This window comes from Blautia sp. OM07-19 (assembly GCF_003481595.1).
Taxonomy (GTDB): domain Bacteria; phylum Bacillota; class Clostridia; order Lachnospirales; family Lachnospiraceae; genus Blautia_A; species Blautia_A intestinihominis.
Genome location: NZ_QULA01000003.1, coordinates 115,343 through 172,228, shown reverse-complemented (window position 1 = coordinate 172,228; position 56,886 = coordinate 115,343). Strand labels below are relative to the sequence as shown.

At 46.2% G+C, this 56,886-nt stretch carries 54 protein-coding genes, 1 other RNA gene, 1 pseudogene, 2 riboswitches and 1 other annotated feature (1 of these 59 running past the window's edge); of the genes and pseudogenes, 40 read left to right on the top strand and 16 right to left on the bottom strand.

From position 1 onward, the window contains the following. Positions 1-580: 580 nt before the first annotated feature. From DXC01_RS04345 to DXC01_RS04320, 7 genes are all read left to right on the top strand, one after another. A complete protein-coding gene (locus DXC01_RS04345) occupies positions 581-1,999 on the top strand; it encodes a GH25 family lysozyme (RefSeq protein ID WP_118698354.1) in 1,419 nt (472 codons plus the stop codon). Positions 2,000-2,095: 96 nt separating this feature from the next. Next, positions 2,096-2,446: a hypothetical protein gene (locus DXC01_RS04340; protein ID WP_118698353.1), complete on the top strand. Its 351-nt coding sequence runs from the start codon at positions 2,096-2,098 to the stop codon at positions 2,444-2,446. Between the two features lie 69 nt (positions 2,447-2,515). Then, entirely contained in the window at positions 2,516-2,710 is a 195-nt protein-coding gene (locus DXC01_RS04335) for a metallophosphoesterase (protein WP_158583616.1), read from the top strand. 89 nt (positions 2,711-2,799) lie between these two features. Beyond that, a complete protein-coding gene (locus DXC01_RS04330) occupies positions 2,800-3,009 on the top strand; it encodes a hypothetical protein (RefSeq protein WP_118698351.1) in 210 nt (69 codons plus the stop codon). A 34-nt stretch (positions 3,010-3,043) separates the two neighbouring features. After that, the gene (locus DXC01_RS20085; RefSeq protein ID WP_022215567.1) at positions 3,044-3,196 is read left to right on the top strand and encodes a hypothetical protein; all 153 of its coding nucleotides are present in this window, start codon (positions 3,044-3,046) and stop codon (positions 3,194-3,196) included. Positions 3,197-3,315: 119 nt separating this feature from the next. Continuing rightward, on the top strand, positions 3,316-4,029 hold the full coding sequence (locus DXC01_RS04325; RefSeq protein WP_118251325.1) for a flavodoxin family protein: 714 nt from the start codon (positions 3,316-3,318) through the stop codon (positions 4,027-4,029). Positions 4,030-4,036: 7 nt separating this feature from the next. Beyond that, the gene (locus tag DXC01_RS04320; RefSeq protein WP_118698350.1) at positions 4,037-4,516 is read left to right on the top strand and encodes a DNA-deoxyinosine glycosylase; all 480 of its coding nucleotides are present in this window, start codon (positions 4,037-4,039) and stop codon (positions 4,514-4,516) included. Between the two features lie 61 nt (positions 4,517-4,577). Here DXC01_RS04320 and DXC01_RS04315 read toward each other — a convergent pair whose 3' ends face one another. Continuing rightward, a complete protein-coding gene (locus DXC01_RS04315; protein WP_118698349.1) occupies positions 4,578-6,518 on the bottom strand; it encodes a hybrid sensor histidine kinase/response regulator in 1,941 nt (646 codons plus the stop codon). A 175-nt stretch (positions 6,519-6,693) separates the two neighbouring features. Here DXC01_RS04315 and DXC01_RS04310 point away from each other — a divergent pair. Both DXC01_RS04310 and DXC01_RS04305 read left to right on the top strand, forming a co-directional pair. After that, positions 6,694-7,020, top strand: a pseudogene (locus DXC01_RS04310) (hydrolase); the annotation flags it as partial. Positions 7,021-7,136: 116 nt separating this feature from the next. Then, positions 7,137-8,507 carry an MATE family efflux transporter gene (locus DXC01_RS04305; RefSeq protein WP_118698348.1) on the top strand — a complete coding sequence of 457 codons (1,371 nt, stop codon included), beginning with the start codon at positions 7,137-7,139 and terminating at the stop codon, positions 8,505-8,507. 17 nt (positions 8,508-8,524) lie between these two features. Here DXC01_RS04305 and DXC01_RS04300 read toward each other — a convergent pair whose 3' ends face one another. Then, on the bottom strand, positions 8,525-9,505 hold the full coding sequence (locus tag DXC01_RS04300; RefSeq protein ID WP_118698347.1) for a restriction endonuclease: 981 nt from the start codon (positions 9,503-9,505) through the stop codon (positions 8,525-8,527). 212 nt (positions 9,506-9,717) lie between these two features. Between DXC01_RS04300 and DXC01_RS04295 the strand changes: the two genes are divergently transcribed. After that, entirely contained in the window at positions 9,718-10,794 is a 1,077-nt protein-coding gene (locus tag DXC01_RS04295) for an NAD(P)H-dependent flavin oxidoreductase (protein ID WP_118698346.1), read from the top strand. 92 nt (positions 10,795-10,886) lie between these two features. Here DXC01_RS04295 and ilvN read toward each other — a convergent pair whose 3' ends face one another. Together ilvN and ilvB are read right to left on the bottom strand one after the other, a co-directional pair. Beyond that, on the bottom strand, positions 10,887-11,396 hold the full coding sequence (ilvN, locus tag DXC01_RS04290) for an acetolactate synthase small subunit (protein WP_022215574.1): 510 nt from the start codon (positions 11,394-11,396) through the stop codon (positions 10,887-10,889). A 13-nt stretch (positions 11,397-11,409) separates the two neighbouring features. Beyond that, entirely contained in the window at positions 11,410-13,128 is a 1,719-nt protein-coding gene (gene ilvB / locus DXC01_RS04285; protein WP_022215575.1) for a biosynthetic-type acetolactate synthase large subunit, read from the bottom strand. A 66-nt stretch (positions 13,129-13,194) separates the two neighbouring features. Further along, positions 13,195-13,440: a binding site (T-box leader), on the bottom strand. 118 nt (positions 13,441-13,558) lie between these two features. Here ilvB and DXC01_RS04280 point away from each other — a divergent pair. From DXC01_RS04280 to DXC01_RS04270, 3 genes are read left to right on the top strand one after another with little or no spacing between them, the layout of a single operon-like run. After that, the gene (locus DXC01_RS04280; protein WP_118698345.1) at positions 13,559-14,470 is read left to right on the top strand and encodes a radical SAM protein; all 912 of its coding nucleotides are present in this window, start codon (positions 13,559-13,561) and stop codon (positions 14,468-14,470) included. After that, positions 14,471-15,811, top strand: a complete 1,341-nt coding sequence (gene rlmD / locus DXC01_RS04275) for a 23S rRNA (uracil(1939)-C(5))-methyltransferase RlmD (protein ID WP_118698344.1) — start codon at positions 14,471-14,473, stop codon at positions 15,809-15,811. 44 nt (positions 15,812-15,855) lie between these two features. Then, positions 15,856-16,845: a guanosine polyphosphate pyrophosphohydrolase/synthetase gene (locus DXC01_RS04270; protein ID WP_022215578.1), complete on the top strand. Its 990-nt coding sequence runs from the start codon at positions 15,856-15,858 to the stop codon at positions 16,843-16,845. Between the two features lie 111 nt (positions 16,846-16,956). On the opposite strand, the gene DXC01_RS04265 is transcribed toward DXC01_RS04270, so the two are convergent. Then, the gene (locus DXC01_RS04265) at positions 16,957-18,255 is read right to left on the bottom strand and encodes an HlyC/CorC family transporter (protein WP_118698343.1); all 1,299 of its coding nucleotides are present in this window, start codon (positions 18,253-18,255) and stop codon (positions 16,957-16,959) included. 163 nt (positions 18,256-18,418) lie between these two features. Then, positions 18,419-19,291 (bottom strand): phosphoribosylaminoimidazolesuccinocarboxamide synthase, encoded by an 873-nt coding sequence (locus DXC01_RS04260; RefSeq protein WP_022215580.1) that lies wholly within the window; start codon positions 19,289-19,291, stop codon positions 18,419-18,421. Positions 19,292-19,538: 247 nt separating this feature from the next. Between DXC01_RS04260 and DXC01_RS04255 the strand changes: the two genes are divergently transcribed. The 4 genes from DXC01_RS04255 to DXC01_RS04240 are packed head-to-tail and all read left to right on the top strand — an operon-like array spanning position 19,539 to position 22,401. Continuing rightward, a complete protein-coding gene (locus DXC01_RS04255) occupies positions 19,539-19,919 on the top strand; it encodes a diacylglycerol kinase family protein (protein ID WP_118251334.1) in 381 nt (126 codons plus the stop codon). Positions 19,920-19,953: 34 nt separating this feature from the next. After that, positions 19,954-20,340 carry a hypothetical protein gene (locus DXC01_RS04250; protein WP_179978631.1) on the top strand — a complete coding sequence of 129 codons (387 nt, stop codon included), beginning with the start codon at positions 19,954-19,956 and terminating at the stop codon, positions 20,338-20,340. 21 nt (positions 20,341-20,361) lie between these two features. Continuing rightward, entirely contained in the window at positions 20,362-21,960 is a 1,599-nt protein-coding gene (locus tag DXC01_RS04245; RefSeq protein WP_118698342.1) for an ABC1 kinase family protein, read from the top strand. 21 nt (positions 21,961-21,981) lie between these two features. Beyond that, positions 21,982-22,401, top strand: a complete 420-nt coding sequence (locus DXC01_RS04240; RefSeq protein WP_118251337.1) for a C-GCAxxG-C-C family protein — start codon at positions 21,982-21,984, stop codon at positions 22,399-22,401. Between the two features lie 131 nt (positions 22,402-22,532). On the opposite strand, the gene DXC01_RS04235 is transcribed toward DXC01_RS04240, so the two are convergent. Both DXC01_RS04235 and DXC01_RS04230 read right to left on the bottom strand, forming a co-directional pair. After that, positions 22,533-24,296 (bottom strand): ABC transporter ATP-binding protein, encoded by a 1,764-nt coding sequence (locus DXC01_RS04235; RefSeq protein ID WP_118698341.1) that lies wholly within the window; start codon positions 24,294-24,296, stop codon positions 22,533-22,535. Then, a complete protein-coding gene (locus DXC01_RS04230) occupies positions 24,293-26,074 on the bottom strand; it encodes an ABC transporter ATP-binding protein (RefSeq protein WP_118698340.1) in 1,782 nt (593 codons plus the stop codon). Before DXC01_RS04230 ends, DXC01_RS04235 begins: the two co-directional genes overlap by 4 nt. A 116-nt stretch (positions 26,075-26,190) precedes the next feature. Here DXC01_RS04230 and DXC01_RS04225 point away from each other — a divergent pair, with 116 nt between their 5' ends. After that, positions 26,191-26,862 carry a YkgJ family cysteine cluster protein gene (locus tag DXC01_RS04225; protein WP_118698339.1) on the top strand — a complete coding sequence of 224 codons (672 nt, stop codon included), beginning with the start codon at positions 26,191-26,193 and terminating at the stop codon, positions 26,860-26,862. A 26-nt stretch (positions 26,863-26,888) separates the two neighbouring features. Here DXC01_RS04225 and folK read toward each other — a convergent pair whose 3' ends face one another. Genes folK through folE form a run of 4 tightly spaced genes read right to left on the bottom strand, consistent with a single transcriptional unit; the run spans position 26,889 to position 29,584 of the window. After that, positions 26,889-27,707, bottom strand: a complete 819-nt coding sequence (folK, locus tag DXC01_RS04220) for a 2-amino-4-hydroxy-6-hydroxymethyldihydropteridine diphosphokinase (protein ID WP_118698338.1) — start codon at positions 27,705-27,707, stop codon at positions 26,889-26,891. Continuing rightward, positions 27,707-28,522 (bottom strand): dihydropteroate synthase, encoded by an 816-nt coding sequence (folP, locus tag DXC01_RS04215; protein ID WP_118698337.1) that lies wholly within the window; start codon positions 28,520-28,522, stop codon positions 27,707-27,709. Before folP ends, folK begins: the two co-directional genes overlap by 1 nt. Before the next feature lie 13 nt (positions 28,523-28,535). After that, entirely contained in the window at positions 28,536-29,015 is a 480-nt protein-coding gene (locus DXC01_RS04210; RefSeq protein WP_118698336.1) for an HD domain-containing protein, read from the bottom strand. A gap of 11 nt (positions 29,016-29,026) precedes the next feature. Beyond that, complete coding sequence (folE, locus tag DXC01_RS04205) at positions 29,027-29,584, bottom strand: GTP cyclohydrolase I FolE (RefSeq protein WP_022215591.1); 558 nt, start codon at positions 29,582-29,584, stop codon at positions 29,027-29,029. Between the two features lie 174 nt (positions 29,585-29,758). Further along, a riboswitch (THF riboswitch) is annotated at positions 29,759-29,855 on the bottom strand. A gap of 284 nt (positions 29,856-30,139) precedes the next feature. Here folE and DXC01_RS04200 point away from each other — a divergent pair. From DXC01_RS04200 to pap, 10 genes are all read left to right on the top strand, one after another. Further along, positions 30,140-30,715 carry an anthranilate synthase component II gene (locus DXC01_RS04200; protein WP_118698335.1) on the top strand — a complete coding sequence of 192 codons (576 nt, stop codon included), beginning with the start codon at positions 30,140-30,142 and terminating at the stop codon, positions 30,713-30,715. Positions 30,716-30,774: 59 nt separating this feature from the next. Then, positions 30,775-32,136 carry an aminodeoxychorismate synthase component I gene (pabB, locus tag DXC01_RS04195; protein ID WP_118698334.1) on the top strand — a complete coding sequence of 454 codons (1,362 nt, stop codon included), beginning with the start codon at positions 30,775-30,777 and terminating at the stop codon, positions 32,134-32,136. Between the two features lie 19 nt (positions 32,137-32,155). Next, a complete protein-coding gene (locus DXC01_RS04190) occupies positions 32,156-32,902 on the top strand; it encodes an aminotransferase class IV (RefSeq protein WP_118698333.1) in 747 nt (248 codons plus the stop codon). Between the two features lie 144 nt (positions 32,903-33,046). Next, positions 33,047-33,535: a MarR family winged helix-turn-helix transcriptional regulator gene (locus DXC01_RS04185; RefSeq protein WP_022215595.1), complete on the top strand. Its 489-nt coding sequence runs from the start codon at positions 33,047-33,049 to the stop codon at positions 33,533-33,535. Then, a complete protein-coding gene (locus DXC01_RS04180) occupies positions 33,528-35,261 on the top strand; it encodes an ABC transporter ATP-binding protein (protein ID WP_118698332.1) in 1,734 nt (577 codons plus the stop codon). Before DXC01_RS04185 ends, DXC01_RS04180 begins: the two co-directional genes overlap by 8 nt. Beyond that, the gene (locus tag DXC01_RS04175) at positions 35,254-37,152 is read left to right on the top strand and encodes an ABC transporter ATP-binding protein (RefSeq protein ID WP_118698331.1); all 1,899 of its coding nucleotides are present in this window, start codon (positions 35,254-35,256) and stop codon (positions 37,150-37,152) included. Before DXC01_RS04180 ends, DXC01_RS04175 begins: the two co-directional genes overlap by 8 nt. 239 nt (positions 37,153-37,391) lie before the next feature. After that, a complete protein-coding gene (locus DXC01_RS04170; RefSeq protein WP_118698330.1) occupies positions 37,392-38,219 on the top strand; it encodes an HAD family hydrolase in 828 nt (275 codons plus the stop codon). Positions 38,220-38,413: 194 nt separating this feature from the next. Then, positions 38,414-40,318, top strand: coding sequence for a PTS beta-glucoside transporter subunit IIBCA (locus DXC01_RS04165; RefSeq protein ID WP_118698329.1), 1,905 nt, complete (start codon positions 38,414-38,416; stop codon positions 40,316-40,318). 129 nt (positions 40,319-40,447) lie between these two features. Further along, entirely contained in the window at positions 40,448-41,419 is a 972-nt protein-coding gene (locus DXC01_RS04160; RefSeq protein WP_022215600.1) for a LacI family DNA-binding transcriptional regulator, read from the top strand. A 22-nt stretch (positions 41,420-41,441) separates the two neighbouring features. Continuing rightward, positions 41,442-42,914, top strand: coding sequence for a polyphosphate:AMP phosphotransferase (pap, locus tag DXC01_RS04155; protein ID WP_118251348.1), 1,473 nt, complete (start codon positions 41,442-41,444; stop codon positions 42,912-42,914). 377 nt (positions 42,915-43,291) lie between these two features. Here pap and nrdR read toward each other — a convergent pair whose 3' ends face one another. Next, positions 43,292-43,744: a transcriptional regulator NrdR gene (nrdR, locus tag DXC01_RS04150; protein WP_022215602.1), complete on the bottom strand. Its 453-nt coding sequence runs from the start codon at positions 43,742-43,744 to the stop codon at positions 43,292-43,294. Positions 43,745-43,867: 123 nt separating this feature from the next. Between nrdR and DXC01_RS04145 the strand changes: the two genes are divergently transcribed. Together DXC01_RS04145 and sigG are read left to right on the top strand one after the other, a co-directional pair. Continuing rightward, positions 43,868-44,119: a YlmC/YmxH family sporulation protein gene (locus DXC01_RS04145; RefSeq protein ID WP_118251486.1), complete on the top strand. Its 252-nt coding sequence runs from the start codon at positions 43,868-43,870 to the stop codon at positions 44,117-44,119. 116 nt (positions 44,120-44,235) lie between these two features. Further along, positions 44,236-45,015: an RNA polymerase sporulation sigma factor SigG gene (gene sigG / locus DXC01_RS04140; protein WP_022215603.1), complete on the top strand. Its 780-nt coding sequence runs from the start codon at positions 44,236-44,238 to the stop codon at positions 45,013-45,015. A 65-nt stretch (positions 45,016-45,080) separates the two neighbouring features. Here the strand turns inward: sigG and gdhA are convergent, their stop codons facing one another. After that, positions 45,081-46,415 (bottom strand): NADP-specific glutamate dehydrogenase, encoded by a 1,335-nt coding sequence (gene gdhA, locus DXC01_RS04135; protein WP_022215604.1) that lies wholly within the window; start codon positions 46,413-46,415, stop codon positions 45,081-45,083. 243 nt (positions 46,416-46,658) lie between these two features. On the opposite strand from gdhA, the gene DXC01_RS04130 reads away from it, so the two are divergent. The 9 genes from DXC01_RS04130 to DXC01_RS04090 all read left to right on the top strand — a co-directional run bounded on the left by DXC01_RS04130 (position 46,659) and on the right by DXC01_RS04090 (position 54,159). Further along, on the top strand, positions 46,659-47,879 hold the full coding sequence (locus DXC01_RS04130; RefSeq protein ID WP_022215605.1) for an aminotransferase class I/II-fold pyridoxal phosphate-dependent enzyme: 1,221 nt from the start codon (positions 46,659-46,661) through the stop codon (positions 47,877-47,879). Between the two features lie 174 nt (positions 47,880-48,053). Beyond that, a complete protein-coding gene (locus DXC01_RS04125) occupies positions 48,054-49,415 on the top strand; it encodes a citrate/2-methylcitrate synthase (RefSeq protein ID WP_022215606.1) in 1,362 nt (453 codons plus the stop codon). 13 nt (positions 49,416-49,428) lie between these two features. Beyond that, a complete protein-coding gene (locus DXC01_RS04120) occupies positions 49,429-49,932 on the top strand; it encodes a YqeG family HAD IIIA-type phosphatase (RefSeq protein ID WP_022215607.1) in 504 nt (167 codons plus the stop codon). Beyond that, positions 49,929-50,441 carry a shikimate kinase gene (locus tag DXC01_RS04115; protein WP_118698328.1) on the top strand — a complete coding sequence of 171 codons (513 nt, stop codon included), beginning with the start codon at positions 49,929-49,931 and terminating at the stop codon, positions 50,439-50,441. The genes DXC01_RS04120 and DXC01_RS04115 overlap by 4 nt, the downstream gene beginning before the upstream one ends. 74 nt (positions 50,442-50,515) lie before the next feature. Continuing rightward, the gene (gene efp, locus DXC01_RS04110) at positions 50,516-51,073 is read left to right on the top strand and encodes an elongation factor P (RefSeq protein ID WP_022215609.1); all 558 of its coding nucleotides are present in this window, start codon (positions 50,516-50,518) and stop codon (positions 51,071-51,073) included. Positions 51,074-51,146: 73 nt separating this feature from the next. Next, positions 51,147-52,154 (top strand): aldo/keto reductase, encoded by a 1,008-nt coding sequence (locus DXC01_RS04105; RefSeq protein WP_022215610.1) that lies wholly within the window; start codon positions 51,147-51,149, stop codon positions 52,152-52,154. Between the two features lie 39 nt (positions 52,155-52,193). Next, positions 52,194-52,775, top strand: a complete 582-nt coding sequence (locus DXC01_RS04100) for a nitroreductase family protein (protein WP_118251349.1) — start codon at positions 52,194-52,196, stop codon at positions 52,773-52,775. Positions 52,776-53,108: 333 nt separating this feature from the next. Further along, a complete protein-coding gene (locus DXC01_RS04095) occupies positions 53,109-53,465 on the top strand; it encodes a CidA/LrgA family protein (protein ID WP_022215612.1) in 357 nt (118 codons plus the stop codon). Position 53,466: 1 nt separating this feature from the next. Continuing rightward, positions 53,467-54,159: an LrgB family protein gene (locus DXC01_RS04090; RefSeq protein WP_022215613.1), complete on the top strand. Its 693-nt coding sequence runs from the start codon at positions 53,467-53,469 to the stop codon at positions 54,157-54,159. Between the two features lie 250 nt (positions 54,160-54,409). Here DXC01_RS04090 and putP read toward each other — a convergent pair whose 3' ends face one another. Further along, positions 54,410-55,948: a sodium/proline symporter PutP gene (gene putP / locus DXC01_RS04085; RefSeq protein WP_022215614.1), complete on the bottom strand. Its 1,539-nt coding sequence runs from the start codon at positions 55,946-55,948 to the stop codon at positions 54,410-54,412. 310 nt (positions 55,949-56,258) lie between these two features. Between putP and DXC01_RS04080 the strand changes: the two genes are divergently transcribed. Next, complete coding sequence (locus DXC01_RS04080) at positions 56,259-56,576, top strand: hypothetical protein (protein WP_022215615.1); 318 nt, start codon at positions 56,259-56,261, stop codon at positions 56,574-56,576. 46 nt (positions 56,577-56,622) lie between these two features. Further along, a riboswitch (cyclic di-GMP riboswitch) is annotated at positions 56,623-56,712 on the top strand. Between the two features lie 130 nt (positions 56,713-56,842). Here the strand turns inward: DXC01_RS04080 and ssrA are convergent. Next, positions 56,843-56,886, bottom strand: a transfer-messenger RNA (tmRNA) gene (gene ssrA / locus DXC01_RS04075); it runs 305 nt beyond the window's last position.

The following is a 56,886-nucleotide window of genomic DNA, read 5'->3' as shown; positions in this document are numbered from 1 at the left end:
CGGAACCGCATGTCCGGTGGTGTGAGAGGTCGGCGGCAAAAGCCGTCTCCTACTCGATCGAAATACCAACCATTGATTACGATGTCATCATCTACGATATAGGTCCACACGGTTGACGAAACATAGGTGATATTCGGCACAAGCTCAATGTTCGCCACATTGGTGGTATCAATGCGATACACCTGATAGGCCCAACCGAACCACGAGGTCCCACAGGCCCAGGACATCCGGTATCGCCTTTCATGCCACGAGGTCTGGCAGGTCCCTGTTCTCCTCTTGAACCCTGCTCTCCACGAGGTCCTTCTGGTCCCATAGGTCCGGGAGGACCCTGGATCGTTACGTAAGTGCCACAGGATCCGCTGCAGTTATTACAACAATTTCTGGATTTATTATTTGGACAGTTCATAACAAAATTCCCTGCATAAAATTTGTAGTTGCTTATATATTATGCAGAAGTGCCGCATATGAGAAAAATACAGCGAAATAAATGAAACAGTCTGAGAAGACCAGTAAAATCACAGTTTGGAGACAAATGGAATATGGATATAGAGAGAAGCTTTTGCCATAAGGAGACGCGGCTATGGAAATCAAAAGCATTGATGTATCAAGTTATCAGGGGAAGCCCGACTGGGCGAAAGTAAAGAAGGCGGGCATAAATTTTGCAATTCTTCGAATCCATCAGAAAAACGGACCAGATACAAGTTTTGAACATAATTATAAGGGATGCAGGGCGAATAAGATTGCTGTGGGTGGATACAAATACAGTTATGCTCTGACAGAAGCGCAGGCATTAAAAGAAGCAGAAGAAACACTCGCAGTCCTTGACGGGCGCGAACTGGATCTTCCGGTATTCTATGATCTGGAATGGGAGAAACAGAGAAAACTTGGAAAAGAGGCAGTCGAGAAGATTGCGGTGGTTTTTCTGGATCATATCAAAAAAGCAGGATACAGGGTCGGAATTTATTGTAATGTAGACTGGTATCAGAATGTTCTGAGTACAAAATTGAAATCCTATGACTTGTGGCTTGCCAGATACCCGGCAAATGATGATGGAACTGTGCAGACACGCCTTAAGCCGGAGCAGGGAATCGGCTGGCAGTATTCCAGCAAGGGAAAAGTTGCCGGGATCAGCGGAAACGTGGATATGGATCTGTTTTACAAAGATTATAAAGAAAAAGCAGAAGAGAAGAAAAAAACTACAGGAAATAAGTTGGAGAAACACATAAAACTTGGAAATTATTATGCCAACTATGGCGGTAAGAAACCGTATCTGGAAAAAAAGAGCAATGCATATCTGGATGATTTTACCAGAAATGCCGGCAGCAAAAACTATACGAAATTTGCCCGTGATGTCAATAACTGGGGACAGCCTGGATGCCAGGGGCGGCCGTGGTGTGCAGTTTATCAGTTCTGGAAACTGGTCAAAATATTTGGCCTGGCGAGGGCACTGCAGATCATGGGCGGTGGTTTTTATAACTGTCGGAGTGTGACGCGGCATGCGAAACAAAAAGGAACCTGGCATAGTACGCCGAAGAAGGGTGCGCTGGTCGTGTTCCGAAATGGGGCACATATTGGATCCGTTACGAAATATGATGACATTTATATTTATACAAACGAGGGAAATACATCCAGTACACCAGGCGTTGTAGCCAATGGCGGGTCATGCCGCAATAAAAAATACAAACGTACAGATCCGGCGATTGACGGGTATGTATGGATTGATTATAGCACTGCCTCCGACCAGAGATCCACAGAAACAGCAATCCATCTTGACAAGACTCCAAAGTGGGTGGGAATGGTGAATACAGCAGAACTCAATGTGCGCTCCTGGGCAGGTACAGAGTATCCAAGGATCAAGAAGTATCCGCTTCTTGCACAGCACAATCTTGTTGACGTGTGCAATACGATCAAAGCCGACGACGGCACAGCCTGGTATTATGTTCGGATCGTGAACAAATATTATGGTTTCGTGGCGGCCCGTTACATTACAAAAGTGTAAAAAATGAAAGCCCTGAGATAATACTGATAGTAGGCAGAGCAGCTTTTTTCCTGTACAATGGGAAATAACACAGGAAGAAAGAGGGCAATAAGGATTATGAATATGTGGCTTATTTTGATGATCGTCCTGGCAGTTTTGTCTTTTGCAGGGATTTTGTATCTTGCGAACAGGATTGGGAAATTTGCATTTATCAGAAAAATAACAAAAGGCAAAAAAGGATTCAGCACACTGACAGGACTTCTGATTGCTGTAGTTTATACCGCAGTTATCTGGATGGCATGGGGTTCTATGAATGCTATTGTGTGTATTCTGCATCTGATCGTATTCTGGATGGTCAGCGAAGCGATTTTTGCCCTGATCACAAAGATACGCAAAAAGACATTTGCAAAATATTATGCCGGGATCGTGGCGATCGTTTTTACTGTATGTTATCTTGCAGCAGGCTGATATTAGGCACATCATGTGTGGGAGAAGAAGTATGAGATACAGACAGATAAAGAAGTCAGGAATCTTAAGGTGGCAGTTTTTTCCGATTCACATACAGGAACGACATTTCATGGAGAAGGTTTTGCGGAACATATGAAGACCATTGAAGCACAGAATCCGGATGTTGTACTGATCGTTGGCGATTTTGTGGATGATGATACGACGAAGGAAGACAGGACAAGTCTGAGGATTATGCAGGAGGCCGTGAGACGAAGGAAGAACTGACAGCTGATCTGGATCCGGACAAGTTTTCTATCGTTCTGGATCATCAGCCACAGGATTATGAGGCACAGGCAGAGGCGGGCGTTGATCTGGTGCTTTACGGGCATACTCACGGCGGACAGCTTTTTCCGCTTATGACGATCGAGAACCACACAGATCTGGCCCCGGATGACCGGGTTTACGGATACGAAAAAAGAGGCAGTACAAACTTTATCGTAACGTCAGGAATCTCAGACTGGGCGATCAAGTTCAAAACAGGATGCAGATCAGAATATCTGATGCTGGAGATTGACGGGAAATAAAATACAAAAATAAAAGAAGCACGGGGATATAGATATGGAACATGGAGAAAAGGAATACAGACTGCTGAAATCGGCATATGCTTTTTTGAACCGCCAGATATCACTGTATGAAAAAACGGTAGAGAGAAAAGTAGCAGAGTATAATCTTTTAACGAGGACCGTCAGCAGACCAGGGAAGCAGGAATGAATGAACATATCGCCAAGCCCCTCGATGCAAAGCTGCTGATGAGGAAGATCATGGAGTATTGTAAGCGCAGGGATGCATAAAGTAGATAGAAGAGATATAACAGGAAAGGAAACGATACTGTGAAAATTACAGTTATACATGGTCAGAACCATAAGGGGAATACGTATATGATTGCGCATGAACTTGCGGAAAAGATCGGCGGGGAGGTGACGGAATTTTTCCTGCCGCGTGATTTTGATGAACCATGTCTCGGATGCTGGACGTGTTTTAACAAGGACCTGACACATTGCCCGCATTATAAGAAGCTCAAGCCTCTTATGGATGCGATGGATGAGGCGGATGTAGTAATTCTGGCAAGCCCGGTATATGTGTATCATGCGACCGGGCAGATGATGGCCTTTCTGGATCATTTTGGTACGAGATGGATGGTGCACCGGCCGGATGCACGTGCCTTCCAGAAGCAGGGCGTGGCGATTGCGACAGCTGCCGGCGGTGGCATGGCGAGCACGACGAAGGATCTTTACCACAGTATGTTTTTCTGGGGCTATCCGCGGATCTACCGCATGGGATTTGCTGTCAGGGCAGCGAAGCCATCCGAGATCCCGGAAGATATCCAGAAGAAGATCCACCAGGAGACCGACCGGATGGCAGCAAAGATCCGAAAAAATCATGCCCCATTCAAACCAACACTCAAGACCCGCATGTGGTTTTCGATGATACGCTGGATGCACAAAGCATTCTGGAAGTTCGAGCCGGATTATGGCTACTGGGAAGAACATGGATGGCACGGTAAGAACAGGCCGTGGAAGGTGAAACGGAAGAAAAGAGGATAAAGAAATTATGGAACATACAATAGACCCTGTATACGACGAACACTCACGGATATTGATACTTGGGAGTTTTCCGTCAGTGAAGTCCAGGGAGCAGAAGTTTTTTTACGGACATAAGCAGAACCGGTTCTGGAAAGTGCTTGCAGGGATTCTGGGATGTGAGGTGCCGCAGACGATAGAAGAAAAGAAAGCAATGCTCCTTGAGTATCATATTGCCATGTGGGATGTGATCCAGAGCTGTGAGATCGAGGGCTCTTCCGATGCGAGCATCCGCGATGTGGTCCCAAATGATCTGTCCGAAATACTGGACACTGCTGACATCCAGGCAATCTATACGAATGGCGGCAAGGCGTACGAGCTGTACTGTAAATATATTTACCCGGTAAATGGCATCGAGGCACATAAGCTTCCGTCAACCAGCCCTGCCAATGCAGGCTATTCCCTGGACCGGCTCAAAGAAGCCTGGTCACAGATTAGTGAGTTTAAATAAAAAAGCAAACAAAATCCCCATCCAATGTCAGCCTGATACTGACCGGATGGGGATTTCTGACTTAATTTTCTTTTTTGGTTCGTATATGTTTTTCCAATACAGGAATCAGGACATTCATATCAACAGGTTTGGCGACATGGTCGTTCATTCCGACAAAGAGCGCTTTCTGACGGTCTTCGGCAAAAGCATTGGCAGTCATGGCGATGATCGGAATGCTGGAACGGAATGGATCCTCTAACTGTCGGATCTTGCGGGTGGCGTCATATCCGTTCATGACGGGCATCTGAATATCCATGAGGATCAGATCATAAAAATCAGGTGCTGCTTTCTCAAGTTTTTCCACACAGGCAACGCCGTTGCTGACACGGTCGACAAGCAGACCTTCTTCACTGAGAAGTTCGATGGCGATCTCAGCATTCAGATCATTATCCTCAGCAAGAAGGATCCTTTTTCCTGCAAGAGTTTTCTGTGGGCGGTCGGATGAGGATTTCCTTGGCTCAGCCTCTTCTTTGCGTGCAGTGCGGCATGGAATACAGATCGTAAAAGTGGAGCCTTTTCCCGGACTGCTCTGGATCTCGATCGTTCCATGCATCAGGTCTACCAGATTTTTTACGATACCCATGCCAAGACCGGTGCCTTCGATACCGCTTATGGTAGAAGAACGTTCACGTGAAAAGGATTCAAAAATATGTGCCTGGAATTCCTCGGACATACCGATACCATTGTCAGCAATAGAGATTTCCATGTAACACCAGTCGGCATCTTCATGCGGCTTCTGAGTAAGACAGCAGTCGATTTTTCCATTCTGCCCGGTGTATTTGATGGCATTGCTGATAACATTGAGTACAATCTCGGACAGATGGGAACTGTCAATATAGACATAAGGATTTGCAACCTGCTTATGTACGGTAATAGTCTGGTGCTTTTCCTGAACTGCCGTATTGAACATGACGATGCAGGAGTCAAAACTTTCTTCAATGTTGCAGATGCTTTCTTCGAGAACGATCTGGTTGTTTTCAATCCGGGCAATCTCCAGGATGTTGTCAATGATGGAGAGCATTTTTTGTCCGCAGGTGCGGATGTTGGAAAGATACTCGCTTAATTTGTCTGGTTCATGCAGATGATTCCGGGAAAGCCCTGCGTAGCCGATGATCGCATTCATAGGAGTCCGGATGTCGTGTGACATATTAAAGAGGAATGCGGACTTTGCCTTGTTTGCAGCTTCGGCGGCAGCGGCAGATTTCCTGAGGAGCATCTGCTGTTCCCTGTCCTTCGCCCTCTGGTTCTGCAGAATGTGATAAACACAGACAAGCAGAAGCAGTGCAATGATGGCTGCGGCGATTGCGATCTGGAGAGAATTCCGGCTGCTTTTGCTCAGAAAAGTATAGGCAGATTCCATGTCCATTTCGATGCAGAGTGCGCCGATGATCTCGTTGGAGCCATCGGTTGCCTTGACGGGATAGCATGCTGTGAAGATATGTCCCCATGTGGTGTCAATGGTCTCCTGCGAATAAATGGTTTTGCCTGACAGTGTAGAATTAATGTAGGGAATCATTTCATCCTTTATGTAGGTTCCCGGATAAGCAAAATCAGAGGTATCAAGATCGAGGCCATCGACCAGATAGATCAGTTTTCCCTCAGAGTTGCTTTTGGCAGTGTAGAGATATCGGGTGGAATTCAGGCTTCGGATCTGGTTCAAAGTAGTTTGAAGTGTCTGATACCGCTCAGAGGACATATCATCAACCGTGTTGATGTCCGTAAAGTCGTCCCTGGTAAAAGTGTTGGAAACAAGTTTGTGGATGGCATCGGAACAAGTGATATTCTGGTCAACGTTTGCCTCCAGAGTGCTGGTACTGTAGCTTTTTTGCAGTAGAAAAGTATAAACTGCGATAAGAAATACAGCCAGCAGAAATAAAAAGATATAATTGGACAGATGATGGATCTGCTTTGAACCAGAAGATGTGGGAGCAGAATCTTTGTCTGCATGTCTGGGCTTGCTCATGAAAATACCTCATTTCAGTTTTACAAAAGGGGAAGATGATACGAAATTCCACAGATGTTTTATTTCTATTATAACAGGACAGAAACAATCCTGTAAACAGGAAAACACAAAATTGACTTCAACATAGTAAAGTAGTATATTAATAGAAATTAAAATGTGTAGCAGGAGGAATTTTTATGGGATCACTGTTGGATGCGGGGCAACGATCGATGTAAAACCAGAGCACGAAATGGAAAAAGTCCTCTTCGCGGCAGATGAGCTTACAGGGCTGATCTGGGCAGTCGCTCTGATGCGTCCGTCCAAGAGTACAAAGGACATGGAATTTAAATCCTTCAAGAAAAAATACAAGAGCAAAGGTTTTGCGGCAGGATGTTCCAGAGAGGTCATCGAGCGCGGGGCAGAGCAGCTTGGATGGGAACTTCCGAAGCTTCTGACCATGACTCTTGAGGCGATGGCGACCTGCGAAGATGAGATCCAGGCAGAGATGCGAAGCGAAGAGTAAAACTGACGAAAAACAGACAGAAATATTTTCAAAAATAATCAAAAAAACGGGTTTACGAATACCAAAAAGCAGTATATAATATGCATTCGATTAAAGAAAAAATAAGGAGTGTAGAGATGAAATCAGCACAGAATGATATGACTGTCGGAAATCCGATGAAGATTATTTTGAGCTTTACCCTGCCGATTTTTATCGGTAATGTATTTCAGCAGTTTTACAATATGGCAGATGCTGTGATCGTTGGTAAGTTTGTCGGAAACAAGGCTCTGGCGGCGGTCGGCAGCACGGGAACGATCATGTTTCTGATCTATGGTTTTGTCGTGGGAATGACGGCTGGTTTTACTGTCCTCACGGCGCAGAAATTCGGAGCCGGTGATATGAAGGGCATGCGAAAGACAGTAGCGGGAGCAGGGATTCTTTCTTTTGTAGTCGGAGCACTTCTGACGATACTGTTTATGGCATTTATGAAACCGCTTCTGATCCTTATGAATACGCCATCGGATATTTTTGCGGACGCATATTCGTACATAATGATCGTCAGCGGCGGAATCCTGGCACAGATGCTTTATAATCTTCTGTCCAGTATCCTCAGGGCGCTTGGAAACAGTAAGCTTCCGCTTGTATTTCTTATTATAAGCGCACTTTTGAACATTGTCCTGGATCTTGTGTTTATCGTAGGATTCGGGATGGGCGCGAAGGGAGCCGCAGTTGCGACGGTTATTGCACAGGGCGTTTCCGGAATCCTCTGCCTGTTTTATATCATTGCGAAGATTCCGATTCTTCATTTGAAGCGTGAAGATCTGGATGTTGGAAGTACGATCTACAAAAACCAGCTTCGGATCGGAGTTCCGATGGCACTGCAGTATTCGATCACAGCGATCGGTACCATGATGGTGCAGTCTTCCTTAAATATCCTCGGATCAACACTGGTTGCAGCGTACACGGCAGCAGGCAAGATCGAGCAGGTGGTAACACAGGCATATGTGGCAATGGGAACGACGATGGCAACTTATGCAGCCCAGAATATGGGCGCCGGTTCTGTGAAGCGTATCCGTGAAGGATTCAAGGCATGTACGGTTATTGGTGTTGTATATTCCTTCGTGGCAGCAGGATTTATCATGACTGTCGGCAAATATATGACCTATCTTTTTGTATCAGAAGATGTTGATATCATTATGAATTCCGTAGATATTTATCTGAAATGTATCGGGATTTTCTTTATTCCGCTGGCAGTGGTAAATATTTACCGAAATGGTATTCAGGGACTTGGCTATGGACTCCTTCCGATGATGGCGGGTGTCGCAGAGCTGATCGGACGAGGCGTTGTAGCGGTGATCGCCGGGGCAAAGAGAAGCTATCCGGGTGTCTGTCTGGCAGGTCCGGCAGCCTGGGTGCTTGCGGGCGGCCTTCTGATCGTGATGTATTATTTTATCATGAATGTAAATATGATAAAGATCTTTGGCACAAATGGCAAAGACCACAAATAAAAAAATCAGGACAGTTTTCAGTCGGAACTGTCCTGATTTTTTTTGTTCTTTTTGGGGATGCGGTGCAGATAAAACTGAGAATTGTTGATTCTCTGAAGGCGGTAGTGGTCTTTCATGGAGCGGTTCATTTCTTTTTCGAGGAGAGCAAGATCTTTGGCAGAGCATTCGTCTATGTGATAAAGAAATTTTTCTCCGTAGTCGGCTTCCTCAGAGGACAGAAACTGCACTTTGGAGCGAAGCCCCTGAGAGAGAAGTCTGGTGTAGGCTTTGCCGGTATTCTGGTTTGATAAAGCCCTCTGATGGTCAGTGGAATCCTGACCGTCGCTGTCAGAGCTTTTTTGCCGCTGCAAAAAAATGGCATGTCCGGAGAGAAGGACTGCCGGGAGCAAAAATACCGGAAGAACCTCAGAAGGAAGGATCTTTGCTGCCCCGGAAAACAGAAGCAGGAAAAACAGGATCAGATACAAAGCTCCGGAAAGCAGGTTCAGTGACAAAAAACGCCATCCGAAGATACCCAAAAGGGAGGCAGTGACCGCCAGAAAAACATCCAGATAGTTCAGAAGAGACGGTTTTGGATACTGAAAAATCTGCATGGAAGCACCCGCAGCAATTCCTGCCAGAAGAAAAAGAAACAGAAAAGCATGGATCAGTTTGCGGAATTTTCCTGTTTCTCTGCCAGGTGAACAATGCTCCCATAATTCTACTTCCAGTTTATCGGCGAGTTCTCTTGCAGCTTTTGTGAAGGTATGGTTTGTCATGACCACAGCACGGTCACAGTCATAGAAGCGAGCCCCGCTGTATGCTTCCTGTACCGCCTTGTTTCCGACTGGAGCAGAATAATATTTACACTGTATGCCGTATTTCACCCCTGATTTGTATGCGATCACATCAATCCCCTGGTCGCCGCTTGGTGGTGTAACGCTTACTTTGCGATAGCCCTTGGTTTTGAGAAATGCCGCGCAGCGGTGTTCAAATTCAAATCCATCCTGATAGTTCATAAAAAACTTCCTCTTTGTCAGTCTGTATAGTATGAAGCTATTTTAGTAAAAAGAGTCTGATTTGTCCAATGATTTTTAATAAAAACATAAGTAGTAATAAAAACTATATAAACTAGAAAAAGATTCAGCAATACATTGACATCACAATTACGAAAGAGTATACTATCAAATAGTTTGATAATCAAAACAAATGATAGATGGGAGAAATCAGGATGAATACAGATAAAAGTACACTCAAAGAACTTCGCATTGGAGAAAAGACGGCGCAGATTCCGATCATCCAGGGCGGCATGGGAGTCGGGATCAGCCGGAGCAGGCTCGCCGGAGCAGTGGCGCGAGAGGGCGGTGTTGGTGTGATCTCGACGGCACAGATTGGATATGATGAAGAGGGATTTGAGCAAGATCAGGCGAGATGTAACCGTATGGCGATAGAGAAGCATGTAAAAAAAGCAAAAGAAATCGCGGGCGGCAGAGGGCTTGTTGCGGTCAATATCATGGTGGCATTGAAGCATTATGAGGAACATGTCCGGGAATCGGTGAAAGCAGGTGCAGATGTGATCATCAGCGGAGCGGGACTTCCGATGGATCTTCCGAAACTGGTGAGTGAAGAATCAGGAACGAAGATCGCACCAATCGTTTCTTCCAGGCGTGCGGCGAATCTGATCCTCAAAATGTGGGCACACAGATACGACAGGACAGCAGATTTTATTGTGATCGAAGGACCGAAAGCAGGGGGACATCTTGGATTTTCCAGGGAGCAGCTGGCAGATATAAATGCGTTGGATTTTGATGAAGAAATCTGCAGGATCATCGAATGCAAAAAGGAATACGAAGAGAAATTTGACAGAAAGATCCCGGTGATCGTTGCGGGAGGGGTTTTTGACCGGGCAGATATTGATCATGTGATGGAACTTGGCGCAGATGGTGTGCAGATCGCAAGCAGATTTGTGGCAACAGAGGAGTGTGATGCTTCTGAGGCATACAAGAGAGCATACATTGAGGCGGAGACATCTGATATCCAGATCGTGCAGAGCCCGGTGGGAATGCCGGGGCGTGCGCTTCGAAATGAATTTATCCGGCACCTGGAAGCAGGAAGAGAGCCGATCCGTAAATGCTACAATTGTCTGGAAAAATGTGACCCGCGCAAAGTCCCGTACTGCATCACAAAAGCACTGATCGAGGCGGTGAAGGGAAATCTTGATAAGGGTCTGATCTTCTGTGGAGCGAATGTCGGAAGGATCCATGAGATGACGACCGTTCATGAACTGATGCAGGAACTGGCATATTAAAAAAGTTAAACAGTGTAAAAAACAGGCAGCATTTGATCTTGTACAGTAACCGGTCATAAAAGACGGGGACAAGATCAGTGCTGCCTGTTAATTTATCGTTCCATCATGCTGATGGACTCAATTCCGACACTTCCGCCGCGAACGACTTCGATGTACTTGAATTCTTCTTTGATCAATTTGACAACGGCATCGTTTTTGGTTGCAGTCTGGACAAACTCAAGAAGAAGGCTGTCTTTGCCATAATCGATGACTCTTGCCTTGAAGGTCTCTGCGATCTGGAAAAGTTCCACCTTGTCTGCTGCGGAGCATTTCTTGACTTTGATGTAAAGAATCTCTTTCATGCGGACGAAGATATCTGTAAAGTCAATGACTTTGATGACTTCGACCATGCGGTTTAACTGCTTTTTGATCTGTTCAAATGTTTCATCGTCGCTGACAGTTGCGATCGTCATTCTGGAGATTGTAGGATCCTCAGTGGTTCCAACGGTAAGACTGTCCAGGTTATAGGACTTTCCGGAAAAAAGCCCGGAGATCTTGGAGAGTACACCTACCTGGTTTTCTACATAGAGAGAGATCCATCTTGTTTTCATTCCTTTATCCATATCCTGATTCCTCCTAACAATCCATGATCATATCTGCAAGTGTTCCACCTGGTTTGATCATAGGATAGACCATTTCCTCCGGATCGATCAGAAACTCGATGATCGTAGGTCTTTTCTTATTTTTCTTTGCTTCTTCAAAAGCGGCGGCGATTTCTTCACGTTTGGAGACGCGGATGCCTTTGGCACCATAACTTTCGGCGAGTTTGACGAAATCCGGTGTGTATTCCGGATATTCTTCACCATCAGTACGGCGGGAGAGGGCACCGGCTCTTAAGTTGGTCATTGCGTAACGTTTGCCGTAGAATAATTTCTGCCACTGGCGTACCATTCCGAGATAAGTGTTGTTGAAGATGCAGCAGATGATCGGTAATTCTTCCAGAACTGCAGTTGCGAGTTCCTGAATGTTCATCTGTACACCGCCGTCACCGGAGATGGAGATGACAGGAGTATCCGGATTTCCGATCTGTGCACCGATCGCGCCAGGAAGGCCATAGCCCATGGTGCCGAGACCGCCGGACATGATGAGCTGACGTTTCTCAGTGATATCGACAAACTGAGAAGTAAGCATCTGGTGCTGTCCAACGTCGGTGACGATGATCGCGTCATCAAACTGTTCGTTGATCGCTGCAAAAATATCAAGAGGTCCCATAAGCGGGCGATTTTTCATGGTAAGTGGATGTTCGTTCTTCCATCCTTCGATTTCGGAAAGCCATTTTTTGGTACCGCAGTCGGTAACGTATTCAGCCATTTTTGTGATCGCTTCTTTGGCATCGGCAACGATCGGAACATCTACGTGGATGTTTCTGGAAATAGATGCAGTATCAATATCAATGTGAACGATCTGTGCGTTCGGTGCAAACTCGTGGAGCTTGCCGGTGATACGGTCGTTGAAACGGGTTCCGATGGAGAACAGGAGATCACAGTTGCTGACTGCCATGTTTGCAGCATAGGAACCATGCATTCCAAGGTTTCCGATGAATAACGGGTGCTTTGTGGAGATCGCGCCACGTCCCATGACAGTTGTAACGACTGGAACCTGTGTTTTCTCAACTACAGTGGTAAAAATCTCGTTTGCGTGAGCGATATTTACACCGCCGCCTGCGAGGAACAGAGGCTTCTTGGCTTTCTGAAGCATCTTGAGGGCTTTTTTGAGCTGGCCCATGTGAACGCTGGTGTTTGGTTTGTAGCCGCGGATATTTACACTCTTAGGATATTCTGCGCTTCCAAGTTCTGCCATGACGTCCTTAGGAAGGTCGATAAGAACAGGTCCCGGACGGCCGGTTCTTGCGATATAAAAAGCTTCTTTGATGATGCGGCCGAGATCCTCACGGTTGCGGACGGTCACGCCGTATTTGGTGATGCTGCGGGTGATCCCTACGATGTCAACTTCCTGGAAAGCGTCGTTTCCGATCAGATGTCTGGCAACCTGGCCGGTAAAACATACGAGAGGAACGCTGTCATAGTTGGCAGTTGCAAGTCCGGTGACAAGGTTGGTAGCACCAGGACCGCTGGTTACAAGACATACGCCGACTTTGCCGGTAGTTCTTGCATAGGCATCTGCTTCATGGACAAGTGCCTGTTCATGGCGCGGAAGGATAATGTCGATCCCGTTCTGTCTGTATAATTCGTCACTGATATCGATGGTGCATGCACCAGGATATCCGAATAAAGTTTCAACACCTTCTTCTTTTAAGGCTTTTACTAAAAGCTTGTTTCCTGAAATCTGTTTCAAATAAAACCCCTCCTTTGATAAAAAAGATTCTGATACCATAAAAAAAGTCCCAAGCATATAATATATGCTCAGGACGGATAAATCCGTGGTACCACCTGATTTCAGAGAATACTCTCTCTCTGCCAGTACATGATCATACTGCTTTCCTGTAACGTGGAAACTACGTTGAAGCCTACTGTATGATCCAGATAAGATCATGGTTCAGTTCACTGCTCGGGGACTACTTCCATAATTCTGTCACGAAGGTTCACACCAGCCACCTTCTCTCTGGGCATACTGAAATCATGTACTGCTTCCCGTCACTGCATTTAAAGATATTTGAAAATTTATGATAATTATACGGGAAGCAACAGAATTTGTCAACGAATAACTTGGATTTTGGGTTCTTTTTTGGTAGAATAGGGGGAGTTAAAAAGAAAGAAGAAATTTTATGCAGGAAGAATTACAGACAATGCTGAAGGACTGCCATCTCTGTCCGAGAAACTGCGGCGTGGATCGCCTGGCGGGCCAGAAGGGATTCTGCGGCGTGGATGCAGGGATCATGGTAGCACGGGCCGCCCTTCATATGTGGGAAGAACCGTGTATTTCAGGAAAAGAAGGCTCCGGGGCGGTGTTTTTTTCCGGCTGTTCCCTGGGATGTGCGTTCTGCCAGAACCGGACGATTTCCAAAGGGCAGAGCGGTAAGGTGATCACAGTGGAGTACCTTGCAGAACTTTTTCTGGATCTGCAGGCACAGAAGGCAAACAATATCAATCTGGTGACGGCGGGACATTTTCTGCCGCAGGTGCGGGAAGCACTGATCCTTGCGAAAGAGCAGGGGCTTACGATCCCGGTGGTGTACAACAGCAGTGGATATGAAAAAGCCGAGATGCTGCGGTATCTGGAGGGGCTGGTCGATATTTATCTTCCGGATCTTAAATATCTGGAGGCTGACCTTGCGGGGAAATATTCACATGCAAAGGATTATCCGGAAGTTGCTATGAAAGCACTGGAAGAAATGGTTCGTCAGGTCGGAATGCTGGAGTTTGACGAGCGGGGAATGATGAAAAAAGGTGTGATCGTGCGTCATCTGCTTTTGCCGGGACATGTACGGAATTCCAAAAAGGTACTGGAATATTTATATGGGACTTATGGTGACCAGATCTATATCAGCCTGATGAGCCAGTACACGCCGATGCCGGCGATGAAAGACGATCCGCAGTTATCCAGAAAAGTTACGGACAGAGAGTATGACCGTCTGCTCGACCATGCGATCTCTCTTGGAGTGACGAATTGTTTTATCCAGGAGGGTGAGACAGCAAAAGAAAGTTTTATACCGGAATTCAACGGAGAAGGAGTATAAATGACATCAGAAAAGAAATTCAAAAACAATAAGAAAAATTATAAGGCAAAGCCTGCCGGAAAACAGAAACAGTGGACAGGTAAGAAAGAATCTGTAAAATACACAGAAAAGAAAAAAACGGATTTTAAGAAAAATACTGCTCCAAAGGGAGAACAGAAGAAAGCTGCACCAAAGAAAACAGAAGCAAAGAAGCCGGCCACGAAATCACTCTGTCCAGTGCATGGCAAATGCGGTGGATGTCAGCTACTTGACATGCCGTATGAGCAGCAGTTAAAGAGAAAACAGACAGAGATTGCGAAACTTCTGAAGCCATACTGTCAGGTGGAGAAGATTATAGGAATGGATGATCCGTTCCATTACAGAAACAAAGTTCATGCCGTTTTCGGTCATAAGAAAGACGGTACCGTGATCTCAGGAATCTATCAGGAGGGAACGCATTTTATTGTGCCGGTTGATGAATGTCTGATCGAGGATCAGAGAGCAGATGCGATCATCCGTGATATCCGCGGGCTGCTGAAATCTTTCAAGATCAAAACTTATAATGAAGACACGGGATACGGTCTGTTTCGTCATGTGCTGATCCGTACCGGCTATCACAGCGGACAGATCATGGTAGTTCTGGTACTCGGTTCTCCGATCCTGCCGTCCAAGAACAACTTCGTCAAGGCACTGCGCAAGCTTCATCCGGAGATCACGACGATCGTTCTCAATGTAAACGGTCAGAAGACAAGCATGATCCTTGGCGAGAAGGAAACGGTTCTTTATGGAAAAGGTTACATCGAAGATGAACTTTGCGGAAAGACTTTCCGTATTTCCTCCAAATCTTTCTATCAGGTCAACACGGTACAGACAGAGAAACTGTACAGCAAAGCAATCGAACTGGCAGGACTTACCGGTAAAGAACGTGTGATCGATGCATACTGCGGAATCGGAACCATCGGTCTGATCGCCAGCGACAAGGCAAAAGAAGTCATCAGCGTGGAACTGAATTCCGACGCCGTGCGTGATGCGATCGCAAATGCGAAACGCAACGGAATCAAAAATGTCCGTTTCTACAACAACGATGCAGGCGTTTTCATGCGCCAGATGGCAGACGCCGGAGAAAGCGCAGACGTTGTCTTCATGGACCCGCCGAGAAGCGGAAGCGACGAGAAGTTCCTCTCTTCCGTGATCACCCTGCACCCAAAGAAGATCGTCTACGTCTCCTGCGACCCGACAACCCTCGCACGAGACCTCAAATACCTCACCAAACACGGCTACAAAGCCCGCCGCGTCATCCCCGTAGACATGTTCCCGGCGACCGAGCATTGCGAGAATTGTGTGCTGCTTGAGAGAAAATAACAATAAAAGATCCAACGGCTGATAAAACAGAGGGGGCACAAACTATGATCACATTAAACGATTACCTATATTCAGGAGATACGCTTCTGCGGATCCTTCATAATTATTCGGGGGATCTCCGCAGGGATGCGCGGAAGAGCAGGAATGAGATCGATCTGGCGCATTGTAATTTTTTGCTGCAGATCACGGAGCTTCTGGAACATAATGATTTCCTTACTGCGCAGTCTCAGAAGATTCGGGAATTTTATAAGTATATGGCGAGGGAGTATCCGTTTCTGGCGTTTACGTTCAAGGGCAGGATCAAGTCGCTGATCCGTGCGGAGGAGAAATTCAACGGTTATATTGTAGAATATATTTATGATTATCATATGGAACATGGAACTTATCCATCCGTTTCCGAGATCAAAAACCGCCTGACCTGTTTTCGTGACCTGATCGCTTACCGTATTGTGATCTCCATGCCGAGATGCCATCTCAAGAGCGAGCAGGACAGAGAAAAAGTAGAAGAGAAGTATCTCTATGAGATTGCAAATGTACTTCCGGCCTTTCTGGAAGAACGTGGATTTACGGTAGAGTCAGCGAGAGGGATCATGGAGAGTCCGTCAGAGTTTCTGAATGATGAGGTCCGTCCATATTACCGCGACTATGTTGCAGGAAAAACGCCGCAGGATTATCGATCACTACATATCACATTGTATGATAACAGTTCCAGATGTTTTATGGAGGTCCAGCTCCGGACAAAGTCCATGGACGATGTGGCTGAGATCGGACCAGCAAACCATCTTGGCTATGAGAAAGGACAGGACGAGGCGAGAGCAAGGAGAGATGCGATCCCGGAGGGAGAGTGCATTTATTTTGATGAGGCGTATGAAAGAGGGATGCGTCTTCAGAAACTGGAACTTTCGAAGCTTGATGTCAATATGTTTGCAGCAGTGAACAACAGCCTGATCAATGACGGATGCGGCCTGTACAGGGGAAGACTGATCCTTCCGTATGAGCATTTGTCACGGTTCCAGAACGATCTGATCGATTAGAAAAAACAGCAGACGTGCTGTTGACAGCTCCCTAATTACAACACAATAAGAAAAGCCCGTTTCCGGCAGGATCAAATATGATCGCCGGAGCGGGCTTTATTTTATTACATATCAGGATTCTTTGTTTTCGTCAGATTCATCGGTATCCTCAACAGCTGGTTCCGGAAGATAAACGTGAACCCGTTCGATACGGTTCTTGTCAAGCTTGTCGACAACCAGTCTGACATTGTCAGCGGTGACAACTTCATCGCCATCCTCCGGGAGCCGGTCGAGATGTTCGATGATCAGACCGCCGAGAGAATCATAATCCTCGGAAGTAAATTCCGTGTGAAGATGATCGTTGACATCGTCAAGGCTCATGGAGCCCTCAACAATATATTCCTGATCGGAAATTTTCTTGATGAGTTCGTCTTCGTTCTCGTCGTATTCGTCGTGGATCTCACCGACGATCTCCTCAAGGATATCCTCGAGGGTGATAAGACCGGTCATCTCGCCGTATTCGTCAAGAACGATAGCGATATTAAAAGTAGATTCCCTCATTTCCACGAGAAGATCAGAGATATCCTTGTATTCATAGGTAAAATGTGGCTTACGGAGAAAGTTCCTGATATCAAAAGGATCATCCTGATTATAAAGAAGAAGGTCCTTCATATTGATGATACCAACGATATTGTCCTGTGTGTCCTCATAGACTGGAAGACGGGTAAATCTGTCTGTACGGAAAATATCGATCAGTTCTTCGTAAGTATTGTTTACGTTGGCAAAAGTTACATTGACACGGGGAACCATGATGTCCTTGGCATCTGCATCTCCGAGATCGAAAACGTTGTAGATCATTTTTTTTTCGTCGGATTCAATGACACCATCCTCGTGGCTGACATCCACGATGGTACGGAGCTCTTCCTCGGTCATGGCTTTGTTGACAGCATCCGGATCTACATGCAGGATGTACAGGAAAAATCTGGATATCAGATTGATCACAAAGATCACGGGTGTCATGAGAGTCATCAGAAAATGAATGACAGTGATATAACGCAGGGTAAGCTTTTCGGAATTAAGTGTTGCATAGTTTTTTGGTGTGATCTCTCCGAATACCAGGATCGCAACTGTCAGTGCCAGCGTTGCAATGCTGACCATGTAGCCTCCCAGGTGATATGCAAGTGTAGTTGCAAGCGATGATGCATATACGTTTACGATGTTGTTACCAATCAGGATCGCGCTGAGCATCTTGGGGGTCTTGTTCTCCAGAATGTCCAGGGCAAGAGCTGCTCGTTTGTTGCCGTCATCTGACAGGGTACGAAGCCGGATCCTGTTTACAGACATCAATGCTGTCTCAATAGAAGAGAAGAAAGCAGAGAGCGCCAGCAAAACAGCAAGTACGATAAATTGGTAAGTGTCACGTATGTCCACTTTAAATGTTCACTCCTTTGGTGTTTTGATAGAATAAATACCTTAATGGTAAAAATATGCATATATTATATACTGTTTTCATAGCTTTGGCAAGTTTTTATAAAAGAGCAAGAACGCAAAAAACTGCCCAGCCTGTCAGAGGTGGGCAGTTATAAGGCATAGATTATGCAAGTTCTTTGCCGGTCAGCATCTTGTATGCCTGGAGATATTTGGCGATAGTCTTGTCAACGATCTCCTGCGGAAGTGTCCAGTCATTTCCCGGATGGGAGGTCAGCCAGTCACGTGCGAACTGTTTGTCGAAGGATGGCTGTCCATGTCCTGGTTCATAGCCTTCTAATGGCCAGAAACGGGAGCTGTCAGGAGTGAGCATCTCATCACCGATCACCATGTTTCCGTCCTCGTCGAGACCGAATTCGAATTTGGTATCTGCGATGATGATTCCCTTGCTCAGTGCATATTCTGCACATTTTTTATATAATGCGATGGTATTGTCACGAAGTTTTTCTGCAAGCTCGCGTCCTCTGCCCGGGAAGTATTTCTCCAGGTGGTCAATGCTCTGCTCGAAGGAGATGTTCTCGTCGTGGTCACCGATCTCAGCCTTGGTGGATGGTGTGTAGATCGGTTCAGGCAGCTTGTCGGATTCCTTTAAACCTTCCGGAAGTTTGATACCACAGACAGTGCCGTTTTCTTTGTAGCTTGCCCAGCCGCTTCCGGTGATATAGCCACGGACGATACACTCGATCGGGAGCATGTTGAGCTTACGGCACATCATGGATTTGCCTTCGTATTTCTCCTGCTGGAAAAATTCCGGCATATCCTTTACATCGACAGAAATCATATGGTTGGGCAGAATATCCTCTGTCAGATCGAACCAGAATTTGGACATCTGTGTCAGTACAGTGCCTTTTTTGGTGACTTCATTGTTCAGGATCACATCGAAACAACTGATACGGTCGGTGGCAACCATGATCAGGCTGTCGCCATTGTCATAAATCTCACGTACTTTACCTTCTTTGATTGGTTTTAATTCCTGCATCTTCTCATACCTCGTCATTTGGTTTTTTGATTGGAAATTTTACAGTAGTAAAGTATCACTTTTTATGCCGGACTGTCAAGAGAGATTTTGACAAGCATGTGATTAAATGCAAAAAATATATATTAATGTGAAAATTTGCACAGAACTATGGTTGTTTTAGGACAATTCTGTTATAATATAACTAAACGAATTGCGCAGCTTGCTGCGGAACAATCCGTATATAGAAGACAAAAGGCAGGTGAGCAGAATGGCAGGCAGAAAGAAGGATCCGCTGCACAAGAGCTTTAGTTATGCTTTTGAAGGGATTTTTACTTGCATCAGAAATGAAAGAAATATGAAGATACATATTGCAGTCGCGGCTCTTGTCGTGATCGCCGGATGGATCCTGGGACTTTCGATCACAGAATGGTGCATCTGTCTTGGGCTGTTCGGGCTTGTGATGGCACTGGAACTGGTCAACACAGCAGTTGAGGCTGTGGTAGATCTCGTGACCACCGAGCGTCATCCGCTTGCAAAGATCGCCAAGGATACGGCAGCAGGAGCAGTCCTGATCGCAGCGATCATGGCAGCGATCGTCGGACTTCTGATCTTTGTACCGAAAGGGCTTTTGTTTCTGAAGCAGCTTTAAAAATGATAAGATTTTATGAAAGGAGATATATATTATGGAATTAGGAGACGGACTTAAAAAACTTTTACTCGCAGGCGTAGGTACTGTTGCAGTGACAGCAGAGAAATCCAAGGAGATCCTGGACGAGCTGGTTAAGAAAGGTGAACTTACCGTAGAGCAGGGCAAGGTTCTGAATCAGGAACTGAAACACAACATCAAAGAAACAATCAAGACCAAGACAACACCTGCACCGAAAGCACCGAAGGAAGACATCAAGGATACCCTTGCCAAACTTTCACCGGAGCAGCTTGCAGAACTCAAAGAGCAGATCCTCAAGATGGAAGCACCAAAGGCAGAGGAAGCACCAAAAACCGAAGAAGCTCCAAAGGAAGAAGCTCCTGCAGCAGCTGAAGAGCCGGCACAGGAAACAACGGAAGAATAAACAACAGAAACGGAGCAGCAAATGAGCAGACCAGACAATGAAGCAGAGCAGAAAGACGGCTACGGAGAGCGCCTCAAAGAAATCACCGCTGTTCTGAAGAAACATTCTATCACGCGAGGTGTCTCTCCGGAGAAACTTCGTCTTATACTGGAAGATCTGGGCCCAACTTATATCAAGTTGGGTCAGCTTATGTCACTTCGTTCAGACATCCTTCCCAAGCGTTACTGCGATGAGCTGATGAAACTGTGTTCCGATGTACCGCCGATGCCTTTTTCGGAGGTGATCGAGGTTTTGGAAGAGTCGATGGGATGTCCCTGGCAGGCAGAGTTCAAAGAGATCCAGGAGCGACCACTCGGTTCCGCCTCCATTGCACAGGTTCACCGGGCAACGCTCAAAACAGGCGAGGAAGTTGTCGTCAAAGTACAGCGCAAGGGAATCTACGAGACGATGGCAAGGGACATTGGCCTGATGCACAAGGCAGTGCGGCTGATGCCGCCGGTCAGCATCAAGGGTGCCGTTGACCTGAACATGGTCTTAAGCGAACTGTGGACAGTGACACAGGAGGAGATGAACTTCCTGACAGAAGCCGCCAACATTTCCGAGTTTGCCAAAAAGAACAAGGGCGTTGCCTTTGTAAAAACGCCGATCCTGTATCGGGAATATACAACGACGCATGTACTGGTCATGGAATATATTGACGGGATCGCGATCAACGATAAAGAAAAACTTCTGCAGAACGGCTATGACCTGAATGAAATCGGAAGCAAATTTGTGGACAACTTCATCAAGCAGGTGATCGAGGATGGCTTTTTCCATGCGGATCCTCATCCTGGCAATGTGCGGATCCGGGGCGGCAAGATCGTCTGGATCGATATGGGAATGATGGGAAGGCTCACGGAGAGAGACAGAGAACTGATCAGCCAGGCTGTGGAAGGCGTGGCACTGAATGATATCGGAAAGATCCAGGATGCAGTTCTGGCACTTGGAGAATTCAAGGGCAAACCCGACCACAGCAAGCTCTATCAGGATATCCAGGATCTGATGGAGAAATATGGAACTGCAGATATCGGAAATATCGATCTTGCAGAGGTCATGGTAGATCTCATGGAGGTCATGAAGGAAAACAAGATCATGATGCCTCACGGACTTACCATGCTGGCGCGGGGTCTGACTCATGTAGAAGGAGTCCTTGCAGACATCAGTCCGGAGATCAATATGGTCCAGATTGCGGCAGCCCGCATCAAAGAAGAATTTTTTGGCGAGGGAAACTGGAAGAGGGAGCTCAGGGCAAATACCAAAAACATCTATCGGTCCTTCAAGAAATCCATCGAAGTTCCGTCGCTTGCGGCAGATTTTCTGCAGGGCTGTATGAAGGGACAGACGAAGATCAATCTGGATCTCCATGTGGCAGATGATCTTTCCAGACTGCTCCGAAGGCTGGTGCGAAATATCGTTATGGGACTGTGGGTGATGGCACTTCTGATCAGTTCCAGTATTATCTGTACGACAGATATGAAGCCAAAGCTGTGGGGGATCCCGGCGTTGGGAGCACTGGGGTATATCAGTGCGTTTATCATTGTGATGTATGTGTTTTTGAAACACTTTTTTTCAAAAAAATAATACCAGGAGGAATTTTTTTAAATGAGTACAAAAGCAGAACAGGCGATCGCATTTCACGATCAGGGATATAACTGTGCACAGGCAGTTGCATGTTCATTCTGTGAGGAGTTTGGAGTGGACAGAGAAGAGATGTTCAAGATCGCAGAAGGATTTGGTTTCGGAATGGGGATCATGGATATGTGCGGTGCGCTGTCAGGAATGATGATGGTGATCGGACTGCAGAACAGTGTGGGAGATCCGGAGAAAGGCAAGATGACCAAGGGCGATACCTACAAGAAAGCCAAAGCCTACATCAACAAATTTGCAGAGCAGAACGGCTCCTATCTCTGCCGTGACCTCAAAGGCGTAGAGACCGGCAAAATTCTCCGTGCCTGCCCGGACTGCATCCGCGATGCAGTTGCCCTGACAGAAGAATATCTGGCATCACAGAAAGAGAAATAATAATATCAATAACAAACAAAAATCCTGCCACAGCAGAGAGGAATACCTTTCTGATCCGGCAGGATTTTTTGATATTGCATATTGAGGAAACATCGGCGGTGCATTCATTGATCTTTACGAAAGATCCAGGATCATTCAGCAACTTTGACAAACTGGCTGTTATAAAGATTCTGGTAAAATCCGCCTTTCGCCATCAGTTCTTCGTGAGAGCCCTGTTCGATGATGCTTCCGTCTTTCATGACGAGGATCTCGTCTGCATTTCGGATCGTGGACAGACGGTGTGCAACGATGAAGCTGGTACGACCCTCCATCAGACGATCAAACGCTTCCTGAACCATGAGTTCGGTTCGTGTATCGATGCTTGATGTTGCTTCATCCAGGATCAGCATAGGCGGCAGGCAGAGCATGACACGGGTGATGCACAGAAGCTGCTTCTCACCCTGGCTTAAGCTGTCTTCCTTGAGCATGGTATCAAGTTTGTCCGGGAGACGGCGGATGAATTCCCAGCTGTGGGAACGCTTTGCTGCCTCGATGATCTCTTCGTCAGTGGCATCTGGTTTGCCGATGTTGATATTGTCACGGACAGTACCGTTTTTGATCCAGGTTTCCTGAAGGACCATACCGAAGCTGCTTCGTAAGGAATGGCGGGAGATCTCGTTGATCGGATGTCCGTCGATGGAAATGGTTCCTCCGGTCACATCATAAAATCTCATCAGCAGGTTGATAAAAGTAGTTTTACCGCATCCGGTCGGTCCGACGATCGCGATACGTTTACCAGGCTCTGCATGGAGATTGAAGTCTTCGATAAGCTTCTTGTCCGGAACATAGCGGAAGCTGACATTGTCGATATCGACTTCACCTTTAACATCGGAAATCGTTTCCTCAGGATCTTTGCTTTCCGGTTCTTCTTCCAGAAGTGCGAAGATTCTGGTGGCGCAGGCAAGTGCGTTCTGAAGTTCTGTGATAACGGAACTGATATCATTGAATGGTTTCATGTACTGGTTCGCATAGGAGAGCAGTACAGAAAGTCCGCCGACAGTCAGAGCACCGCCAGGAATCATAAAGGCACCGACCAGAGCTACACCTGCGTAGATGACGTTGTTTACGAAACGGGTAGACGGGTTGGTCAGACTGCTGTAGAAGACAGCTTTCTGGCTGCATTCCTTTAATTCCTGGTTGATCTCGGCAAAGCGGGCAGAGGATTTGTCCTCGTAACCAAATGCCTGAACGATCTTCTGGTTTCCAATCATTTCCTCGATGAGAGCAGTCTGACGGCCGCGGGCATCACTCTGTTTCCGGAACATATGGAAAGAACGTGAGGAAATGAATTTTGCCACAAAGAAGCTGAGTGGTGTCAGGACAATGACCATCAGTGTGATCCAGAAGTTCTTGGAGAACATGAAGATCAGAGTACCGATGATCGTCACGATACCGGAAAAAAGCTGTGTAAATCCAAGCAGAAGACCGTCGGAAAGGATATCCGTATCCGCAATGACACGGCTGATGATATCTCCGGTACTGTGTCCGTCCAGATAGGAAAGCGGAAGCTTCTGGATGTGACGGATCGCTTTGGCACGGATGTCCTGCACGGTACGGAAAGTCATACGGTTGTTGATGATGTTCATGATCCAGGTAGCAAGACTGGATACAACGACCATGACAAGGATCCTGGAAAGGTAATACCACATCCTCTGGAAGTTTACCTGATGTTCTGCAACGACCTGGTCGATCGCGTCACCAAACAGTACCGGCACGTAGAGCTGAAGGACTACGGAGACTGCAGCAAGGATGATACTGAGAATCAGGAGCAGACGGTATCTTCCGATGAAACGGAGTACCTTCCACAAAGTTTCTGTGCTGTTTGCATTTGACGGCTGTTTGTTTTTTGTACTCATGATAAGGTCACCTCCGCAGCATTGCCGGAAACGGCAGTTTTTGAAGAATCATATTTTGCCCGTTCTTCAGGGAACTGGGAGAAGTAGATCGCTCGGTAGATCTCGCAGGAGCGGATCAGGTCATCATGAATGCCTTTGCCGACAAGCTCACCATCGTTCAGAACGAGGATCAGGTCTGCCTGACGGATGCTGGCAGCTCGCTGAGATACCAGGAAGGTGGTGACATTGCCGCTCAACTGATGCAGGGATTTACGAAGTGCTGCATCTGTCGCAAAGTCAAGTGCACTGGCACTGTCGTCCAGGATCAGGAATTCTGGTTTCTTGACAACGGCACGCGCGATGGTGAGACGCTGTTTCTGTCCTCCGGAAAGGTTGCGACCATTTTGTTCCAGTTTGAAATCAAGCTGACCATCCTTGCCTTCGACGATCTCACGCGCCTGGGCTGTTGTGAGTGCATCCCAGATCTCTGCATCTGTGGCATCGTCGCGTCCCCATTTCATGTTTTCGCGGATCGTTCCTTTAAAGAGGGCTGCACGCTGTGGTACAACACCGATCTTTTCACGGAGATCCTGCTGGCTGTAACTGCGGATATCCTGTCCATCAATACGGACAGTACCCTGTGTCGCATCATAAAAACGTGCGATCAGATTGACAAGTGTGGATTTACCGCTTCCGGTACCGCCGATGATACCAACTGTCTGGCCTTTTTTGACAGAGAAGCTGATATCGGAAAGGCTTGGTTCGCTGGAACCTGCATAGGCAAAAGTAACGTTCTCGAATTCGAGGGCATTTTTGCCGGAAGTCTGAGCAGCGGAAGCTGCCGGGTACTCCATGGAAGTTTTTACTTTGAGGATATCTGCCACACGGCCTGCACAGGCTGCGGATTTGTTGAGGGTGATGATCAGGGAAGCCAGTTTGATAAGCTCGACGATCATCTGTGCCATATAGTTGTAGAGCGCTACGACCTCACCCTGCTGCATGTTTCCAAGGTTTACCTGGAGACCGGCGTTGCTGATCAGGATGACAGTCGCGATGTTGATGAGTACGTAAGTCACCGGATTGAGAAGGGCAGAAAGTCTGCCGACGAATTCATTTAATTTAGTGAGCTGTTCGTTGCTCTCGTCAAATTCCTGTACGGATTCTTTTTCGCGGCAGAATGCACGGATGACGCGTACACCGGTGAGGTTTTCTCTGGTCAGTCTTGTGACGGTATCCAGACGGCTCTGTACCTTGCGGAAAAGCGGGATACTGAGATACATGATCACAAAAACAACCAGAAACAGGAATGGGATCGCAACGGCGAAGACCAGGGCACAGCGGAAGTTGATGGTGAATGCCATGACCATGGAGCCGAGTACGATAAACGGGCTTCGAAGAAGAAGACGAAGTCCCATATTTACACCATTCTGTACCTGGTTGATATCGTCGGTAAGACGGGTAATCAGAGTGTCTGTTCCGAGGGTGTCGAGTTCCGTGTAAGAAAGTTTCTGTACATGGTCATAGACAGCCTGACGGAGTTCTGTGGCAAATCCAACGCTGGCCTTTGCAGCAAAAAACTGGGCTGTGATGCTGACTGTAAGTCCGGCAGCAGCCATCAGGACAAGGATAAAAAACCGTTCGATAATGTAATGACGGTCATTTCCTGCGATACCCACATCGATGATCTGGGCGATGACTACCGGAACAAGCAGGTCAAACACAACTTCCAGAAATTTGAAGAAAGGTGCAAAGATGCTTTCTTTCTTGTAGTTTTTCAGGTAGATTGCGAGAGATCGCATTTTGTGTTTCCTCCATTTTTCTTGATGATTGACAATCCCTATTATAGTCCTGTATCATAAGGCTTGCAACGATTAAAAACAATATTTACTTATTATAGAAGAAAAGGGGTAGAAATATGCGGCGTGAGGTAACTCTGGAAGAGATTTCAGATGGAAGATTATATGATGCAAATGATATGGTAAAGGCAGACTGTCAGGATTGTAAGGGATGCTGCGACTGCTGCAAGGGAATGGGAGATTCTGTGATCCTGGATCCGTATGATGTCTGTCGTCTGTCAAGAGGACTTGGAAAACAGCCACAGGAACTGATCGGGATAGTTCTGGAACTTGGCGTATCTGACGGAAATATCCTTCCACATCTGATGATGAAGGGAAAAGAAGAGAGCTGTGTGTTCTTAAATGAAGAGGGCAGATGTTCTGTGCATGCGATCCGTCCGGGATTCTGCCGCCTGTTTCCACTTGGAAGATATTATACAGAAGATGGCTTTAAGTATATCATCCAGATCCATGAATGTGCGAAGAAAAACCGCTCCAAGATCAAAGTAAAGAAATGGATCGACACACCGGATCTTAAGCAGTACGAGAAATTTGTCTGGGACTGGCATCAGTTCCTTTTGGATGTGCAGGAAGTTTTTTATCAGACAGAGGACACGGAACTGATCAGAAACCTGAATATGTATGTGATCAGCCGTTTCTATACGAAACCGTATGAAGAATCACAGGACTTCTATGCACAGTTCTACGAACGTCTGAAAGAAGCAAAAAACCTTCTGAGCCTTGGAGTATGACTCCGGACTCAGAAGGTCTGAAAGCTTTATTTAGCGAGAAGTTCATCGAGAAGCTGGTGGATGGTTTTGTTCAGTACCGGATGACGGTAGTATGGTGCGATCTCATCCATCGGTTTCAGCACAAAATCACGGTTTTGCATGTCGATATGCGGAATGTGAAGATCCGGAGTGTCGATGATCTCATTGTCATAAAAGAGAATGTCAAGATCCAGGGTACGTGGCCCCCAGTGGATCAGGCGTTCGCGGTTGGCTTCTGCCTCCAGTTCATGAAGTCTGTCGAGCAGTTCTTCCGGAGTCAGGAGTGTACGGAGTCTCAGGACTCCATTCAGAAATTCATCCTGTTCTACACCACCGTAAGGTTCTGTGACCAGATATTTGGACACAGCTTCCACTTCGCAGCCTGGTGTATCTTTGAGTCCCTGGATCCCGTTATCCAGGTATTTCTTTTTGTCCCCGAGGTTGGAGCCGAAAGCTACATAGGCAGTGTGCCAGCTTCTGGTGATCTCAACGGCAACGGTATCGAGCGGAAGCCCTACAGGAGCCCATGGTTTCTCGATGCGGAGTGTGATCTTTTTTAATAAGGGCAGTTCCGAAAGGAGCATCTGGCAGAGATTTTCGGCGAGAGCTTCGAGAAGTTTGTAGGTGTGCTCTTTGGCGAACTTCGTGATCATGTGGCTGACTTCTCCGTAATGGATGGAGGCTGTCAGCTCATCGGTCAGGCCGGCCTTTCGGGTATCTGTGTAAAGAGTCGCAGATACGACAAATTTCTGTCCGAGTACATTTTCCTCCGGAAATACTCCGTGGTTTGCAAAAATCTCAAGGTTTCTGATCTCGATCTTATCCATTATTTTATGTTCCTTCCAAGAATTGCTTCAGTCATCAGTACGGCACGTTTGTTTTCTTTGACATCGTGGACGCGGATGAAAGCACAGCCCTTCATAACGCCGATGACGGAAGTGGCAATGGTACCTTCTACACGCTGGTCAACCGGGAGATCCAGAGCAAGACCGATCATGGATTTGCGGGAAGTTCCGAGCAGTACCGGGAATCCAAGGTGCTGGAAAAGTTCCAGATGGTTCATGGTCTCCAGGTTCATCTCGTAAGTTTTGCCGAAGCCTACACCCGGGTCGAGGATGATGCGCTCATCTTTGATGCCGGCTTTTCTTGCGATGTTGACACATTCCTGTGTCTCTGCAAGCATATCAATAAGGAAGTTATTGTATTCTGTGTTTGCCTTATTGTGCATCAGGCAGCAGGCAGCGTCGTGCTTTGCGATGACACCGGCCATTTCCGGGTCGTATTTGAGTCCCCAGACATCGTTTACAAGGTCTGCGCCTGCCTGAACAGCGACATCAGCAACGCTTCCTTTGTAAGTGTCAACGGAGATCGGCACGTCGAAATGCTTGCGGAGTGCCTCGATGACTGGAACGACACGGGCAGCTTCTTCCTCTGCACTGACCGGTGTATGGCCCGGACGGGTAGACTCGCCGCCGACATCCAGAATATCCGCACCGTCAGCGATCATGGCTTCTGCGTGCTTGAGGGCGTGATCCATGGTGTTCCATTTGCCGCCGTCTGAGAAGGAATCCGGTGTTACGTTGAGGATTCCCATGATATATGTTCTGTTAGTTACATCGAATTCACGATTTCCTATTTTCATGACAGGTTCTCCTTTAGTATTGAATTGTCATATTTTTTTTCTGCGGGGACCAGTAGCATTCTGGTTCTGCCACACAGAGAAAACAATTCCTGGATTTTTTGTCAGCTTCGTAGATGAGCTGGCTGAGCACTGGAACCTCATCACTGGAAGAACGGTGCTCGCGGATCGCAGAGAGGATCGCTTCTTTTTCTTCGGAAGAGAAGTCAAGGTCAGAAAGGATCGTTTCTGCAATGCGGGCACCTGCCTCGTCGTGAGGTGTCCCGACAGTATACTGTTCTGCACGGCCGATATCATGGAGAAGGGCAGTGCAGTAAATAAGTTCACGGGGACAGGAAATTCCACGTTCCAGTGAAAATATGTAAGCAAGACGTGCTACATCAAGGAAATGCTCCGGGGTATGCCGGCAGAATATACGGTCTGCTTCAAGTTGGGTCAGTTTCTTAAGATTCTGCTGATAGAGGGGGTGTTCCCAGATTTCCTGGACTCTTTTCATCGCTGGCTCCATCAGTCTTTTACCATGGCGAGGAACTGTTTCTGGAGTTCGATATTATTCTTGAATTCGCCTCTGGTGATAACGGTCATGGTCTTGCTGCCTGGTTTCTTGATTCCGCGCATTGTCATGCAGGTGTGTTCTGCTTCAAGCATGACCATAACTCCCTTTGGTTCAAGAACACGATCCAGGGCATCTGCGATCTGAACAGTCAGTCGTTCCTGGATCTGCGGTCTTCTTGCATAAACGTCTACAGTACGGGCGAGCTTGCTGAGACCGGTTACTTTGCCATTCGGGATATAGGCAATGTGTGCCTTGCCGTAAAATGGCATCAGATGATGTTCGCACATGGAATAAAAAGTGATGTCCTTTTCGAGAACCATCTCGTTGTTCTCTACCTGGAACTGTTTCAGAAGATGCTGGTCAGCTTCTTCGTCCAGACCACCGTAGATTTCGGTGCACATACGTGCGATACGGTCTGGTGTATCTTTAAGTCCTTCACGGTCAGGATTTTCACCGATCCCTTCGAGAAGAAGACGGATCGCCTGTTCTACTTTTGCTTTGTCTACCATAAAAAATGACAACCTCCTTGAAATATAAATAAAAATTTACGATACCATGGAGATTGTCTTTTTTTTGTCGAGGTAATACTGTGATTTATAAAAGCAAAAAGATATCTCCAATTGTGATAGAACGTATGTCGAAAAACGTATCCCTACACAATATGAGATATCCTCTTATATTGTCGCAACGGGTGCGGACTCTATACCGTAAGACGTACTTTTCGTTTCAGCGACAACTCCCCATTCGCTGAACACTTGACGCATAAAGTCCTATTTTGCATATCATTCATTTCGAGTTTAGTATAGCATATATGCATGAGATATAAAAGATAAAATTTATCGAAAAAAGGCATCATTTTACAGCAAACTGATAAAAAAAAGACAATATTCGATGGAAAAAGATAAACCTTGACGGCAAGGGCTGGCTGTGGTAGCATAGAGTTACTTTATAGAAAAAAGAGATTCGCAGATTACGGACCGATCAGGGATAACGACTGTGTGCATTTTTTTGTGCGCGGTTGTTGTCCCTTTTTTTGTATGTTTTTAATGCAGGAGGGAACGCATATGTATTTGATGATCGATAATTATGATTCATTTGTATATAATCTCAAGGCTTACTTTGAGGAACTGGGACGAAAGATCCTGGTGCGGCGCAGTGACCAGATCACGATGGAGGAGATTGAGGAAATGAACCCGGAGGGGATCATCCTTTCCCCGGGACCGAAGCGTCCGTGGGATGCGGCTGTGTGTGTGGAGGCAGTCAGGAGATTTCAGGGAAGGATTCCGATCCTCGGAGTCTGCCTTGGACATCAGGTGCTTGGATTCTGCAGCGGTGCGTCTGTCCACAAGGGGGAGCGTCCGATGCATGGTAAGGTTACACCGCTCCACAACCAGGGAACGGGAGTTTTTGGCGGGCTTCCTGAGAAGTTTCGTGTGACGAGATATCATTCTCTGATCGTAGATAAGGAAAGTGTTCCATCAGAATGGCAGGTGGACGCTGTGGCAGAGGATGGAACTGTTATGGGAATCTCTCATAAGACACTGCCTTTGTACGGCGTGCAGTTCCACCCGGAGGCAGTTCTTACGGAGTATGGACATGAGATCCTTGAGAATTTCTGCCAGATCGCGGAGAGCGTGTGAGGATAGTATTATTATAAGAAATAACGGGATCGTGGTGATCGAATAGAAGGAGAAAAAATATGTACCATAAACAACGACAGATCAAAAAATTAACTACATATATACCGGCGGCAGAAACTTTCCGCGCGCTGGCATCGGAGCAGGATTGTGTATTCCTGGATTCTTCTCTGGTCAATGACCTTGGAAGATTTTCCATTATTGGAGCCTGCCCGTACCTCAAACTGGTGAAGGACGGGGAGAAATTTTTTATCAATGAAAAAGAAGAGACAGGGATCACCTTTGAAGATTATCTGCGAAACTACCTGAGAGATCATGTCGATCAGAATGAGAGTGAGCTTCCGCTGGTCTCCGGCGCAGTGGGATATTTTTCTTATGATTATGGGCGCAAACTGCAGGGCGTTCCGTCCGGGGAAAAAGCTCTCGTGAAGATCCCGGATGCCGTGCTGACCTTTTATGATGTTTATCTCATTGAGGACTGTCATCAGAAAGAAACATATCTGGTCGCAAATGGGATTACAGCGGATGCTTCTGAGAAGATCCGGGAAATGGAGCAGAAAATCCGGCAGCGGACAGAGAGAAAAGAAGAACAGAGAGTTCCTCACAATATCATCGTAACACCGAACTTCGAAAAAGAAGAATACAAAAAAGCCGTGGACGACATGATCCACTATATTATAGAAGGAGATATCTACATTACAAACATGACGCAGCAGCTTACCATCGAGAGTGATAAGGCTCCGCTGGATGTTTTTTATGACCTTCGCAAAAATAATCCGTCACCGTTCGGCGGATACATGGATTATGGCGATTTCCAGATCGTCTGCGCTTCCCCGGAACGTTTTCTCAAGATGAAAAAAGGTCACGTCAACACAAGACCGATCAAAGGTACACGAAAAAGAGGCGCGACTCTGGAAGAAGACCTTCTGATGCGTACCGAACTGGAAAACTCTGAGAAGGACAAGAGTGAACTCCTGATGATCGTCGATCTGGAACGAAATGACCTGAATCGGGTGTGTAAACCGGGCAGCGTGAAGGTGACAGAACTTTTTACAGTAGAAGAATACGCGACTGTTTTTCACCTCGTCTCTGACATCGAGGGAGCTCTGGAAGAGGGCAAAAACTTTGTAGACCTTCTGGAAGCAGCATTTCCAGGCGGGTCGATCACAGGGGCTCCGAAATATCGTGCGATGGAGATCATAGATGAACTTGAACATGGGAAGAGAAATCTGTATACTGGATCTATAGGATATCTGACCCTGGATGGAGACTGTGATTTCAATATCGTGATCCGCACTGCCCTTCACAAAGACGGGAAATATTTCCTCGGCGCAGGCGGCGGCATCACAGCGGAATCTGATCTGGAGTTTGAGTATGAGGAGACGCTCCAGAAAGCGAAGGCGATTCTGGAAGCGTTAAGATAAAAAAGTATGGGGGAACGGTATGGACATTAAATTAGATGAGGGGTTCCAGTTCGGACTGGGTGCATTTGAGACGATTGCAGTAGAAGAGGGAAGACCGATCCTGCTTGACCGTCATCTGAGGAGACTTGAGAGGGCGGCAGCGTTTTTTGGATTTGGCCCGGCTTCTGTGCGGGGTGTCACAGAAGAAGCGGTTCACAAATTTATCGCAGATCAGAGTGAAGAGGAAACACGGCACGGAGCGGTAAAGGTCGTTCTTTCCGGCGAAAACGTGCTCTTTCAGATGCGAGGCAATCCATATACAGAAGAAAAATATCTCCGGGGATTCGTAGCTGATATCAGTAAGGTGAAACGAAATGAAACCTCTCAGCTTGTGTACCACAAGACCCTGAACTATGGCGACTGCATCCTCGAAAAAAGAGCCGCCACAGCAGCCGGGATCCAGGAGAGAGTTTTTCTGAACACCAAAGGGCAGATCTGCGAGGGCGCGGTCAGCAATATTTTCTTTGTCCGCAAAAACAAAATCTACACTCCGCAGCTGAACTGTGGGCTTCTCCCGGGAATCCTGCGGGAGTACGTTCGTGAGAAGTTTGAAGTAAACGAAACAGTGATCTACCCGGAAGAACTGATGTATTATGACGAATGTTTTGTGACAAATTCCCTTATGGGAGTCATGCCTGTCTGCCAGCTTGGAAGCATCTGTTTCCCACACAGAACCCGGACCGACGAAGTCCGAACTCTATACGAAAGTCAGAAAATGTCCCTGTAAGGAGGGGCATTTTTTTGTGTACAAAAGTTCACACAAAAAAATAGATAAAACAACTTGACATTAAAAAATCATATTTGTATAATATCAAAAGTTAGGATGCGAACTAATTTAAGGAATCGGTGAAAGGGGGAACTCGCTGTTTCGATGAAAGAAACGGAAGAAAAACTGACAAATATGCACGTGGGAAGGCTGATCCATATGATGTCGCATCAGATGAAGCGGGATTCCAACAGTGTGGCATCGGCGATCGAGAACGATGAGCTGACGATCATGCAGAAACATGTGCTGAAATTTGTTCTTCTGGAGTCTCTCCACAGAGACCTTTATCAGAAGGATATTGAAGAAGAATTTCAGATCAGGAAATCCACAGTCACAGGGATCCTCAAACTCATGGAGAAACATGGGTATATTTACAGAGAAAGTGTAAAGAAGGATGCCAGGCTGAAACGGATCGTTCCGACTGCGAAAGCAGAAGAGATGCGGCCGAAGATCCTGGAACATATCCAGAAAACAGAGGCAAGGCTGATCGAAGGGATAGCCCCGGAGGATGTTCTGATCTGCAAAAAAGCATTGGGACAGATGCTGTGTAATCTGTCAGAAATGAATAAGGAGGAAAATCAAAAAGATGAATAAGACACTTTTTAAATCCATCAGAGAATACAAGAAGCAGTCCATGCTGGCTCCGATCCTTGTCATCCTCGAAGTACTGATGGAAGTGCTCATTCCTCTGGAGATGGCAAAGATCATCGACGTTGGTATCGCCAACGGTGATCTGGGATACATCGTACAGAGGGGGATCATCCTGGTCGCAATGGCGATGCTCGCGCTGTTTTTTGGCGTGCAGGCCGGAAATATGGCAGCAGTTGCAGCGGCAGGATATGCGAAAAATCTTCGTCACGATATTTTTTATAAGGTACAGGATTTTTCATTCAAAAACATTGACCATTTTTCCACATCCGGTCTGGTCACACGAATGACGACCGATATCACAAACGTACAGATGGCATACATGATGAGTATCCGTCTTCTGGCGAGAGCTCCGATCATGGTGATCTTATCCTGGGTCATGACACTTTTGATCAATGTCAAGATCGCACTTCTGTTCCTGGTCGTGATCCCGGTTCTCGGCGGCGCACTGATGTACATTGCAAAAAAAGCACATCCGCATTTTATCAAAGTATTTGACGAGTACGATGAGCTGAACAATTCCGTTCAGGAAAACGTCAACGCTGCCCGTGTAGTGAAAGCTTTTGTAAGAGAAGATTATGAGGTAAATAAATTCCATGGGGTATCCAAATACGTTTATACCCTGTTCACAAAGGCTGAAAAGATCGTTGCATGGAATGCGCCGACCATGCAGTTTATGATGTATGCGGTCGTTCTTCTGATCGCTGTGATCGGTGGACGCAGTATTGTGTTTGGAACCATGGAGACAGGTGAGCTGACAAGTGTGATCGTCTATGCACTGCAGATCCTGATGTCTCTGAATATGGTAACTTTTGTATTTGTCATGATCATGATCGCAGAGGCTTCTACAGACCGTATCACAGAGGTTCTTAATGAAGTGCCTGAGATGCAGGACAGATCTGATGCAGTCAGAGAAGTCCCGAGCGGCGATATCGTTTTTGACCATGTAAACTTCAGCTATGCCGGAGAGGGCGGAAATCTTTCGCTGAAAGATGTAAACCTTCATATTAAATCCGGACAGACAGTCGGAATCATCGGTGGAACAGGAAGTGCCAAATCCACACTGGTTCAGATGATCCCGAGACTTTACGATGTCACCGGCGGTGCAGTCAAAGTTGGCGGGATCGATGTAAGAGACTACAACCTGGAAGTGCTCCGTGATCAGGTATCCATGGTGCTCCAGAAAAACGTCCTTTTCTCTGGTTCCATCTACGAAAACATCCGTTGGGGTGATGAGCATGCTTCTGACGAAGAAGTAAGACGTGTATGTAAGCTGGCGCAGGCAGATGGTTTCGTTACAGAATTCCCGAATGGCTACGATACCATGATCGTTCAGGGTGGAAATAACGTTTCCGGTGGCCAGAAACAGCGACTCTGTATCGCACGTGCTCTTCTGAAAAAACCGAAGATCCTGATCCTTGACGATTCTACCAGTGCGGTAGATACCAAGACAGATGCCCTGATCCGTAAAGCTTTCCGCGAGGAGATCCCGGATACGACCAAGATCATCATTGCACAGCGTGTTTCTTCTATAGAAGATGCGGACCAGATCATTGTTCTGGATGGCGGCCAGATTGTCGGAGTGGGAACTTCCGAAGAACTTCTGAAGACAAATGAAATTTACAGAGAAGTATACGAATCTCAGGTGAAGGGAGGCGAAGAGGATGAGTAATAACAGCAAAAATAAAAAACCGCGAATGACAAAGAAAGATCTGCAGACAGCAAAGCGTCTTATGAAATATATGACAGGAAAATACAAATTTCAGTTTATCCTTGTATTTTTCTGTATCCTGATCAGTGCGGTGGCAACAACAGCAGTTTCTCTTTCTCTGAGATATCTTCTGGATGATTTTATCCTTCCTCTGATTGGACAGAAGAGCCCGGATTTCGCCGGACTTTATAAGGCGCTGACGGTTCTTGGATGTGTCTTCCTGGCAGGTGTTGCTGCGACTTTTATCTATACAAGGATGATGGTATATATCGGACAGGGCGTCTTAAAGAGAGTGCGAGACGATATGTTTGAACATATGCAGACTCTGCCGATCCGCTATTTTGACCAGAATACAAACGGTTCGATCATGAGTCTTTATACGAATGATACGGATACCCTGAGACAGATGATCAGCCAGGCGATCCCGCAGGCGCTGATGGCACTGTTTACGATTGTCGTTACCTTTATTTCCATGCTGGTTCTGAGCCCGCTGCTCACGATCCTGGCGGTTTTGATCATTTTCCTGATGCTGTTTGTCACAGGAAAGATCGGTGCAAAGAGTGGAAAATACTTCGTTCGACAGCAGATGTCCCTCGCAGATGTGACAGGTTTTGTCGAAGAGCGTATGAACGGACAGCGTGTTGTCAAAGTTTTTAACCATGAAAAGAAATCCGAAGAGGAATTTGACAAACTGAACGAGGCTCTTTTTGAGAGTGCGGCACAGGCGAACAAATACGGTAACATGATGGGACCGGTCATCGGAAACATCGGAAACCTGCAGTTTGTCCTGACAGCAGTTCTCGGCGGGATCCTTTCCGTTGCAGGAGTTGGGGGGATCACACTTGGTGTCATGGCTTCCTACCTGCAGTTTACCAAGAGCTTTACACAGCCGTTCATGCAGGTGGCACAGCAGTTTAACTCCATCGTCATGGCACTTGCCGGTGCAGAGCGTATCTTTAACCTGATCGATGAGAAGCCGGAGGATGACGAAGGTTATGTAACTCTCGTCAATGCGAAAAAAGATGCCAACGGAAACATCACAGAGTGCAAGGAGAGAACGGGCATGTGGGCATGGAAACATCCGCATTCCGCAGACGGTTCTGTATCTTACACAGAGCTCAAAGGTGATGTAAGGTTCGAAGATGTAACTTTTGGCTACAATGAGGACAAAACCATCCTCCACGACATCAGCCTCTATGCAAAACCGGGTCAGAAACTTGCATTCGTAGGTTCTACCGGAGCAGGAAAAACAACGATCACCAACCTGATCAACCGTTTCTACGATATCCAGGATGGAAAGATCCGTTATGATGGAATCAATATCACAAAGATCAAAAAAGACGACCTGAGACATTCCCTCGGTATCGTTCTTCAGGATACACACCTGTTTACCGGAACGATTCGTGACAACATCCGTTACGGTAAGCTGGATGCGACAGATGAGGAAATCTATGCAGCAGCCAAACTTGCCCATGCAGATCAGTTTATCCAGATGCTTCCGAAGGGATATGATACCATGTTAAGTGGTGACGGCGAGGAATTATCCCAGGGGCAGAGACAGCTTCTCTCCATTGCCAGGGCAGCCGTTGCAGACCCGCCGGTACTCATTCTTGATGAGGCAACTTCAAGCATCGATACCCGTACAGAGAACATTGTTCAGCAGGGTATGGACAACCTGATGAAAGGCCGTACCGTATTTGTTATCGCCCACAGACTTTCTACAATTCGAAACAGCGATGCGATCATTGTTCTGGAACACGGAAAGATCATCGAGAGAGGTGACCATAAGGACCTGATCAAGCAGAAAGGTACTTATTATCAGCTTTACACAGGAAAGCTGGAACTTTCATAAAAAAAATAAAAGATCATCCTACGACAAAGAGAAATGGCAGACGTTCTGTTCACGCAGGGCCAATGCCATTTCTTTTTTTGTTTTTATGAAACAGAAACGAAAACGATTTCATATATTACGCACAAAAAGATATTGAAAATATTATATAAAACGCCAGTTTACAAATATATCGACAAGAAATATAATGAAATTAATGAAAATGATTACATATTAATATAAAAGGGAGAAATGAAAGATCTATGAAACCAAAAGCTATTTTTCTGGATATTGATGGAACACTGACAGAGCCGGGAACCAATGTGCCTCCGGCTTCTGCCCTGGAAGCGATCAGGAGAGCACAGGAAGCAGGAAATTATGTTTTTCTCTGCACAGGACGCAATTATGCAATGCTGTCACCGCTTCTGAAATATGGATTTGACGGAGTTGTGGCAAGCTCCGGCGGATATGTGGTGTGCAGAGATGAAGTGATCTATGACAGCCCGATGACAGACGAAGAACGTGACCGCATGAGTCAGCTCCTGAAAGAAAACGGGATCTTTCGGACGATCGAGTGTGTGGAGGGAGCTTTTACAGATGACGGCTTCAAGAACTTCCTCAGAGAACACGCAAATGAAGGTGGAAACAGTGAAATGCTCCGCTGGCAGGAACAGATCGAGAAGGATCTGAATATCTTACCAATGGAAGCCTATAAGGGGCAGGCGGTATACAAGATGGTCGTTATGAGCCCGTCTATGGAAAGCCTTGAGATCTGCCGGGAAGAACTGAAGGATGATTTTTCCTTCTGTATCCAGGAGCCGAGAGGCGGGTTTGTAAACGGCGAGATCATAAGCCGCAGATTTGACAAAGGAACCGGTGTGCTGAAAGTATGTGAGCATCTGGGAATTTCCCTGGAAGATTCGGTCGGCTTCGGCGACAGTATGAATGACAAGGAAATGCTGGAAGTCGCAGGATTAAGTGTCTGCATGGAAAACGGCAGTGAGGAGATGAAGAAAATTGCTGACGTGATCTGCCCGTCCGTGACAGAAGATGGAATAAAAAAAGCATTTGAAAAATATCATTTAATGTAGTGCTTTTATGCGGTCCTTCAAAGACTGCATACAGGAGGTGAAAACGATTACAGAAATATGCACAAAAATGACCTTTGATGTTTGGCTGAAATGCCAGTTTACAAATGAAACAAAAAGGGTTATATTAAAAATACGAAATGTAAACGATTTCATACAAGAGCGCAAAGCAAAAACAAAGGAAAGAGGGAGAGAAAATGGCAATGGATTATGCAAAGTGTGCAAAAGAAATCTTTGATGCCGTTGGCGGCAGATCCAATCTTGTAAGTGCGGCACATTGTGCAACGAGACTGCGTCTGGTAACGGTAGACAACAGCAAGATCGATATGAAGAAACTTGAGAACATCGATGGTGTGAAAGGTGTTTTCAGTAACAACGGACAGCTTCAGCTCATCATCGGAACCGGCACAGTAAATAAGGTATACGATGAATTCCTCAAGGTCAGCGGAATGACCGCAGCGACCAAAGAAGAAGTGAAGGCAGCAGCGGTAGCGAAACAGCCGGTATTCAAACGAATGATCAAGGCACTGGGAGATGTTTTCGTGCCGATCCTTCCGGCGATCGTAGCATCTGGTCTTATGATGGGACTGGTAGAGGCACTTGGTAAGGCAATGCCTGCATTTGCAGGAAGCGACTGGTACGGGATCCTCGACCTGTTTTCAAACACAGCATTTACCTTCCTGCCGATCCTGATCGCAGTATCTGCGGCAAGAGTATTCGGCGGAAATATTTTCCTAGGTGCAGTCATCGGTATGATCATGATCCACCCGAACCTTATCAACGCATGGTCTGTAGCATCTATGGATGCAGCTGACATCCCGGTATGGCATCTGTTTGGATTTTCCATCAGACAGGTTGGATATCAGGGTCATGTAATTCCTGTTATCATCGCAGTATGGATCATGTGCAAGCTGGAGAACTGGCTGCATAAACATGTTCCGGAGATGATTGACCTTTTTGTAACGCCACTTTGTACCGTACTGATCACAGGTTTCCTTACCATCGGACTGATCGGACCGGTATTCTCCACAGCAGAAACTTATGTACTTGAATTTGCGTCCTGGATCATCACAGTAGGACACGGAATCGGAGCAATGATCATGGGTGCGATCTATCCGCTCACAGTAGTCTGCGGTATCCACCACATGTACAATGTAATTGAAGCAGGTATGCTTGCTTCTGACGGGCTGAATATCTGGATGCCGATCGCATCCGCAGCAAACTTTGCACAGGGAGCTGCCTGCCTCGCAGTCGGCCTCAAAGCAAGAAACTACAAGACAAAATCAATCTCCATCCCGTCTGCATTATCCGCAGCACTTGGAATTACAGAACCGGCGATCTTCGGTGTAAACCTTCGTTTCATGAAACCTCTTGTATGTGGTATGGCAGGTGGTGCCGTTGGAGCCCTGCTTGGATCCATTTTCCACATTGGAGCAACTTCTTACGGAGTTACAGGAATCCCGGGATTCCTTACCACACTGGATTATTCCGCACAGTATGCGATCATGCTGGCAGTTTCCTTCGCAGTAGCATTCGCACTGACCTGGTTCACCTGGAAAGAAGACCCGGAAGATGCCAAAGTGACAGCAGCAAAAACAGATGACGCTCCGACAGCAACAGAAGAGACAGCAGAAGAAGTAACGGTAGACGGTACAGCAAAGAAACTGTATGCACCGATCCAGGGAACCATTGTTCCGAGAAATGAGATCCCGGATGATACGTTTGCAGCAGGCGTTCTCGGTGACGGTGTCGGAATCGACCCGGAAGAAGGCGTTGTCGTGGCTCCGTTTGACGGCGAGATCTCTTCTGTAACAGATACAAAACATGCAATCGGTATCACAGGACCGGCAGATATGGAAGTCCTGATCCATGTAGGTGTTGATACCGTAAACATGAAAGGTGACGGATTTGAGCTTCTGGTAGAAGAAGGACAGAAAGTCAAAGCAGGCCAGAAGCTGATGACTTTTGACATCGCAAAGATCAAAGCAGCCGGATACAGCCCGGTAGCGGCAGTGCTTCTGACAAACAGTGATGATTATCCGGAATTTAAAGTAGTAAAAACAGGAAAGACCCAGAGACTGGAAGAAGTCTTTACCGTATAAAATTAAATAATAAGTAAGAGAAGGCACTGTCAGATTCCTGGATTAGATCCGTATTTGACAGTGCCTTTTTTTTATGAAACGTGGTAACAAAAGCAAAATTGTGTTATACTACAGCAAAGGGGAAAAAGCATGAATATAAGTGAAATAGCAAAATTAGCAGGTGTGTCCAGTGCGGCAGTTTCCCGTTACTTTAACAACGGATATATTTCAGAAGAGAAGAAAGAGGCGATCCGCAAAGTTGTAGAGCAGACAGGCTATCGCCCTTCCATCCAGGCACAGACACTCCGTACCAAAAAAACAAAAATGATCGGTGTGATCGTACCAAAGATCGCATCCGCATCCATAGGCAAGATCGTAGAAGGAGTTCTCTCTGTACTGAATGAGAGCGGTTATCAGATGCTCCTCGCGGTGACACAGAACGATCCGAAGAAAGAACTGGAATATCTTTCTGCTTTTAACGACAAGCAGGTGGACGGCGTGATCCTCGCTGCGACAGTAGTGACCGCCGAGCATAAGAAGATCCTTAAGAACCTGTCTGTACCGGTGATCCTGGTAGGACAGCAGTATTCCGGCCATTGCTGTGTGTATCATGATGATTATCACGCTACCAGAGATCTCACAGAAGCCGTTCTCGATATGGGAAGGAAAAATCCGGGATATATCGGCGCGATCATGCAGGACAAGGCAGTTGGCGCAGAACGTTTTGGCGGTTATGAAGATGCTGTAAAAAAAGCCGGCATAGAGAAGGCGGCACAGCAGACGGTGATTTCTGCATTTACTTCTGATTCCGGTTATGAGAAGGCGGGAGAACTGCTTGCGAAGTATCCGGAGCTTGATGCAGTCATCTGTGCGACAGATACCATGGCTGCCGGAGCCGTCCGTTATCTGAGAGAGCATGGAAAGAAAGTCCCGGAGGATATTCTGGTTGCGGGACATGGAGATTCTGAGATCGCGAGAGTGATCACACCGCCGATCCCTACCGTGCATTTTTCTTATGAGAAGAGCGGTGAGATGGCAGTGGAGATGCTGATCGAAATGATGGGACAGGGTGAAACAGCGGTCAGAGAGGTGAAGCTTGGCTATTCTCTGATCAATATATAATAAAAGAAATGGGGTGCGTTTTTTGCTGAAAACATGGATACCGGGAGAAACTCCCGAGAAAGAGGAACTGAAACAGCAGCTCGATGCGGCAAGAAAGAAACTTTATGATCTTCAGATGAAGATCAAGGAGCACAAACTTCCGGTGCTGGTGCTTTTTGAGGGATGGAGTGCCGCCGGCAAGGGCAGTATGATCGGCAAGGTGATCAAGAATATCGACCCGAGATTTTTTAAGGTGGCGACGATGTCAGCTCCGTCTGAGGAGGAACTGCGCAGACCATTTCTTTACCGCTACATGTGCCAGATCCCGGAGCAGGGCAAATTTACTTTTCTGGATTCCGGATGGATGGAGCAGACGACGCAGGAAGTGCTCCGTAAGGAACTGACCGGAGAGGATTATGAGAAGCGGATCGAGAGCATCCGCCGGTTTGAGCGTCAGCTTACGGATAATGGTTATCTGGTGCTCAAGTTCTTTATGCAGATCGACAAAGAAGAGCAGAAATTCCGCATGGATAAACTCTGTTCCAGTCAGGATACACGCTGGAGAGTGTCAGAATTCGACAAATGGCAGCAGGAACATTACCGCAAATGCGAGAAAGTCTATGACCGCTATCTCAAGGATACGAATGCATCAACCTCTCCATGGTATATCATAGACGCCAGGGACAAGAAATGGGCAGAATTACAGGTGATGGATACACTGGTGAGCAGCATTGAGGTTGCCCTCCAGAACCAGAGCCATTCCGTTCCGATCCTTCAGAATATCTTCCCTTTGGTAAAGATGCCGAAACTGGCAGATGTTGAGCTTGCCGGCAAGACGATCGACGATGAGGAATATGACAAGGAACTTAAGAAACTCCAGAGTAAATTAAGTGAACTCCATAACCGTCTCTACCGCAAACGGATCCCGGTGATCATCACATACGAAGGATGGGATGCTGCCGGCAAGGGTGGAAATATCAAGAGAATCACAGGTGCACTTGATCCACGCGGATACGAGGTGCATCCGATCGCCAGCCCGGAACCACACGAAAAAGCCCGCCATTATCTGTGGCGTTTCTGGACGAGACTTCCAAAGGACGGTCATATCGCAATTTTTGACCGTACCTGGTATGGACGCGTCATGGTGGAGCGACTGGAAGGATTCTGCAGTGAAAATGACTGGAAACGCGCTTACAATGAAATGAACGAATTTGAGAAAGAACTGTCCGACTGGGGAGCTGTGATCATCAAATTCTGGGTTCAGATTGACAAGGATACACAGCTTGCACGGTTTAATGACCGTCAGAACAATCCTGAGAAACAATGGAAGATCACGGATGAGGACTGGAGAAACCGTGAGAAATGGGATCAGTATGAGGAGGCGGTCAATGAGATGCTCAAGAAGACTAGTACGGCTTATGCGCCGTGGCATATTCTTGAGTCGGTGGATAAGAAGTATGCGCGCATTAAGGCGCTCAAGATTGTGATCAAAGAGTTGGAAAAAGCCCTGAAATAAGGGCTTTTTTGATGCCCTTATTATCCCTGTTTTTTATTATTTCCTTTAATCCTGGGGATTTGGATGCTTGGGAGCAGAGCAAACCGCGAAGGGACGTTGCCCGTCCCCTCGCCACCCCTCGGCTGGGTGTTTGACGGAAATTTTGTCGTGTGGGATGCCCTTTGAAAAATTCTCCTGGTGCAACAAGTCGGGAAACTTTCGTATAAATGGATTCGAAATTTGCACTGTGTCTCAGGGTGCCTGCGTCTGCATTTTCTAAGGCTCCCCCACAAGACAAAATTCCCGTCAAACATTCAGGAGGGCACTGAAAAAGTCTACAAGGTAACCGCCTTAACAAAAAAGTGTCGATACAAATCGACGGGTCCCAGGGCAGTACCCTACGGCTCCATAAACTTTTTTAGTTCATCCATAAAAGTACTAACATCCTTAAACTCACGATACACCGACGCAAACCGCACATATGCAACAGCATCGAGATCCTTCAAATGCTCCATAACGATCTCGCCGATGCGAGTACTGGAAATCTCCTTATCCGCGCTCTCAAAAATAGACCCCTCGATGGAGTCAATCATAGACTCAATCTTCTCGATCGGGATCGGGCGTTTGTAGCACGCACGAAGAACACCGTCCTGGATCTTAGAACGGTGATAAGCTTCTCTTGTCTGATCCTTCTTGATGACACTTAATGGAATAGTCTCAACCTTCTCATAAGTGGTAAATCTCTTGCCGCAGGATTCACACATCCTTCTCCTGCGGATCGCATTGGTATCTTCGACAGGTCTGGAATCAACGACCTTGGTATTATCCTGATTACAAAATGGGCATCTCACGGTATTATCCCTCTTTTCCCTTTTATGGGCTAATTATACTGTATTTTTTTGGGTAATGTCAATAAATTACAGTGTATATTTCCGGCATTTTATGCATATATTTTTGAAAAAAATGGTGTCTGTATGCGTCTTTGCGAATTAAGGCAAAAAGAGATCATAAATATCCGCACCTGCAGAAGTCTTGGCTGTCCGATCGATCTGGAATTTGATGAAAGAAGCGGAAAGATCACAGCACTGATCGTTCCCGGACCTGGCAGATTCTGCTGTTTCTGGGGACGGGAAAGTGAATTTATCATCCCATGGAGCAGCGTCCGTCAGATCGGAGGAGATATCATCCTGGTGGAACTCCCGGAAGAAAAATGTCCTCACAGATAGTACCTTTTGCAAAACTGTCAAGGACTTATATTTTTTATATTTTTCGCAAAAAAGAATATTTCATATCCTCCCTGAGAATCATCTTTAGTACCAACTGAAATAAGGAGGATATTTCGATGGCACTAAACAAAGTTGAGATCTGCGGAGTGAACACAGCCAGTCTTCCAGTTCTGGCTCCGGAGGAGAAGGAGGAACTTTTTGAAAAGATAAAAGCCGGTGATAAGGAAGCGAGAGAGCGTTACATCAAGGGAAATCTGCGGCTTGTCTTAAGTGTGATCAAACGATTTCAGAACAGCAGTGAAAATGCGGATGATCTTTTTCAGATCGGCTGTATCGGACTTATGAAGGCCATTGATAATTTTGACACGACTTTGATGGTCAAGTTTTCTACTTATGCAGTGCCAATGATCATAGGGGAGATCCGGAGGTATCTGCGGGACAACAGCAGTATCCGTGTCAGCCGTTCGCTTCGTGACATTGCGTACAAGGCAATCTATGCCAAAGAAAGTTACATGAAAAAGAACCTGCGGGAACCGACGATCGCGGAGATCGCAGAAGAGATTGGGATTGAAAAAGAGATGATCGTGTACGCCCTCGATGCGATCCAGAACCCGGTCAGTCTCTTTGAACCGGTATATTCTGAAGGGGGAGACACCCTGTATGTGATGGATCAGATCAGTGACAAGAAAAACAAAGAAGATCACTGGCTGGAAAATCTTTCGCTCAGAGAGGCGATGAACCGCCTCGGGGAGAGGGAGAGACACATCATTGATATGCGGTTTTATGAGGGAAAAACGCAGATGGAAGTGGCAGAAGAGATCGGGATCTCCCAGGCACAGGTCAGCCGTCTGGAAAAAACTGCCCTTCGAAATATGAGAAATTATCTTCGTCCATAACAAAAAGCTCCGGCATGAAAACCGGAGCTTTTTGAATATCAATGATTCGCAGAGGAGGAAATTAATTAAACAAGGCCCTGAGCGATCATTGCGTCTACAACTTTTTCGAAGCCGGCGATGTTAGCACCTGCAACGAAGTTATCTGGCATGTCATAACGTTTTGCAGCGTCATCGATCTTAGCGTAGATGTCTTTCATGATCTGATGAAGTTTGGCATCAACTTCTTCTGCTGTCCAGGAAAGTCTCTGGGAGTTCTGGCTCATTTCCAGTGCGGAAGTAGCAACACCACCGGCGTTGGATGCTTTTCCAGGAAGGAAGAGAACGCCGTTTGCCATAGCGTATTCTGTAGCTTCTCTTGTAGTAGGCATGTTAGCACCTTCTACGATATATTTGCAGCCGTTTGCTATCAGAGTCTTAACGCCGTCAACATCAAGTTCGTTCTGAGTTGCGCATGGAAGGTAAACATCACATTTGATGTTCCAGATTCCAGTACCTTCTGTGTAGGTAGCACCTTCTACACGGTCAGCATATTCTTTGATACGTCCACGTTTTACTTCTTTGATGTCTTTGACAACGTCGAGATTGATTCCGTTTGGATCATATACATATCCGTTAGAGTCACACAGAGCAACAACTTTGGCACCAAGCTGAGTAGCTTTCTGGATTGCATAGATTGCAACGTTTCCGGAACCTGTAACAACGACTGTCTTTCCTTCGAGAGAATCGTTGTGAGCCTGCATCAGCTCGTTGAGGATATATACAACACCGTATCCTGTTGCTTCTGTACGGATGAGGGATCCGCCGTAGGTAAGTCCTTTACCTGTCAGAACGCCTTCATAGAGGCCACGGATACGTTTGTACTGTCCGAACAGGAATCCGATCTCACGTCCGCCAACACCGATATCACCAGCCGGTACGTCTGTGTCAGCACCGATATATTTGGAAAGCTCTGTCATAAAGCTCTGGCAGAATGCCATAACTTCTCTGTCGGATTTGCCTTTAGGATCGAAGTTGGAACCACCTTTACCACCACCGATCGGAAGACCTGTCAGAGAGTTCTTGAATACCTGCTCGAAACCAAGGAATTTAAGAATGCTCTGGTTTACTGTAGGATGGAAACGAAGACCTCCCTTGTAAGGTCCGATTGCACTGTTGAACTGTACACGGTATCCTTTGTTGATCTGTACGTTCCCGTTGTCATCGATCCACGGAACACGGAAAGAGATGATTCTTTCTGGCTCTACCAGACGCTCCAGGATGGAAAGGCTGCGGTATTTCTCCTCGTTACGGTCGATAACAACCTTAAGGGAATCCAGAACTTCTTTTACTGCCTGATGAAATTCCGGTTCACCAGGATTCTGTGCAACGACTCTTTCATAAACTTCTTCTGTGTAAGACATGACGATTTTCCTCCTCGTTTGTTTGCGTATAAAATAATAACGTCTTTGTGGGGCTTACAAATGCCCAGACACTATTATACACGAAAGTGGTAAAGTTGAAAAGGGGAATATTAATTTTTTTTATATCTTACTAAATTTGTATGAATATGACAATAATATCCGAAATTTTTTCATCTTGATAAAATGACCTGAATATGAGATTATAGTAAAAACTATGTAAAATCTCAGAGAGGAGTGAAAAAAATGAGAACATTTGACAAATCTGCCAAGCTAGATAATGTACTGTATGATGTAAGAGGACCGGTGGTTGACGAGGCGGCGAAGATGGAGGAAGAGGGTAAGGAGATCCTGAAGCTTAATATCGGAAATCCATATCCTTTTGGTTTCTCAGCTCCTCAGGAAGTGATCCTGGACATGCTGAGTAATATCCGCACTTCACAGGGCTATTCTGATTCCAAGGGTATTTTTTCTGCCCGCAAGGCGATCATGCAGTATGCACAGCTTCGCGGGATCCCGAATGTGACCATGAATGATATCTATACAGGAAATGGTGTCAGTGAACTTATCAGCCTGTGTATGCAGGCACTTCTGGATAATGGAGATGAGATTTTGATCCCGGCACCGGATTATCCGCTGTGGACGGCGACTGCGACACTGGCAGGAGGCAAGGTCGTACATTATATCTGTGACGAGCAGTCTGACTGGTATCCAGATATCGAGGATATCAGAAGCAAGATCACGGACAGGACCAAAGCGATCGTTATCATCAACCCGAATAACCCGACAGGTGCTGTCTATCCGAAGGAGATCCTGGAGCAGATCGCGCAGATCGCCAGAGAGAAGGAACTGATCATTTTTTCTGATGAGATCTATGACCGTCTTGTCATGGACGGATATCAGCATACTTCGATCGCATCTCTTGCACCGGATGTATTCTGCGTGACATTTTCCGGACTTTCCAAATCCCATATGATCGCAGGATTCCGTATCGGCTGGATGATCTTAAGCGGAGCCAAGGAGCGTGCGAAGGGTTATATAGAAGGAATCAAGATGCTTTCTTCCATGCGTCTCTGTTCCAATGTGCCGGCGCAGGCGATAGTACAGACTGCCCTTGGCGGTTACCAGAGCGTTGCAGAGTATGTGAAACCGGGCGGAAGAGTTTATGAGCAGAGAGAGTGCATTTACAATGCCTTAAAGGATATCCCGGGAATCAGCGTTGTGAAGCCGCATGCGGCATTTTATATTTTCCCGAAACTGGATGTGGAGAAATTTAATATCACGGATGACGAGCAGTTTGCACTGGATTTCCTGCATGAGAAGCAGGTGCTTCTTGTACCGGGCAAAGGCTTCAACTGGGGTGCACCGGATCATTTCCGTGTGGTTTATCTGCCGAATACAAGGCAGCTTGAGACTGCTTCACAGAAACTTAAAGAATTTTTGAGCACCTACCGTCAGGGCAGATAAAGGAAAGCCTGGCAAAGGCAGTGTGCATTTTTGGGATAGACCAAAATGAGTTTTGATGGTATACTGTATCTACTGTGTTGTAAACGATTACTGCGAACAGTAACGTAAAACTACGGTAACAACGGGGAGGGAGTTTGATCGAGAAAAAGCAAAGGACTTGAAAGGAGACTTACAATGGCAGGATTTAATATGAAGGTAACACCGGAGATCGAACAGCTTACAGAGGCATGTAAGGACCACACTACGATGGATCTTTCTTTATATGGTAAGTATGATGTCAAGCGTGGTCTGCGTGATATCAATGGTAAGGGTGTTCTCGCCGGACTGACCCAGGTGTCCAATGTACAGGCGGTCAAGGTTGTAGACGGTAAGGAGGTTCCATGTGCAGGAAGCCTTTATTACAGAGGTTACAATATCAAAGATCTCACGAACGGTTTTGTCAAGGATAACCGTTTTGGTTTCGAAGAGACTACATATCTTCTTCTGTTCGGTACTCTGCCGAATGAGAAGCAGCTTGAGGATTTTAAGGAACTTCTGGCAAATCAGCGGTCACTTCCGCGAAATTTTGTCAGGGATGTCATCATGAAGGCACCGGGACGTGATATCATGAATGCTCTGTCAAGAAGTGTCCTTACTTTGTATTCTTATGACAATAATCCGGATGATATTTCCTTACCGAATGTTCTGAGACAGTGCCTGAATCTGATCAGTATTTTTCCACTGTTGTCAGTTTATGGTTATCAGGCGTATAATCATTATGTGAGAGGCAAGAGTCTTTATATCCACAATCCGAAGAAGGAACTTTCCACAGCGGAAAATATCCTCCGTATGCTGCGCCCGGATAAGCAATACACAGATCTGGAAGCGAAGATCCTGGATCTTGCCCTGATCCTTCACATGGAGCATGGCGGTGGTAACAACTCTACATTTACCACACATGTTGTGTCTTCATCCGGAACAGATACCTATTCCGCGATCGCGGCATCACTTGGTTCCCTCAAAGGACCAAAGCACGGCGGTGCCAACATCAAGGTTGTCCAGATGTTCCAGGATATGAAGAAGGAAGTCAAGAACTGGGAAGATGAGGATGCGGTGAGAGCATATCTCAAGCGTCTCCTTCATAAAGAAGCCTTTGATAAGAGAGGTCTGATCTATGGTATGGGTCATGCGATCTATTCTGTTTCCGATCCGAGAGCAGAAGTCCTTCGAGGTTTTGTAGAAAGCCTCGCGAAAGAAAAGGGACGCATGAAGGATTACAGACTGTACTCCATGGTTGAGTGGATGGCTCCTGAAGTTATCGCAGAGGAACGACGCATCTACAAGGGTGTCAGCGCGAACGTGGACTTTTACAGCGGCTTTGTATACAGCATGCTGGATCTGCCGCTTGAGCTGTACACACCAATGTTTGCGGTTGCCCGTATCGTAGGATGGAGCGCGCATCGTATGGAAGAGCTGATCAATACAGACAAGATCATCCGTCCTGCATACAAGAACGTGCTTCCGGCAGCGGAGTATGTACCGCTTAAAGAAAGATAGACAGGAGAAGAAAATGTTTCGATGTTTTTTTCCGGATGAATATGTGGATTCCACATATGTGATCGATTTTGAAAAACTGTATCAGGAAGGATACAGAGGTTTGATCTTTGATATTGATAATACACTTGTGCCGCATGGGGCACCGGCAGATACACGTGCGATCGCACTGTTTCGGCGTCTTAAGAAGCTGGGATTTGGCTGCTGCCTTTTATCCAACAATCAGAAGAAGAGAGTGGCTTCTTTTAATGATGCGGTCCAGGTGAATTATATTGAGAACGCACACAAGCCTTCTGTGAGAAATTATAACAGGGCAATGGAGATTCTGGGTACGAATACTGAGAATACCATTTTTATAGGAGATCAGCTTTTTACCGATGTATACGGAGCCAAGAGAGCCGGCATCCGCAATATTCTGGTCAAGCCGATCGATCCGAAAGAAGAAATCCAGATCGTGCTCAAGCGCTATCTGGAAAAAATAGTACTATACTTTTATGAGAAAGAGGAGGGGATTTCATGAACCATGTGGTGATCATCGGGTTTATGGGTTCAGGTAAAACAAGAGTAGGAAAACAGCTGTCCAAGGATCTGGGGTTATCATTTGTCGATCTGGAGAGACTGATCACAAGAAAGATGAACATGTCTGCCAGAGAGATCTTTCAGCGGTTTGGTGAACCGTATTACCGTGCACTGGAGACAGTTGCACTCAAACAGCTTATTCAGGACAATGAACGCAGAGTCATTTCTCTGGGAGCAGGACTTCCGCTTCAGGAGCAGAATGAGAAATATCTCAAGGAGCTCGGCACAGTCGTTTATCTGAAGGGTTCACTGGCAACTCTCAAGAAACGTCTGGAAGGTTCCAGCAAGGATCCGATGCTTGACGGTGATGACCGCGATGAGAAGATCAAGAAGCTTCTGAAACAGAGAGATCCGGTTTATCAGAAGTTTGCAGACGTTACGGTTGTTACCGGAGAGAAGCCATTTGAAGAGCTGATCAAAGAAATTGAAGAGAAATTAGCTGCACAATAAAAAAAGTAGTTGAAAAATCTTCATGTGTATTATAAAATAATTGATAGCGACAACATAAGAAGGAGGAAATTAAAATGATTTCAGCAGGTGATTTCAGAAACGGTGTCACAATTGAAATTGAAGGAAATGTATGTCAGATCGTTGAGTTCCAGCATGTAAAACCTGGAAAGGGCGCTGCATTCGTAAGAACAAAATATAAAAATATCATTACAGGAGCTGTACTGGAGAAATCTTTCCGTCCAACAGAGAAGTTCCCGCAGGCACGTATCGACCGTGTAGACATGAGCTATCTGTACAACGATGGAGATCTTTACAACTTCATGAATGTTGAGACTTATGACCAGGTTGCACTTACCAAAGAGCAGGTTGGAGATTCTCTCAAATTCGTTAAGGAGAACGAAGTTGTTAAAGTTTGCTCCTGGAACGGAAACGTATATGCAATCGAGCCGCCTCTGTTCGTAGAGCTTGAGGTTATCGAGACTGAGCCAGGATTCGCTGGAAACACAGCACAGGGTGCTACCAAACCGGCAACTGTTGAGACTGGCGCACAGGTAATGGTTCCTCTGTTTGTAAACCAGGGCGACAAACTGAAAATCGATACAAGAACAGGTGAATATCTGTCTCGTGTATAATTAATAGGAAATGATAGGATACCACCGGAGAGATTCGGTGGTATTTTTTTATAAAAAAGGAAGAGGGTGTATTATGGAATACAGAATACTTGGAAAAACAGGACTTAAGATCTCGCGTATGGGATTTGGAGGAATTCCGATCCAGAAGATTGACGAGGAAGGCACCAGAAAACTGCTTCACGAGATGATGGAGATGGGAGTCAACTATATTGATTCTGCAAGAGGATATACCGTCAGTGAGCAGTACATCGGATATGGTCTGGAGGGAATCCGTGATAAATTTGTGCTTGCGACCAAATCCATGTCCAGAACAAAAGAAGCAATGGCAGCGGATATTGAGACAAGTCTTGGAAATTTCCGCACAGACTATATCGACCTTTATCAGGTACACAACCCAAGCATGGAACAGCTTGATCAGGTGATCGGCGAGGGCGGTGCATTGGAAGCTCTGATGGAAGCGAAGGCAGCGGGCAAGATCGGACATATCGGACTGACTGCACATTCTACAGCTGTTTTTGAGCGTGCACTGGGACTTGACTGGGTGGAAACGATCATGTTCCCATACAATATCGTAGAACAGCAGGGTGCAGAACTCATCCATAAATGCGCAGAGAAAAACATCGGCTTTATCGATATGAAACCATTGGCAGGCGGTGCGATCGAGGATGCGACCCTGGCACTTCGCTATGTCTGTTCCAATCCTGATGTGACCGTCGTGATCCCGGGAATGGCAGAAGTCCGTGAACTGGAGCAGAACCTTGCCGCATGTTCCAACACAGAACCACTCGCCGACGAAGAATTAAAAGCAATGGACAAAGTCCGCGAACAGCTCGGTACCGATTTCTGCCGCAGATGCAACTACTGCGCGCCATGTACCGTTGGAATCAACATTCCAAGCGTGTTCCTGTTCGCAGGCTACCTTCAGAGATACGACCTCGCAGACTGGGCAAAAGACCGTTACAGCACACTGAAAGTAAAAGCTTCTGCCTGCATCGGCTGCGGCAAATGCGAGCCAAGATGCCCGTACCATCTGCCGATCCGCGAGAAACTCAAGAAGTGTGCGCAGGATATGGGAGAATAAATCTGTTTTTTACAGAAGAAAATCAAGGGAGATACACAAATGTTCAAAGATATTGTAAAAGCAAGCAGAAGCTACAGAGGTTATGACGAATCCTATCGTTTCAGAAGAGAAGAACTGGAGGATTTCGTGGACTGTGCACGTTTTGCACCATCCAGTGTGAATGCGCAGCCGTTTCGGTATTATCTGGCGTGGGAGAAGGAGGAGGTTGACCGTATCCAGAAACTGACAAACTGGGCGAGAGCACTCCCTGAGATGCAGCTTCCACATCCGGGAAAATGCCCGACCGGATTTATCATCATCTGTCAGGATCTGAATCTCGGAGCTTCTATCCCGAGATACCAGAAGGATGTTGGAATCGTTGCACAGACCATGCTTCTCGCAGCAGCTGAGAAAGGGCTCGGCGGTTGTATGATCGGAAATTACAATGCAGATTCCGTCAAAAAAGAACTGAGTCTGGCAGAAAATCTTGCCCCGGTACTGATCGTAGCGTTTGGCAAACCGGCAGAAGAGATCGTGATCAAAGAGATTGAGGAAGGTGAAAGTATCGCCTACTATCGCGCCGAAAACGATGTACACTACGTACCAAAACGCAAACTGTCAGATATCCTCATAAAGAAATAAATTACAAGAGATGAAAGAATAACCCATTCCAGAGCTGCTACAGTACCGGGATGGGTTATATTATTGGAATCATTTATATCTTTGGATATAAAGTTTGTGCAGTAGTGGAGGAAGCAAGAATCCCTGAGGTTTGATTGTGGGAAATGCCAAAACAGCATTCTTTTTGAAAGATCACTGATGTAGCTTTTATACAGACCAAAAATTGACATTTTTCAAACTGTTACATAAAAAACTGCCGATATAACGGCAGTTTTTTGTACTTTTTTTGACTTGTTATGACAAAAAAGGATGTGCTATAATAGACAGCAGTGAATTTTTTAGGAGGCGAAAAAAGTGAAATATCTGAGACAGTTTGGAATCATCCTTGCTGTGACCTGTGCGGGGGAGATCATGAAGTATTTTATCCCGCTTCCGATACCGGGCAGTATCTATGGACTGATTCTGATGTTTGTGCTTCTTTTGACAAAGGTGATCAAAGTAGAGCACGTAAAGGAGACCGGTGAATTTCTGATCGAGATCATGCCGCTTATGTTCATTCCGGCAGGCGTTGGTCTGATCACATCCTGGAGCCAGCTGCAGTCTTTTCTGGTGCCGCTCCTGGTAATCACAGTCGTATCGACGTTTGTAGTCATGATCGTTACAGGAAAGGTTACAGATTTTTTAATATCCAGAAAAGAGGGAAAGAAGTAAGATGGACAATTTAATCATGAGTTCGGCAACGGTAGGGATCGTGATCAGCCTTCTGGCATATGAGATCGGGCTTGCAGCACAGCGTAAATGGAAGCTGGCGTTATTAAATCCGCTTCTGATCTCTATTGCGATCGTGATCGCGTTTCTGGTAGTTTTTCATGTGGATTATGAAAGCTACAATATGAGTGCAAAATACCTGAGCTACCTTCTGACACCTGCGACGGTAAGCCTGGCGATCCCTCTGTATCTGCAGCTTGATCTGCTGAAAAAGAATATCGGGGCGATCTTTGGCGGAGTTATTTCAGGCGTTATCGCAAGTCTTGGAACGGTACTTGTAATGTCGATCGTATTCGGTCTGAGCCACAAAGAATATGTGACCATGCTTCCGAAGTCTATTACGACAGCAATCGGTATGGGCATTTCTGAGGAGCTTGGCGGATATGTGACAATTTCTGTTGCAGTGATCATCATTACAGGTGTTCTTGGAAACATGTTTGCAGAATACATCTGCAAACTGTTCCGCATCAAGAGTCCGATCTCCAGAGGACTTGCGATCGGTACAGCATCTCATGCGGTAGGTACAGCAAGAGCAATGGAGCTTGGAGAAGTAGAGGGAGCGATGAGCAGTCTGGCGATCGTTGTGTGCGGTCTGTGCACTGTCATTGGAGCTTCGATCTTTTCCTATCTCTGGTAAAATAAAAAGTAAAAGACATCGTAACTGTTCAGTATCCTCACAGTTACGAGTCAAAATGCATTCCAAATCACCTTCGGTGATGGCATTTTGACTTGTATGTCTCGGGATTTTGGCAAAAACATGCCAAAACACCTCGCGGGATATTACCTACTGAATAGTTGCAAGACATCAAAAAAAGAAACCGTGGAATCCAGTTAAAAAGGATTCTGCGGTTTCTTTTTTTGTTGTTTTGAAATGATTGCTGAAATTTTTATTCAGCCATTTTTTTCTGAACCAGTTCGAACTCGTCTGTGATCTCTTTGGATGGAGCTTTGGTAGCAAGGCTTACTACAATGATCATCACACTGGAGATCAGGAATGCCGGAAGGAGTTCATAGAAGTTCAGGAAGGAAACGTTTGGACGGACCAGATATTTCCATACGAATACCATAACACCGCCGGAAACCATTCCTGCGAGAGCTCCCTGCCAGTTGGTACGCTTCCAGAACAGTGCAAAGAGCACGACCGGACCGAATACAGCACCGAAACCTGCCCATGCAAAAGATACGATGTTGAATACAGAACTGTCCGGGTTGCGGGCAATGATAACTGCGATAACAGCGATCGCAAGCAGAGTAACACGGTCAGTGAGCATGGTCTCCTGTTTCTTCTTATTCTTCAGGACTGCGCCGAAAAGGTCGGAAGAAACAGCAGAAGAAGCAGCCAGAAGCTGTGAATCTGCGGTGGACATCGTAGATGCCAGGATTCCTGCAAGGATCGTACCGCCGAGCAGTGCCGGAAGTACACCATGTGTGCTCAAGAGATCTGCGATCTTGACGATGATGGTTTCTGAGTCAGCTCCATGAAGCATTTCCAGTTCGCCGGCTTCTGTCATTCCAAGACCGATGACACCGATCATAACGGCAACTGCGAGGGAAATCACAACCCAGGTAGTAGCCACTCTTCTGGATAAGGAAAGTTTCTTCTCATCTTCGATCGCCATGAAACGAAGAAGGATGTGAGGCATTCCGAAATATCCAAGTCCCCATGCCAGCATAGAAACGATGTTGATGAGCGGATAAGCTGCTTCTGTGCCTGTTTCCGGGTTGTAAGTGGTCATCATGGTAAGGTATCCAGGCAGTGACTTTGCGTGGCTGATAACTGCGTCAGGACCGCCTGCAACAGATACTCCGAAGCCAAATACAATGATCAGTGCGATGGACATGATGATGCTCTGGATAAAGTCTGTGGTGGATGCCGCAAGGAATCCTCCAAGAGTCGTATATCCGACGATGATCAGTGCACTGATGATCATCGCAGTCAGATATTTTACTCCGAACAGACTGGAGAACAGTTTTCCGCAGGCAGCGAAACCGGAAGCTGTATATGGAATAAAGAAGATCACAATAAAAATAGCTCCGATCGACTGCAGGATCCTGCGGTCGTCCCTGAAACGATTGCTGAAAAAGGACGGTAAAGTAATAGAGTTTCCTGCTACATGAGTGTAGAGACGGATTCTCTTAGCTACGATTTTCCAGTTAAGGTATGTACCGATTGCGAGTCCGATCGCAGTCCAGCCTGCGTCTGCGATACCGGAAAGATATGCAAGACCAGGAAGTCCCATAAGGAGCCAGCTGCTCATATCGGAGGCTTCTGCACTCATTGCGGTTACCAGAGGACCAAGCTTACGACCGCCCAGATAAAAGTCTGAGGTATCGTTGTTCTGCTTGGAACAGAGATAGCCGACAAAGAGCATTGCACCAAGATAGATAATGATCGCAATCATGATACAGATGTGTGCTGTTGTCATAAATTCCTCTCCCTTCTGAAGTTGAAATGTATATTTATACATCGTTGATATGCATATACATACAATATTATTAGAAAATCCTTCAAAAGTAAAGAAATTTCTTCTCAATAAAAGCACAGGTTTTCTGAAAAAAACAAAAATCTCTAAAATCGCCGTAAACCCTCATAAAATAAGGCTGAAATTGAACAGGAATGAAAAAGATTTGTCGAATTTTTCAATAAATTGTCAGACGAATTTTGTTGACGTTTGGCGGGATTCTTTATAGAATAAGGGTGAAACCTATAGTATTGCACAAACGGAGGATAGAAAATTGGAAAAAATGACCGAAGTTGCAATTGTGAATTGCATCGAAAAAATGATGACGGAAAGGAGAGAAAAAATACTCGAATCTGATGAATACATCAGACAGGACGTAGACGATCTGAAAGAGCTGGAAGAAAGATACGCCGGCATGAATCTTCCTTACATGTTCAGAAGGGTGATTGATGATTATATCGCCTGCCTGGAATCAAAGAGTGAAAGATATGCAGATCTGTCTTATGTCAGGGGTATGGGTGATGCGATCTTCCTGCTCAAAAACATCGGTGCTCTCGGAAGCCCGGAAGCACTCAGCGTAAATGCAGAATAACTAATGAAACAATATCGTTTATGCAATAAAAGAGTATATTTATTTTATATTTAAAAGGCATAGCCGGGGAAATCCGGTGACGCAAAACTATAGGGTCTAAGCAAATGAAACAAATGTATGACAGCCAGTTGCACCTACAAGATATATATAGATCTTTTAAGAATCAGGAAAAAAGAATTACATATTCAGTAATACAAAAGATAACAAAAAGCTGACGCACATCTCCGTAGGTTTCGAAAGATGTGCGTCAGCTTTTTGATGCCATAAAATGGACCTGAGGGGAATCGAACCCCTGTCCGAAAGCCTATCC

Coding starts and splice junctions, on each gene's coding strand:
- DXC01_RS04345 (WP_118698354.1), top strand. CDS start 581: ATGGAAATCAAAAGCATTGATGTATCAAGTTATCAGGGGAAGCCCGAC.
- DXC01_RS04340 (WP_118698353.1), top strand. CDS start 2,096: ATGAATATGTGGCTTATTTTGATGATCGTCCTGGCAGTTTTGTCTTTT.
- DXC01_RS20085 (WP_022215567.1), top strand. CDS start 3,044: ATGGAACATGGAGAAAAGGAATACAGACTGCTGAAATCGGCATATGCT.
- DXC01_RS04320 (WP_118698350.1), top strand. CDS start 4,037: ATGGAACATACAATAGACCCTGTATACGACGAACACTCACGGATATTG.
- DXC01_RS04315 (WP_118698349.1), bottom strand. CDS start 6,518: ATGAGCAAGCCCAGACATGCAGACAAAGATTCTGCTCCCACATCTTCT.
- DXC01_RS04305 (WP_118698348.1), top strand. CDS start 7,137: ATGAAATCAGCACAGAATGATATGACTGTCGGAAATCCGATGAAGATT.
- DXC01_RS04300 (WP_118698347.1), bottom strand. CDS start 9,505: ATGAACTATCAGGATGGATTTGAATTTGAACACCGCTGCGCGGCATTT.
- DXC01_RS04295 (WP_118698346.1), top strand. CDS start 9,718: ATGAATACAGATAAAAGTACACTCAAAGAACTTCGCATTGGAGAAAAG.
- ilvN (WP_022215574.1), bottom strand. CDS start 11,396: ATGGATAAAGGAATGAAAACAAGATGGATCTCTCTCTATGTAGAAAAC.
- DXC01_RS04280 (WP_118698345.1), top strand. CDS start 13,559: ATGCAGGAAGAATTACAGACAATGCTGAAGGACTGCCATCTCTGTCCG.
- rlmD (WP_118698344.1), top strand. CDS start 14,471: ATGACATCAGAAAAGAAATTCAAAAACAATAAGAAAAATTATAAGGCA.
- DXC01_RS04270 (WP_022215578.1), top strand. CDS start 15,856: ATGATCACATTAAACGATTACCTATATTCAGGAGATACGCTTCTGCGG.
- DXC01_RS04260 (WP_022215580.1), bottom strand. CDS start 19,291: ATGCAGGAATTAAAACCAATCAAAGAAGGTAAAGTACGTGAGATTTAT.
- DXC01_RS04255 (WP_118251334.1), top strand. CDS start 19,539: ATGGCAGGCAGAAAGAAGGATCCGCTGCACAAGAGCTTTAGTTATGCT.
- DXC01_RS04250 (WP_179978631.1), top strand. CDS start 19,954: ATGGAATTAGGAGACGGACTTAAAAAACTTTTACTCGCAGGCGTAGGT.
- DXC01_RS04245 (WP_118698342.1), top strand. CDS start 20,362: ATGAGCAGACCAGACAATGAAGCAGAGCAGAAAGACGGCTACGGAGAG.
- DXC01_RS04240 (WP_118251337.1), top strand. CDS start 21,982: ATGAGTACAAAAGCAGAACAGGCGATCGCATTTCACGATCAGGGATAT.
- DXC01_RS04235 (WP_118698341.1), bottom strand. CDS start 24,296: ATGAGTACAAAAAACAAACAGCCGTCAAATGCAAACAGCACAGAAACT.
- DXC01_RS04230 (WP_118698340.1), bottom strand. CDS start 26,074: ATGCGATCTCTCGCAATCTACCTGAAAAACTACAAGAAAGAAAGCATC.
- DXC01_RS04225 (WP_118698339.1), top strand. CDS start 26,191: ATGCGGCGTGAGGTAACTCTGGAAGAGATTTCAGATGGAAGATTATAT.
- folK (WP_118698338.1), bottom strand. CDS start 27,707: ATGGATAAGATCGAGATCAGAAACCTTGAGATTTTTGCAAACCACGGA.
- folP (WP_118698337.1), bottom strand. CDS start 28,522: ATGAAAATAGGAAATCGTGAATTCGATGTAACTAACAGAACATATATC.
- DXC01_RS04210 (WP_118698336.1), bottom strand. CDS start 29,015: ATGAAAAGAGTCCAGGAAATCTGGGAACACCCCCTCTATCAGCAGAAT.
- folE (WP_022215591.1), bottom strand. CDS start 29,584: ATGGTAGACAAAGCAAAAGTAGAACAGGCGATCCGTCTTCTTCTCGAA.
- DXC01_RS04200 (WP_118698335.1), top strand. CDS start 30,140: ATGTATTTGATGATCGATAATTATGATTCATTTGTATATAATCTCAAG.
- pabB (WP_118698334.1), top strand. CDS start 30,775: ATGTACCATAAACAACGACAGATCAAAAAATTAACTACATATATACCG.
- DXC01_RS04190 (WP_118698333.1), top strand. CDS start 32,156: ATGGACATTAAATTAGATGAGGGGTTCCAGTTCGGACTGGGTGCATTT.
- DXC01_RS04185 (WP_022215595.1), top strand. CDS start 33,047: ATGAAAGAAACGGAAGAAAAACTGACAAATATGCACGTGGGAAGGCTG.
- DXC01_RS04180 (WP_118698332.1), top strand. CDS start 33,528: ATGAATAAGACACTTTTTAAATCCATCAGAGAATACAAGAAGCAGTCC.
- DXC01_RS04175 (WP_118698331.1), top strand. CDS start 35,254: ATGAGTAATAACAGCAAAAATAAAAAACCGCGAATGACAAAGAAAGAT.
- DXC01_RS04170 (WP_118698330.1), top strand. CDS start 37,392: ATGAAACCAAAAGCTATTTTTCTGGATATTGATGGAACACTGACAGAG.
- DXC01_RS04165 (WP_118698329.1), top strand. CDS start 38,414: ATGGCAATGGATTATGCAAAGTGTGCAAAAGAAATCTTTGATGCCGTT.
- DXC01_RS04160 (WP_022215600.1), top strand. CDS start 40,448: ATGAATATAAGTGAAATAGCAAAATTAGCAGGTGTGTCCAGTGCGGCA.
- DXC01_RS04145 (WP_118251486.1), top strand. CDS start 43,868: ATGCGTCTTTGCGAATTAAGGCAAAAAGAGATCATAAATATCCGCACC.
- sigG (WP_022215603.1), top strand. CDS start 44,236: ATGGCACTAAACAAAGTTGAGATCTGCGGAGTGAACACAGCCAGTCTT.
- gdhA (WP_022215604.1), bottom strand. CDS start 46,415: ATGTCTTACACAGAAGAAGTTTATGAAAGAGTCGTTGCACAGAATCCT.
- DXC01_RS04130 (WP_022215605.1), top strand. CDS start 46,659: ATGAGAACATTTGACAAATCTGCCAAGCTAGATAATGTACTGTATGAT.
- DXC01_RS04125 (WP_022215606.1), top strand. CDS start 48,054: ATGGCAGGATTTAATATGAAGGTAACACCGGAGATCGAACAGCTTACA.
- DXC01_RS04120 (WP_022215607.1), top strand. CDS start 49,429: ATGTTTCGATGTTTTTTTCCGGATGAATATGTGGATTCCACATATGTG.
- DXC01_RS04115 (WP_118698328.1), top strand. CDS start 49,929: ATGAACCATGTGGTGATCATCGGGTTTATGGGTTCAGGTAAAACAAGA.
- efp (WP_022215609.1), top strand. CDS start 50,516: ATGATTTCAGCAGGTGATTTCAGAAACGGTGTCACAATTGAAATTGAA.
- DXC01_RS04105 (WP_022215610.1), top strand. CDS start 51,147: ATGGAATACAGAATACTTGGAAAAACAGGACTTAAGATCTCGCGTATG.
- DXC01_RS04100 (WP_118251349.1), top strand. CDS start 52,194: ATGTTCAAAGATATTGTAAAAGCAAGCAGAAGCTACAGAGGTTATGAC.
- DXC01_RS04090 (WP_022215613.1), top strand. CDS start 53,467: ATGGACAATTTAATCATGAGTTCGGCAACGGTAGGGATCGTGATCAGC.
- putP (WP_022215614.1), bottom strand. CDS start 55,948: ATGACAACAGCACACATCTGTATCATGATTGCGATCATTATCTATCTT.